The organism is Mesorhizobium sp. LNHC232B00, assembly GCF_000502435.1.
GTDB lineage: Bacteria > Pseudomonadota > Alphaproteobacteria > Rhizobiales > Rhizobiaceae > Mesorhizobium > Mesorhizobium opportunistum.
This window is the reverse complement of record NZ_AYWP01000026.1, coordinates 1-56,859: the sequence shown is the minus strand read 5'-3', so window position 1 is coordinate 56,859 and position 56,859 is coordinate 1. Positions and strand designations below refer to the sequence as shown.

Here is a 56,859-nt window from a genome sequence, read left to right as displayed (position 1 = left end):
TGGACCGCCGACGAATAGGTTTCGCCGATCAGCAGAGCCCAGGTCGCCATCTTGCGCTCGTGCAGGCTTCTTGAACCGGGTATTCTGTAGGGATCGAACATTGGTCCGTCCTCCATGTGAAGATGTGATAAAAAAGGCGAAGCAAGTTCGACCACCGGCATTCGGCCGGAGGTGCGCATTGCCTCGGTCAGGGCATGACTGAACGAGTCGGTCTGGACACGACTGAAGGAGTCGGTCCGGNGGTCCGGACACGATGCCTGGCATCGGTCTGGACACGACAAGTGTCGGTTCGGACATGCTCAGCTTGGGCGTTCAGCCCTTTTGACTTTTTGAAAAACATCGCAGGATTCCTTCGAGTGCCGAAAAATCGTTTCGGCGGGAATCGGTGCGATCAAGTCTTAGAGAGTCAGGAGAATCGTCGTACCGAAACCGCCGTGGGGCGTACTGGCCCACAGGAGAGGCGCTGGATGTGCATGGTCATCATGAGTTACCCCTCCATCGGTTCGGGTTGACAAGGCTGGCCGTATACCCGACTTCGCAGAAAATGGCCACCCGCAGGTCCAGGAATTTCCAAAACCGCGAGGTCGCTGTGGCGGATCTGCCACTTATTAGAAAGACGCGGAAATGAACAATCGTCTCCGCATCGCGCTCTACCAGCCTGACATCGCCGGCAATACCGGGACAATCCTGCGCTTCGCCGCTTGCCTCGGCCTTGGCGTCGACATCATCGAACCGGCCGGCTTCCCGCTCTCCGACAAAGCGCTCAGGCGCGCCGGCATGGACTACCTCGAAATGACTGCCCTGACCCGGCATGTCGACTGGGACGCCTTCGAGGACTGGCGCAAGGTGCACGCGAAACGGCTGGTGCTTCTGTCGACCAAGGCGACGGCCCCTTACACCGAATTCGCCTTCGCCCAAGGCGACATCCTCCTGTTCGGCCGCGAATCCGCAGGCGTGCCGGATCCGGTCCATCAGGCCGCGGACGCGCGGCTGACCATCCCCATGCAAGGTGGCGCGCGCAGCATCAACGTCGCGCTCTCCGTCGCCATGGTGGCTGGCGAAGCCGTCCGGCAACTCGGATAGCGGTTCGCCGGCAACGCCGTTTCCAGTCATTTTCACCCAGGCGCACATCGCCTTCTCCTGTCATTTGCTCCATCGGCATTTCTTCGCTACAAGCTCAACTTAACTTGAGGTCAAGCGGAAAATAGAAAATGGCTCCAGCAACGGAACTGACGGTCGGCCAGATGGCCATGCGCAGCGGCGTGGCGGTATCGGCACTGCACTTCTATGAGGCGCGCGGGCTGATCCGCAGCCACCGCACATCAGGCAACCAGCGCCGCTACGGCCGCGACGTGCTGCGGCGGGTGGCGATCATCAAGGTCGCGCAGGAGGTCGGCATCTCACTGGCCGAGATCGGCGAAGCACTTGAATCATTACCTGAAGGCCGCACGCCGACGCGCGAGGATTGGAATCTGCTTTCAACGGCTTGGCGCGATAGCCTCGACCAGAAGATCAGCCAGCTAAAGAAGCTGCGCGACGGCCTGACCGACTGCATCGGCTGCGGCTGCATGTCGATCGACAAATGTCCGCTCAGGAACAAGGGCGACAAGCTGGCAAGGGAAGGCACGGGGGCAAGGCGGCTGGTTCTTCCTTCTCCCCGTTCACGGGGAGAAGGTGCNAAGCTGGCAAGGGAAGGCACGGGGGCAAGGCGGCTGGTTCTTCCTTCTCCCCGTTCACGGGGAGAAGGTGCCTGAAAGGCGGATGAGGGGCAGCGCGAACACTGAAGGGTTCGCGCTGCCCCTCACCTGCCTGCCGGCATCCTCTTCCCGTAAACGGGGCGAGGAAATCCTAATCCGCCGCCGGCAACCGCCTGATGGTGAATTCGATCAAATCACCCGGGCGTTCGAACCAGCTTTCGATTTCGGTCCAGTAGGCCTGCTTGGGGAAACGCTCGAACCATTCCTTGGCTTTGAGGCGCGCATCGGAGCGCGGCAGCACGAAGGTCTCGCGCAGGAAGCCGTCGCGCGGCATGCGCTCGCGTTCGGCCCGGCTTTGGTCGAGCCTTTTCTTCAGGCCATCCAGCGGCGGTCTTGCCGGAGTGCGCACGAAACAACTCCTTGCACCTAGCGCATGACCCCGAAATCGGGTTCGGAAAGGATCATGCGCAAAACCAAAGTGACTTGACCCTGTCCCTTAAGAGATTAGGGATCGCGCCCGGAAAAGACGAGTCTTTTGTCGACTCGACCGACCCGCAACCGGAGACAGCACTTGGAACGACCTGAAATGCCCCCTGGCCTGCCCGCCGACATCGAAGAGAAGAAGATGAAGGCACGGCTGTGGTTCGAGGCGTTGCGCGAACGCATCTGCGGCGCCTTCGAACAGATCGAGCAGGATCTCCAGGGGCCGCTGGCCTCATGGTCGCCGGGCCGTTTCGAGAAGACGCCCTGGGAGCGTGACCAGGGCAAGGGCGGCGGCGGCACCATGTCGATGATGCATGGCCGCGTCTTCGAGAAGGTCGGCGTCCACACCTCGACCGTTTATGGCGAGTTCTCGCCCGAATTCAGGAAGCAGATGCCCGGCGCCGAGGAAGATCCGCGCTTCTGGGCGTCCGGCATTTCGCTGATCGCGCATCCTTGGAACCCCAACGTCCCGGCCGTGCACATGAACACGCGCATGGTCGTCACTTCCAGCCATTGGTTCGGCGGCGGTGCCGATCTGACCCCGGTGCTGGACCGCCGCCGCACTCAGGACGACCCCGATAGCATCGCTTTCCACCGCGCCATGCAGTTCGCTTGCGAAAAGAACGCTGATGTCGCCGACTACCCGAAATTCAAGACCTGGTGCGACGAGTACTTCTATCTGCCGCACCGCAATGAGCCTCGCGGCATCGGCGGTATCTTCTTCGACTGGCTGCATTCGGCGCAGGACAAAGGCGGCTGGAATGCCGATTTCAACTTCGTCCAGGATGTCGGGCGATCTTTCCTGGTCGTCTACGGCCATCTCGTGCGCGCCAACTTCAACGAGAACTGGACCGACGGCGACCGCGACGAACAGCTCATCCGCCGTGGCCGCTATGTCGAATTCAACCTGCTTCACGATCGCGGGACCATCTTCGGCCTGAAAACCGGCGGCAATGTCGCTTCGATCCTGTCCAGCCTGCCGCCAGAGGTCCGCTGGCCGTAAAAATATGGTGAGCGCGATGTGAACCGCATTGATGTCCCATTCGTTCGAAATGGGCATGGAATGTGGCACCGAATGCTTCGAAAAATTTCTTTTTCGTCTAATAGGCACTTGAAAAGATTGGTCTAATTCTTGTGCCGGGTCGGGAAGCGCCGGTGGTTTGCTGAGCGTAATTCCGAGGAAATGGGAAACGGTTTTTCCGTTCGGAATTGCGTCGAAACAAGCGAGCCGCGACTCGACGCAACCGGACGGCCCAAGACCATGCGGGATACCCGTCAAAAGGATGCCCGCTCTTTCCAGGAGTACTTCCCAATGCGCAAGATCATTGTTTCGGCCGCCGCGGCGGCCTTGCTCGCTTCCGGTTCGGCAGCATTCGCCGCCGTCAAGCACACCACCGGCACGGTCAAGACCTTCGACGCGACAGCCATGAGCCTGGTTCTTGACAATGGATCATCTTTTACGCTTCCCAGCACCTTCAAGGATCCTGGCCTGAAGGTCGGTGAAAAAGTCAGAATCTCATGGGACACGAGCGGCAAGAACAAGATTGCCGAGTCAGTCAAGATCGTGAAGTGACGACCAACCCGCCCGGGCTGGACGAGACGATGTCCGGCCCTGCCCTGGGCTAAGCGTAAGAGGGCGGAGCGGAGCCGCTCCGCCTTTTTGTGGTTGACCGCAACCAATACCACCCCATCTGTGTTATGCTTTCCGCCCGCTCAGGCTCCGAAAGTCCAGGCCCGGAATTCGAAGCGTGGGCCAAGAAAGCACCGGGGCCTCGCCCAGGCTCCACGGAGGAAAAAGGGAGAAATCCGATGAAGGAATTTCACTGCGGGTCGCTCGTTCCCGGCTGTGACTGGCACACCCGAGCCGACGAGGAAGCCGAGGTGATGCGCCGGGCCGTCGAGCATATGCGCGAGACGCACGGCGAGACGACCATCCGCGAAACTATGATCGAGGCGATCCGTTCACGCATCGAGAAGACCCGCGACGCCGCGTAAGCTGTGCGCCGACCTTGACGCCCGCCATTCGCTTTGGCGTTGTGGCGCTTTGGCACTGCACCTGCTCCGTATTGCGACGACGAGATGTTGCAGGAAATCGCTTCGACGCGGTGCACGTCACCTTGTGAGTAAAAAAATATATTCCCTCCAGCTAAAATAAACCCCGCGGTAACCCAACCGGTGCCACTGTCGGCCGGACAATCCGGGTACTGTGGGCTGCCAGAGAAGCCCGTCGCCACCAGGCACTGATCCGGATCGGTGGGGTGGTGAGGTGGTTCGCGCATGCGCGAAAAGTCCGGCAGTCGACTGAGCTCCTGCACAATGGCGCTCGTTTCGTGCGCGCTCATTGGCGCATCGCCGGTTGTTGCCCAGGAATTGACGACATCGTTGGTCGACGTCCATCAGGGCTCGCCGCTCAGCGATCGCGCGCGAGGCTTGGGCAATGGCGGTTACGAATTGCAGAGCGGAAACCGGGTATCGTTCAACCAATGGTACCGCGCAAGCTGGGTCGATATGCACGTGGACCTCATCACCCAGATCACCCAGGACACCGGCATCCTTTGGGGATTTGGGACCGGGGAACAGGGCGAGAAATACAGGATCGAGCCCAGCCTCAAGCTTGGTTTCCTCACCCAGATGCATCCGAGCCCGAACAGCACCCTTTCCCTGTCGCTTACCACCGTGATCGGCGGCAAACTCACCGAAAAATCCTGCCAGGCCGACTATGGCGACCTCGGTACCTACAGCGTCAATTGCCGGCTTGCGGCCAGCCAGATGGCTCCTGAGGAAACGTTGAAATATCTGGTTAACGCTAAACCGGAGAGCCAGCATCTGTGGCTGAACTACCGTGTTACTTTCTGATCGCCGAAGGCCATGGATTGAAAAACCGCGGTTCGCGATCGCCCGTACCAGTTTCTTGTTGATCGGAGTAGGAACATGCCAGCTAGACATATGAAATTCGGTATCGCCATGGCCTTCGCCATGCTGTCGGCGCCGATCGCGTCGGCCCAGCAGGCCCCCGATGCCGACGAGATGGCCGCGCTGTGCCATGGCGGCCTGTCCATATGCGTAAGCGCAAAGATCCCGGCCGCGCGCACGCAAGCAGCAACAACACCAGGGTGGATGAGCCCCGACGTCGGTGCCGCGTGGGCCGCGGGTTACAAGGGCAAGGGCGTCACGATTACGATCGTTGACGATTTTTCCAGTACATCGCGGTTCTCCGGCAACTTTGGCATTGGGGTGCAGACCCAGCGGCACGGCGAATGGACACGCGAAGAAGCCTCCATGATTGCCCCCTTGGCAACCATAAGGTCGAAAGACTTCACAACCAGCTCGGCGGTGACGCTGGCGCCTGGCCTGAACGTGCTCAATCTGAGTTATGGCATGTACGCTACAGCGGGCTACAGCCCGAACCAGATCGGATGGAGCGCCGAGGAGGCTTCGATCATCTCTTATGCCACCAGAGGGTCAGCCGTTGTCTCCAAGGCAGCCGGCAACGACTCCGTTGCCGTGGGCGGTGTCACCAATGGCCAGCAGGACTATCTCGACCTCGCCCTGGTCGGCAAAGCGTCAGCGATCTTCGTCGGTGCGCTGTCAACGAACGGCACGACATCAACCCCGGCCCAGCTCGCCTGGTACTCCAACTACGCCGGATCCAATCCGCTTGTGCAAAGCCATTTCCTTGTAGTCGGTGTCGACGGGAGCAAGACGGGCCTTTATGGCACGTCCTTCGCCGCGCCGATCATTTCAGGCTATGCGGCGATCATCGGTAGTAAATTCACCAAGGCGACGCCGACCCAGATCACCAACGATCTGCTCAACACGGCTCGTACCGACACGCTGGTCAACTATAGTGCCTCCACCTATGGCAAGGGCGAAGCAAGCCTTTCGCGTGCCTTGGCTCCCGTGGCCATCAGGTAGATGGGCAGCACTTCGTGTACGATATTCGAGCCAGGCTCTAGGGTTCAAGGGCCTTCGCGGCGCGTTCGAGCAGTGCGCCGCGATCAGGCGCAAATCCCGCTTCGACCCATTCCGCCTCGAGGTTCTTGAGGATCTCGCCGAGCTTCGGCCCAGGCTTGGCGCCAAGTGCGGTCAGATCGGCGCCTTTCAGCGGAAACGACGGCTTTTCCCATTTGAGCGCAAAGGCGAGCAGGCGCGAGAAACCGCCGGCTTCGAGCAGTGCGTCATTGTCGTCGACGGCACGCACCCGCGCCGAGGCGAGCGACAGCCGCAGGCGATCGACAAAGCCTTGCCGATCGCCACGATAGAGCCGCTTGGCCAGTTCGCCCTCGGTCGTCTTCGGCTCGACGGCAGCCGTCAGCCCCCAGTGGCGCAGGCGGTCAGCTTCCGCGGTCGACAGTTTCAGCCGCTCGGCCAGTATTTTCATGCGCGCCGCATCCGGCGGCACGATCGCCTCCAGCCGCAGCATCGCGTCGGCCGGCCAGCCCAGATCCTTCTCGGCCTTGGTCAGCCCATGGATGGCGTCGATGCCCCATCTCTCGCTTTCCGGCAGCGCCGCGGTCAGGACGCCGGCCTGCCGCATCCACAGCAGCGCCCGAGATGGGTCCGGCGCCGACAGAAGCTTCTTCACTTCGGACCAGACGCGCTCGGCCGACAGCTGTGCGAGCCCGTCCTTCAGCCGCGCGCAGGCCTTCAGCCCCTCGGCGTCCGGCCGCCCTTCGCCATACCAGGCGAAAAAGCGGAAAAAGCGCAGGATGCGCAGGTAATCCTCGCGGATACGTGCTTCCGGATCGCCGATGAAGCGCAGCCGCCGTGCCTCGATGTCGGCGATGCCGCCGACCAGGTCGACAACCCTGCCGTCGGCCTCGGCATAGAGCGCGTTGATGGTGAAATCGCGCCGCTCGGCGTCGAGCTTCCAGTCGCGGCCGAACGAGACCTTGGCGCGGCGGCCATCGGTCTCGATATCGGCGCGCAAGGTGGTGATTTCATAGGGCTTGCCGCCTGCGACCACAGTAATGGTACCGTGCTCGATACCGGTTGGCACCGCCTTGAAGCCTTTCTCCTCGGCGCGGCGGATGGTTTCCTCAGGCAAACAGGTGGTGGCGATGTCCACGTCGGCGACCGTCTGACCCATCAGGGTGTTGCGCACCGCGCCACCGGCGATACGCGCCTCCTCACCGCCTTCGGTGAGCGCGGCAAGCAAGCGCTGCAGATGCTTGTCGGTGAGCCAGTCGGCCCTGCCCGCGATCGAAACACTCACGCATAGAGCCTTTCATAGAGCGTACGGATGATGCCGGCGGTGACGCCCCAGATGCGCCGGTCGCCGTAAGGCATGTCATAGAAGAACCATTCGAGATCGTTCCACATACCGCTGTCGCGCTTATGGTTGGCGGGCTCCATCAGGAAGCGCAACGGCACCTCGAAGGCAGCGTCGACTTCATCGGCGTTCAAGGCGAGATGGAAACCGGGCCGCACGATGCCAAGCACCGGCGCGATGCGGTAGCCGCTGCCGGCGACATAGTCGGGCATGCGTCCGAGGATCTCGATGCGATCCTGGCCAAGGCCGATCTCCTCGAAGGTCTCGCGCAGTGCGGCGGCTTCCGGGCTCGCATCGGTGGCATCGATGGTGCCGCCGGGAAAAGCCACCTGCCCCGAATGGTTGCGCAGCTTTTCGGCCCGTTTGGTCAGGAGAACCGTCGCCTCGCCTTCGTGATCGACGACCGGGATCAGCACCGCCGCGTTGCGCAACGCCTTGCCCTGGTTGAGGCGCGGATGGCCCGGATTGAAGCGGTGATCGCCATAGTCGTCGCTGGCATGGGCCTGCGGCTGCGCGGCGAAGCGCGCGCGAAAATCCGCCGATGAAAACGGCATCGGCGTCACCTGGTCCATCACGCGCTCAGCCGCTTCAGTTGATCCGCCGGCATGATCGCAAACACCGCTCCCCTGGAGCGCACGGCGAACATCGTCCTGCCGTCGATCTCGATCTCCTCGGCATGCTCGACCAGTTCGTACATGACCGGCCGCGCCACCAGCGCCTCCAGCCTGCCGCGCACCAGCACATAGGGCTTCAATCCGCCGGTCTCGTTCTCGTCGACGAAACGCAGCGGCCGCTCCGGTCCGGCCTCGACGACATCTCCGACATTGGTGCGGAAAGTGATGACTTGCTGGTCGCCACTGCCCGAAACGTCCATTTCGACGGCGATGAAGGGCGCATCGGCGACCCGGATGCCGACCTTTTCCACTGGCGTCACCAGATAGGTCCTGCCATCGGCATCCTTGCGCAGCACGGAAGAGAAAAGCTGCACCAGTGGCATGCGACCGATCGGCGTGCCCAGATAGAACCAGGTGCCGTCGGCCTTGATCTCCATGTCGAGATCGCCGCAAAAGTCGGGATTCCAGCGCTCGACCGGCGCCGCGCCCTTGCCGGCACGTGCCGCACGCGAGATCAGCGCCTCCAGGCCGCGCGCCTCGGTGGCATCGGCAAGGCCCTGTTCGCGATGTTCGAAGTGTTCCGACATGGTCACGAAATAGTCACTGTTGTTCCGCTTGTCAGCCTAAGTCTGTGATTTAAGTTCCAACGTAGGCGCCACGCGAGGCCGAATCGCGGCAACTTATGCTATGCTGCAAACGTTATTTCCAACCATCTATCTCCAATTTTAAGGGATTGAGCTGAATGAGCGTAATGGTCAAGGAAAGCCCAATCAGCGAAAAGGACATGATCGCCGAGGCCGAGAAGGCGCTTGCCGACATCTCCAGAATTCGCGACGGGGTCGGCCGGGTCATCTTCGGCCAGGAGAATGTCGTCGAGCGCACGCTGGTGGCCCTGTTGGCCGGCGGCCATGCGCTACTGGTCGGCGTGCCCGGCCTCGCCAAGACCAAGCTGGTGGAGACACTGGGTGTCGTGCTCGGCCTCGATTCGCGCCGCATTCAGTTCACGCCCGACCTGATGCCCTCCGACATCCTCGGCTCCGAAGTGATGGAGCAGGACGAATTCGGCAAGCGCTCCTTCCGCTTCATTTCCGGACCGATTTTCGCCCAGCTTTTGATGGCCGACGAGATCAACCGCGCCTCGCCGCGCACCCAGTCGGCGCTGCTGCAGGCAATGCAGGAGTACCACGTCACCATTGCCGGCGCCCGTCACGACCTGCCGGCGCCCTTCCATGTGCTGGCGACGCAGAATCCGCTGGAGCAGGAAGGCACCTATCCGCTGCCGGAAGCCCAGCTCGACCGCTTCCTGATGCAGGTCGACATCCTCTATCCCGAAATCGAGGCCGAGCGCCGCATTCTTCTGGAAACCACCGGCGTCGAGGACGCCAAGGCGCAGAACGTGCTGCAGCCGGCGCGGCTGAAGGAGATCCAGACGCTGATCCGCCGCATGCCGGTGCCCGAAAGCGTCGTCGAGGCGATCCTGACCCTGGTGCGCTCGGCGCGCCCGGGCCAGGGCAATGCCGAGACCGACAAGCTTGTCGCCTGGGGTCCAGGCCCGCGCGCCAGCCAGGCGCTGATGCTGTGCACGCGGGCGCGGGCGCTCTACGATGGGCGGTTGGCGCCCTCGGTCGACGATGTGCGGGCGCTGGCCGAGCCGGTGCTGCAGCATCGCATGGCGCTGACTTTCGCCGCCCGCGCCGAAGGCACCAGCGTGCGCGATGTCGTGGCGAAGCTTGTGAAAGGGATTTGATGGCGCGCATCGGCGAGGTCCAGGCTCCGGCGGCGACGCGCGACGCGCTCGCCCGTGGCCGGTTGCGGGCTTCGCTTGTGCCCGACCTGCTGGTCGAGGCGCGCCGCATCGTCAACACCGTGATCGCCGGCTGGCACGGCCGTCGCAAACGCGGTATCGGCGAGAATTTCTGGCAGTTCCGGCCCTATGTCGAAGGCGATTCCTCACGCATCGACTGGCGCCGCTCGGCACGCGACGACCATACCTATGTGCGCGACCGCGAATGGGAAGCCGCTCATACGGTGTGGCTGTGGGCCGACCCTTCGCCATCCATGCTTTACAAGTCGACCGGCGCCAGCGTTTCCAAGCAATCGCGCGCCTTGGTGCTCACGCTTGCCATGGCCGAACTTTTGTCGCGCAGCGGCGAGCGCATCGCCTGGCCGGGGCTGACCGATCCGTTCACCGCACGCAACGGCGCCGAACGCATCGCCGCCCAGCTCATGCATGCCGGCGAGCTGCCGGCAAAACCCGACCTCACGGATATCAGGCGCTTTTGCGACATCGTCATCGCCAGCGATTTCCTCGATCCGGTGGAGGAAACGATGGCCTGGCTCGACGTGCTTGCCCGCCACGGCGTGCGGGCGCATCTGATCGAGGTCGCCGACCCGGCCGAGGAGACCTTCCCCTATGCCGGCCGCACCGAGTTCACCGATCCCGAGACCGGCGAGAAACTGACAGCCGGGCGCGCCGAAATGCTCGCCGATGAATACCGCCTGCTCTACACTGCCCGCCGCCAGGAACTGGCCGGCTGGTGCAAGCGGCTCGGTTGGAGCTTCACCGTCAATCACACCGATCGGCTGGCGTCCGACGCGCTGGTGCGCCTACACATGGCGATGACCGCCGAGGGCGGTCATGCCGTCAGCGGTCATGCCGGTAGCGGTCGTGCCGGAAAGGCGGTCGCATGAGCTGGCTGCCGCTCTCCTTCGGCGCTCCCATGGTGCTGTGGGGCCTGCTGGCGCTGCCGGTGATCTGGTGGCTGCTCAGGCTGACGCCGCCCAAGCCGCAGACCGAAGTGTTCCCGCCGCTGAAGATCCTGGCCCGTGTGCTGAAACGCGAGGAGACCCCGCAGCAGAGCCCATGGTGGCTGACGCTGCTCAGGCTCTTGATGGCGGCCCTCATCGTGGCCGCCTTGGCCGAACCGGTTTTCAACCCGCGCGAAAAACTGGCGGCCGAGGGAGCAGCACTTGCACTGGTCATCGACAATGACTGGGCCAGCGCCGCCGACTGGAACAAACGTGTCGCCACCGCCGAGCGGCTGATTAGCGATGCCGGTTCGAACGGCGTGCCGGTCATCATCGCCTTCACCGCCGAAAAGCCCAATGCCGAGATCGGCCCTTTCGATGCCGCTTCGGCGCTCAACCGGCTGCGCGCGGCCAAGCCGCGGCCGATCCCGACCGACCGGCCCGCCGTCTATGCCCGTGTCGCCGGCGTGCTGGAGACCGTGCCCGGTGCCAGCGTCGCCGTGCTTGCCGATGGCCTGGCGGCCAAGGGCGATGAAGCCGCCTTCAACACGCTGTTGTCGAAAAATGCCGCCCGCGTCGTTTGGGCAACAGCCGACCGGCTTTCGCTGACCGGCCTCACCGCCGCCGACAACCAGGTCGACGGCTTCGCACTGACCGCCATTCGTGCGCCGGGCGACCCTGCACCGGGCCAGGTCACCGCCGGTGCTTTCGACGACAAGGGCCGCCGCATCGCCGATGCGACGCTGACCTTCGCGCCGGGCGAGGCGACTGCCACCGGCACCATGACGGTGCCGTTCGAGCTGCGCAACGACTTCGCCTCGATCGCGCTCGACGGCGAGCGCCACGCCGGCGCCGTGCGCGTGCTCGATGAAAACTCCAAGCGTCGCCGTGTCGGGCTGTTGTCGCAGGCCGAGGCCGACCAGGCGCAGCCGCTGCTGTCGCCGCTCTACTACATCAGGCGCGCGCTGCAGCCCTTCGCCGATCTGGTCGAACCCTCAAGCGCCGATCTTGCCGACGCCATCCCGCAGATCCTCGACCAGAAGCCGGCGATGATCATCATGGCCGATATCGGCACCATTCCCGAGCAGGTCCGGCCAAGGCTGGTCGATTGGGTCGAAAAAGGCGGCACGCTGGTGCGTTTCGCCGGCTCGCGGCTGGCCGCCGCCGGCAATGACGACGACCTGCTGCCCGTGCGCCTGCGCACCGGCGAGCGTTCGCTCGGCGGCGCCTTGTCATGGACGTCGCCGCAGCCGGTCACCGAATTCCCCAAGGCCGGACCGTTCGCCGATCTGGCGCCACCCACCGAAGTCACCGTGAGCCGGCAGGTGTTGGCGGAGCCGACGCCCGATATCGTCGAGCGTACCTGGGCCGCGCTTGCCGACGGCACGCCGCTGGTCACCGGGCTGAAGAAGGGCAAGGGCACGCTGGTCCTGTTCCATATCACGCCGGAGGCGACATGGTCGAACCTGCCGATCTCCGGCAGCTTCGTCGAGATGCTGCGCCGCATCGTCCAGCTGTCGCGCAACCAGGGCGCTGCGATCGCCAACGCCGAAGCCGCCGCCACCTCGCTCGCGCCCTATCGCATGATAGCGGCCGACGGCTCGCTGGTGCCGCCGACGCCCGATGCACGGCCGCTGGTGCCGGGCGCCGGCATACTGCCGGTGACCTTGGAGAACCCGCCCGGCCTCTACGGTTCCGAGACTGGCGTCTTCGCTCACAACCTGCTCGATGCCGCAAGCACGCTGGCCCCGCTGGCGCGACCGCAAATCACCGTGCCGGTCACCACGATCCAGTATGCCTTCGACGAATCGCGCAACCTGAAGGGCGGGCTGGTTGCCGCCGCTTTGATACTGATGCTGCTCGACACGCTGGCGGTGTTGTGGATGGGCGGCCTGTTTTCGCGCCGGCCGCGCCGCGCCGGCGCGGTGGCGACCACCGCCGCGATACTGATCGCGCTCGGTGCTTTGTTCGGTCATGCCGACCTTGCCCGTGCCGACGATGCCAAGCCCGGCGACGAGGTGGCCATCGAGGCGATTTCCAAGACCCGGATCGCCTATGTGCTGACCGGCGTGCCGGGTGTCGATTCGATCAGCCGCGCCGGGCTCGAGGGCCTGACCCGCTTCCTGATCGAAAAGACCGCGCTCGAACCTGGCGAGCCGGCCGGCGTCGACATTTCGAAGGACGAGCTGTCGTTCTATCCCCTGATATACTGGCCGATCGATCCATCGGCGCCGATGCCGAGCCAGGCGGCTATCGCCCGCATCGACGCCTATATGCAGCAGGGCGGCACGGTGCTGTTCGACACGCGCGACCAGTTCGCCAACGGCATCGGCGCCGATTCCACCAGCCCGGCGACCGAACGGCTGCGCGACATCCTCGGCAGCCTCAACGTGCCGCCGCTGGAGCCGGTGCCGTCGGACCATGTGCTGACCAAATCCTTCTTCATCCTGCCCGAATTCCCGGGCCGCTTCGCCGGCAGCCCGCTCTGGGTCGAGACATCGCTCGATGCCAGCAACGCCGACAACCGGCCGGTGCGCACCGGCGACGGCGTCTCGCCGATCATGATCACCGCCAATGATTTCGCCGGCGCGTGGGCGGTCGACGAGAATGGCGACCCGCTGCTGCCGACTGTGCCGGCCGACCCGATGCAGCGGATCTACGCGCTGCGTGCCGGCGTCAACATCATGATGTACATGCTGACCGGAAACTACAAATCCGACCAGGTGCATGTCCCGATACTGCTCGAACGGCTGGGGCAGTAAGATGATGCTCCTCGTTGCACGACTCGAGTGGACCGACCCTCCCCACAATGCGGAGGGCAAGGCATGAACTGGTCGATCTCCTTCGAGCCGCTGATCTCGTCCTGGCCCTTGCTGGCCCTGGTGCTGGTGCCACTGGCGCTGCTTGCGCTCGTCGGCCTGTGGTTTCGCCAGCGCGGCGGTGTCCTGCGCTTCGTCGCCCTGCTGGCGCTCGCCGCCGCCCTCTTCAACCCGGTGTTCCTCAACGAGGAGCGCGAACCGCTGAAGAGCGTCGTCGCCCTGATCGTCGACCGCAGCCAGAGCCAGGATATCGGCGACCGCACCAGGCAGACCGACGAGGCGCTGGCCGGCCTGCAGCAGCGGCTTGGCCGCTTCAAGCAGTTCGACGTTCGCGTCGTCGAGGCCGGCAAGTCCGAGGCCGCCGAAGAGCGCACCGAGACGCGCCTGTTCGGCGCGCTGGAAGGCGCCTTCCGCGACGTGCCGCCATCGCGCATCGGCGGCGCCATCATGGTCACCGACGGCGAGGTGCATGACGCGCCCCCCGGCGCGCCCGATTTCAACGCCCCGCTGCATGCCCTGATCACCGGCAACGATCACGAAAAGGACCGCCGTATCCGCTTCGAGAACGCGCCGCGTTTCGGCCTCGTCGGCAAGCCGCTCGATATGACCTATCGCGTCATCTCGACGGAGAACGAGACCGGTCCGGTCGATGTGCGCGTCTCGGTCAATGGCGAGCAGGTCGCGGTCGAGCATGCCGCCGTCGGCCAGGCGATGCCGCTGCAGGTGACCATCCCTGGCGCCGGGCGCAACATCATCGAACTCGCCATCGACCGCGAGCCGGGCGAACTGACCGACACCAACAACCGCGCCATCGCGCTGGTCGACGGCATCCGCGAGAACCTGCGCGTGCTGCTGGTTTCGGGCGAGCCGCACGCGGGCGAGCGTACCTGGCGCAACCTGTTGAAATCGGACGCTTCCGTCGATCTCGTCCATTTCACCATCCTGCGGCCGCCGGAAAAGCAGGACGGCACGCCGATCAACGAATTGTCGCTGATCGCCTTCCCGACCCGTGAGCTGTTCGTCGAGAAGATCAAGGATTTCGATCTCATCATCTTCGACCGCTACCAGCACCGCGACGTGCTGCCGATCCTCTATTACGACTACATCTCCGAATACGTCGAAAAGGGCGGCGCGCTGCTGATCGCCGCCGGCCCCGAATATGCCGGCGAAAGTTCGATCGCGCGTACGCCGCTGATGTCGGCCCTGCCGGCCATGCCGACCGGCGAAGTGGTCGACAAGGCATTCTATCCGCGCCTCACCGAACTCGGCCAGCGCCATCCGGTGACCCGCGGCCTCGATGGTTCGGCCACCGAGCCGCCGCACTGGAGCCGCTGGTTCCGGACCATCGGCGTGCAGAACCCGCAGGGCGAAGTGGTGATGAAGGGCGCCGACAACCGGCCGCTGCTGCTGCTCGACCGCAAGGGCGAAGGCCGTGTCGGCATGCTTCTGTCGGACCAGGGCTGGCTGTGGGCGCGCGGCTTCGAGGGCGGTGGTCCGCATGTCCAGCTCTACCGGCGCATCGCCCACTGGCTGATGAAGGAGCCCGAGCTGGAGGAAGAGCGGCTGACCGCCGATGGACGCGGCATGGTGCTGGAGATCCGCCGCCAGACGATGGCCGACGACCCCGGCGCCGCGCAGATCATCACGCCCTCCGGCAAGACCTTGACCGTCAAGCTCGAGAAATCCGAACCCGGCGTCTTCCTCGGCAGCGTCGAGACCAACGAGATCGGTCTCTTCCAGGTCGCCAATGGCGACCTCACCGCGCTCGCCCATGTCGGACCGGTCAACGCACCGGAATTCTCGGATGTCATCTCCACCGAAAACCGGTTGAAGGCGCCGGCGGAAGCGACCGGCGGCAGCGTGCGCCGGCTGGCGTCATCCTCCGCCCTTGGCGGTGATGTGACGCTGCCCTCAATCGTGCCGGTGCGCTCGGCCGGCGAAGCCTCCGGCAGCGACTGGATCGGCCTGCGCACCACCGATGACAGCGTGCTCAAGGCCGTCTCGCGCGTGCCGCTGTTCGGCGGCTTCCTTGGCCTCGGCCTGCTGCTCCTGGCGATGGGCTCGATGTGGTATCGCGAGGGACGGTAAGCTTCCTTCTCCCCGTCACTATACGGGGAGAAGGTGCCGGCAGGCGGATGAGGGGCAGCGCCAGCCTTCGCGATCTTCACTACTTGCGTAAATGACCATTGTCGGCGCCGCCCCTCATTGTCCTGCCGGACATTTCTCCCCGTATAGTGACGGGGAGAAAAACGCTGTCGTGCCCTACTCCTCCGGCTCAGTCGTGAACAGCAGCGGGTAACCCTTGGCCTTGCCGGCGTCGGTGGCCCGCGTCGCCTTGGTTTCGGCGACATCCCTGGTGAAGACGGCGACCACGCAGACGCCGCGCTGGTGGGCGGTGATCATGATCCGGTGCGCCTGGTCTTCGCTGAGCTTGAACTCGCCCTTCAGCACCGTCACCACGAATTCGCGCGGCGTGAAATCGTCATTGATGAGGATGACCTTGTAAAGCTTCGGCCGCTCGGTTTGCGGCTTGACCTTGGTGCGCGGCTTTGTGGTGATTTCAGACATTGGAACCGACAGTTTCGCGATCGGGCTTCGGTCTGCATTTTGCCACGGGCGCCAGCGATCGTCCATTTTGATCGGCGCGCAACCCGATAGAGCAATTCCAGGAAAATGTGAAACGGTTTTCCGTCCGGAAGTGCATCAAAACAAAGGGTTAGAGCAGTTTACCGTTTCCATGAAACGGTGAACTGCTGCTAACCGGCATGACGCGACCGTTCACAATCATGTGGGCAGTTGCCGGCCGCGGTTCAACGGTCCTGGCGGCCGAAGATGTGGCGGCCTGAAGCTGGCCGCAAGCTGTCGGCATCCGCCCGGCGTTCCATCCAGGCAGCGATCGGCCACGCGACAACGCAGATCAACGTCACGCCGGTGAGCATGATCAGCAGCCAGGTCTGTGCCGGCGTTATGTAGTCCCAGTTGCTGGAGATTGCCGGTGCAAACAGCGAAGGCTCGGTGCGTCCGCTCGCCGGATCCGGCACCGGGCTGGCGGAAAACAGGATCAGCACCCTGGCGACACCAGTGGCGATCAGGCCACCGAGCACCATCGAACGCAAAATGGACGAAAGCCGCTTCTTCATGCGGAATGTCCTACACCGCCGGCGTTGCAGACAGGTTAAGTTCGATCGAGGAGGCTGGCTGTGGGCCACTGGTGTTCAGCCGCTCGATCAGGCGCTTGGCAGAAGGCCGCCCCAGCCGGTTGCGGCTGGAACGGCCTTGATAGGAAGCTGTCTTCGACCTGATCAGGCCTTCGGAGCAACCGCCGGCTTGGCCTTCTTGACGACCTTCTTGGCGGCGACCTTCTTGTGCTTGACCTTCTTCACGACCTTCTTCGGAGTAGCCATGGCATCGGCAGCCGGAGCGGTGGTGGTGGTCGTAGCGGCAGCAGCCGGAGCGGCGGTCGTGGTCGTTGCGGCGTTGCCGAGAGCCGGCATCGCGAAAGCGAGAGCGACGGCGAGACCGGTGGCGGAGAGGATGGACTTCTTCATGGCTTCATTTCCTTTCTGTGCGGGTCGATTTGAGTGTCACTGAACTGGGTCGTTCGGTGTCACTCCAAGCAGCTTCAAAGCATTGGCGAGCATCCGGATGCCCTGCGCCTGTTTCTTGGCGGCGCAGTACCGGTTGCCCTTTCTCTGAAGTGCCTTTGCCGCGGTGACCTGCGTGGCCGTGGCGTGGGTTTCGAGGGCTTCATCGAATTGGTGGCTGAGATTGGCACACCGCTCGCTCCGGCTGAGCGTCACCTTTGCGTCCGATTGTCCGACAGAAGCGGAGGCGAGGCTGACGCCCAGCAACACACCCAGCAAACTGATCGGCAATCTTGGCATCGGTTTTTCCGTGAACCCGGAGACTTGCGTCGCGGCCAATGACCTGACCGCCACGACACCGTTATGCCGCCCTACTTTTTCAGGAGTTTTTCCCGATTGTAGAATTTTGTTTCTGGATTGTGTCTGGCCGGCCCGGCTGGTGCATATCGCCCAAAAGCGGTTCCGGTTTTGGGCTTTGACGCGGCCATTGCATTCGGTGTGGAGAAGGCGGAATTCGTTCTTCCTTGAAATGCAAGGCACTGGCCAACATATGGCCCGAATTCTATCGTGTGGCTCACCGGCCAAGAATGACTTGGCCGGCAACCGGGACAGGCACCTGTGAAATCCGATGCGCACATACTGATCGTCGACGACGACAAGGGCATCCGTGACCTGCTTCAGGAATTCTTCCAGAAGCGGGGCCTGCACACCTCGGTCGCGGCCGACGGAATCGAGATGGAAACGATCCTGCGCCGCGCGCAGGTGGACCTCATCGTGCTTGACGTGATGCTGCCCGGCAAGAGCGGGCTGGAACTGTGCCGCGACCTGCGCGCCCAGTATTCGACGCCGATCATCATGCTGACCGCCGTCACCGAGACCACAGACCGCGTGGTCGGGCTGGAGATGGGCGCCGACGACTATGTGCCCAAACCCTTCGACCCGCGCGAACTCCTGGCCCGCATCCGCGCCGTGCTGCGGCGCAACGGTGCCGCCGCCGAACCCAAGCGCCCCACATCCAAGCAGATCTACCGCTTCGCCGGCTGGACGATGGACTGTTCGCGGCGCCGGCTGACCGCGCCCGACGATGTCAGGGTCGAACTGACGATGGCCGAGTTCAACCTGCTGCAGACCTTCGTCAAGAGCGCCCAGCGCGTGCTGACCCGCGACCAGCTCATCGAGCTTTCCGGCGGCGACAGCGACTATTCCTTCGACCGCAGCATCGACATCCTGGTCAGCCGGCTGCGGCGCAAGATGGAAGACGACCCCAAGACGCCGAAACTGATCCTCACGGTGCGCAGCGGCGGCTACCAGTTCCTGCCCGAGACGATCTCCGAATGAGACGTTTCCTGCCGCAGACCTTGCCTGTCTGGGTGCTGCTGATCGTCATCGCCGGCCTGCTGATCAGCCAGGTCGCGACCCTCTACATCGTGTCGCGCGACCGTGCCGCGGCCAACGACGTGGTCGACCTCTACCGCCTCAACGACCGCGCCTTCTCGCTGGTGCAGCTGATGCATGACGCCACGCCGGAGGAGCGCAAGGCGACCGCGACCGGCCTGTTCAATTCGACTTATGCGCTGACCGTCTCGGACACGCCCGCGGTCACCTCCTCGATTGCCGGCGACGACGAACTGGCCGAGCTCGAGGACATCCTCGTCGGCCGGCTGTCGAAATTCGGCATCACCGACGCGCGCGTTCGGCGCGACCCGGCGACGCGCGAGGCCGACGACGCCGGCGGCACCCAGCCGGGGCCTGATATCGGCCAGGTTGAGCGCGACCTGCTGGTGCTGGCCGCCAATTTCGCCCAGAGCGACAAGCTGACGGCATCGCTGCGCTTCGCCGACGGCCAATGGCTGAACTTCACCGAGCCGATCACACCCATCGGCCCGATCCTGAGCGTCGACAGCCTGCCGCTCTATTCGCTGATCGCCGGACTGGTGGTCATCATGTCGATCTGGTCGCTGCGCCGGCTGACGGCGCCCTACCGGATGATGGAAACCGCCGTGAACAGGATCGGCAAGGACCTGAAGAGCCCACCCATCGCCGAATCGGGCAGCCGCGAGGTCCAGGCCGCCGCCAGGGCGATCAACGCCATGCAGGCCAGGCTGCGCGAATATGTCGAGGACCGCGAACATCTGGCCGCCGCACTCGCGCATGACCTGCGCACGCCGATGACGCGGATGCGGCTGCGCCTGGAGCTGTTGCGCAAATCGGCGGTGCGCGAGGCGCTGGCGCACGATCTCGCCGACGTCGAGAGCATCGCCAGTTCAGTGATCGACTTCGCCACCTTCGAGGTGACCGAGGAGAAGAGCGAACGCATCGACTTCTGGTCGCTCGTGGAATCGATCGCCGATGCCTACCCGGACGTCTCCTTCGACAATGACGATACTCGCTCACGCGGCTTGATCTGCATGGCGCGGCCGGTTGCGCTGAAGCGCTGCGTCACCAATCTGGTGCAGAACGCCGTAACCTACGGCAAGAAGGCGCATCTGAGCCTGCACCGCTCCGACCGCACGATCACGCTTGCCATCCGTGACGAAGGACCGGGCATACCGCAGGCCCAGATTGATGCCGTGTTCGGTTCTTTCGTGCGCCTCGAACAATCCCGCAACCGCCAGACCGGCGGCCTCGGTCTCGGCCTCACCATCGCCCGCAACATCGCCCGCGCCGCCGGCGGCGAGGTCCGCCTGTCCAACCATCCTGCCGGCGGCCTGCTGACGGAGCTGCGCCTGCCGCTGGCGGCCTGACGCGGGTCGTCCAAATGCCGACCTCGCAAGAGGCGCAGGGACCAGGGATGGTCCCGCTTGCCGATTCTCAACGGATGACGGCGATTTTCCATGCCAGCAGGGCGATTATTGCCATCACGCTGGACAACGTTGCCCAACCGTGCCGCCCGAATGCATGCAGGACAAGAACCGCCAACGCGGCACTGACTGCCGCGAACGCCCCTTCGACATAAAAGAGCTGGTTTGCACTCAGCGGCGCACCGGTTGCCCCGCCGATCCTGAAGAATTCCAGGATCGATCGCATCGCGATCACAAGCAGCAAGCCGAGCGCCGTTTGAGCGACCCGCGGTTTAGAAAACCAATTCCGAATCCGCTTCAAAGCGCCCTGTCCCTGCAAGACCGCGCTCAACTAACGCCGCAGCACCGCGCTCAGCACATCCCTGATGCCGATGGCGCCGACGAAGCGGGACTGGTCGTCGAACAGCGCTACGGGTGCTGTCTGCGAGCGGTGCATGGCAAGCATCACCGTTTTCAGCGATGTGCCGGGATTGGCCCAGAACACTTGCGCTGCTTCCTCCGACTGGGCTTCGACATCGGCGCAGGACATCCACACCGCCGGCTTGCCGTCGCGTTCGGCCGCCGCCACCAGCCCGTGGTCGTCGATCTTGAAGCGCGTCGTCTTGCGCCGGTCGAGCCACACCCAGCCATTGTCGCCATGCTCCAGGTCGCGGCGGTCGCGCATCACGTTCCAGGCGGTCAGCACCGACAGCGGGTTCACATTGGCGATGAAGTCGCGGACATAGTCGTTGGCGGGGCGCAGCACGATGTCTTCGGGCGCGCCGGTCTGGACGATGCGGCCGCCTTCCATGATGGTGATATGGCTGCCGATCTTCAGCGCCTCCTCCAGATCGTGGCTGACGAAGATGATGGTCTTCTTCAGCTCGGCCTGCAGCTGCAGCAACTCGTCCTGCAGCTTGGTGCGGATCAGCGGGTCGAGCGCCGAGAACGGCTCGTCCATCAACAGGATCGGCGCTTCGGTGGCGAAGGCGCGCGCCAGGCCGACGCGTTGCTGCATGCCGCCCGACAGCTCGTGGGCGTATTTGTTCGACCACTGGTCGAGATTGACAAGCTTGAGCTGCCTGTGCACGCGCTCCTTGCGTTCGGCGTCCGGCACGCCGGCGAGTTCGAGGCCGAGCCCGACATTTTCCTCCACCGTGCGCCACGGCAACAGGCCGAACTGCTGGAACACCATCGCCACCTGCTTCTGGCGCAGGCGCCGCAATGTGGCCTGGTCGCACGTGACGACATCGACGATTTTGTCGCCGTCCTTGACCAGAACCTGGCCGCGCGACACCACGTTGAGCCGGTTGACGGCCCTGAGCAGCGTCGACTTGCCGGAGCCCGACAGGCCCATCAGCACCGAAATCTCGCCTTCGTGCACGGTGAGGCTGGCGTCGGCGCAGCCCAGCACATTGCCGGTCTTCTCGAGGATTTCGGCGCGTGTCGCGCCCTTGTCGATCATCGCCAGCGAGCCGGCCTGATCGGCGCCGAAGACGATGTCGACGTTCTTGAAATCGACGGCGACGGTCATTTCTTGCCTCCAACGCCAATACGGGTCATCCGGTCGAGCACGATTGCAAGCACGACGATGGCTAGACCGGCCTCAAGCCCGAGATCGATGCGGCGCGAGCCGAGTGCGCGGTTGATTTCCGTGCCGAGGCCGCCGGCGCCGATCAGTGCGGCGAACACCACCATCGACAGCGACAGCATGATCGACTGGGTCAGCCCTGCCATGATGGTGGGCAATGCCGAGGGCAGTTCCACCTTCCACAAAAGCTGGCTCTTGGTGGCGCCGAACGCCTCGCCGGCTTCGATGATCGACTTCGGCACCGAGACGACGCCGAGATGGGTGAGCCTGACCGCGGTCGGGATGACGAAGATGATGGTGACGATGAGGCCGGGCGCATTGCCGAGGCCGAACAGCGTCAGCACCGGGATAAGGTACACGAAGGTCGGCAGCGTCTGCATCAGGTCGAGCACCGGCAGCATGATGCGGTAGACCTTGGGCTTGTGCGCCGCCCAGATGCCGAGCGGCACGCCGATGGCCATCGCCATGGCGGCGGCCGCCACGACCAGCACCAATGTCTGCACCGTCTGCTTCCAAAGGTTCTGGTTGATGATGAAGATCAGGCCGAGGAATACGCCGATGGCGAGTGGTCGAGACCGCTGCAGCAGCCAGGCGACGACAGCGATGACCAGCGCCAGCAGCACCGGCGGCACCATCAGCAGGATGCCGACCAGCCCGTCGAGCAGNGGCGACGACAGCGATGACCAGCGCCAGCAGCACCGGCGGCACCATCAGCAGGATGCCGACCAGCCCGTCGAGCAGGAAATTCAGCCCATTCGAAAAGGCCCTGAACACGGTGTCGAAATTGTCTGTGAGGAAACCGAAGAACGCCTTTCCCCAGGCGCCGATCGGAATCTTGTGATCGACCATGAATTTCGAAATCGGATCCATATCGCCCCTCTCAGACGCGAAGCCGCCCTGCCCTCGGCCTCAGCTCTCGCAACGTCATCTTGTCACAGCATATGAAAAAGGGCAGCCTTTTCCAGTGGCTGCCCCCTTCTTTCGATTACGCCGAAAAAAAGCCGGCTCAGCCTCCGAGCGCGGTCTTGATCGCGGCCGCGGCGTCGCCGCCGTCGAAGGTGGTCACGCCGGCGATCCACGGCTTGACGGCATCCGGATTCTTCTTCAGCCAGTCGGTCGCAACCGTGTTGGCGTCGCCGCCTTTCAGGATGGCGTCCATCATCTGGCCTTCCATATCCAGGTTGAACTTCAGATTGGCGATGAACTTGCCGGCATTCGGGCATTCGGTGGTGTAGCCCTTGCGCGCGACGGTGTAGACGGTGGCGGCGCCGAAACCGCTGTCGCCCATGCCGTCGAGATAGGTGATCTTCATGGCGCCCATCACCGGATGCGGCGTCCAGCCGAGGAAGGCGATCCACTCGTTGTTCTTCATCGACTGCTCGGCCTGCGTCAGCATGCCGGCCTCCGACGACTCGACCAGTTCGAAGCCCTCGAGATTGTCCTTCGGGTTCTTGATCATGTCGAGGATGATGCGGTTGCCGTCATTGCCGGCCTCGATGCCATAAATCTTGCCGTTGAACTTGTCCTTGAACTTGCCGATGTCGGTCAGCGACTTCACGCCGGCGTCCGCCACATAGGTCGGCACGACGATGCCGTAGCCGGCGCCGGTCAGGTTGGTGCTGATCGTCTCGACCGAACCGTCGGCGGTGTAGTCCTTGATGTCGTTGGTCATCGACGGCATCCAATTGCCGAGGAAGACATCGAGATCCTTGTTCTTCAGCGACGCCATGGTCACCGGCACCGACAGCTGGATCGTTTGCGGCTCGTAGCCGAGCGCGGTGAGCAGCACCGAGGCGACGCCGGTCGTCGCCTGGATGTCGGTCCAGCCGACATCGGAGAGACGCACGGCCTTGCAGCTTTCCGGATCGCCGGCAAAGGCAGCACTCGTGGACAGGAAAGCCGCCAGGCCGAGGCCGGCGACGAAGGAATTCATACGCGACATAGACAGTCTCCCATTGTGATTCTTTGGCGAAGCGTAGTTACGGTTTCTCTGCCCGCCTTGTTTCGCCAGCCAAACACCATTCTGTTGTGGTTTCAAGCGGTAAGGCAATCACGATCAACGGCGCGGACTGGCCCATCAGCGACACGGTTGACGCTTTTGTTACGCGAGGCGGCTTTTTCAGGGGAATGCGGCGACAGCCCCTCCCCGCGCCGAGCCAAGTCGGCTTAAGGTCTGTTTAGATTCAGGTCAGGCCGCGCCGAAAATGGTGGGTTCCGAGAACCGAAGCGGAGCGTACTTTTCGTACGTGAGCATCGGAAGCGCAGGGAGCCGCCATTTGCAGGCCGGCCTCACCTGAATATCAACAGACCTTACAGGGCAATATGGCCAAGCTTTACTTCCACTACGCGACGATGAATGCCGGCAAGACGACGATGCTGCTGCAGGCGTCGTATAACTATCGCGAGCGCGGCATGACGACGATGCTGTTCGTCGCCGGCCACTACCGCAAGGGCGACAGCGGCCTGATCTCGTCGCGCATCGGGCTGGAGACCGAGGCCGAGATGTTCCGCGACGGCGACGATCTGTTCGCCCGCGTCGCCGAGCATCATCATCGCAGCGCCGTGCATTGCGTCTTCGTCGACGAGGCGCAGTTCCTGGAGGAGGAGCAGGTCTGGCAGCTCGCCCGCATCGCCGACCGGTTGAACATCCCCGTCATGTGCTATGGCCTGCGCACCGATTTCCAGGGCAAGCTGTTTTCCGGCTCGCGCGCGCTGCTGGCCATCGCCGACGATCTGCGCGAAGTCCGCACCATCTGCCGCTGCGGCCGCAAGGCAACGATGGTCGTGCGTCTCGGCCCCGACGGCAAGGTCGCCCGGCAAGGCGAACAGGTGGCGATCGGCAAGGACGTCTACGTCTCGCTCTGCCGCCGCCACTGGGAGGAAGAGATGGGCCGCGCCGTGCCCGACGATTTCATCGGCTTCGCGAGGAACTGACCGGGATGGCAACCTCGCCCCGGCCTTGTGCAACCGGATCGGGCATCCATCCCCGCCACGATGCAGCGTTTGTTAAGGCGTCGGCCCTATAAGCCGTCAGCCGGAACCAACTGGAGGTCAGCCATGCTTCGAGCCGTTTCGTCAGCCAGCATCCTTCTGTTGGCCACCTCCATTGCCGCTCACGCCGGCGGTGATCCGGTGCAGGGCAAGCACGTCTTCAACCGCTGCATCGCCTGCCATGAAGCAGCCACCGACCGCGACAAGGTCGGCCCGCATCTGATGGGTGTCGTCGGCCGCACTGCGGGCAGCGCCGAAAGCTTCCTTGACCACTATTCGGAAGCCATGAAAAACGCCGGCGCCGCTGGTCTCGTCTGGGACGAGGCAAACCTTGCCGGATACCTTAAGGCTCCCAGGCTGAAGGTGCCCGGCAACAAGATGGCTTTCGGTGGCCTCAGCAGCGACGACGACATCGCCAACGTCATCGCCTATCTGAAGGCCGATCCCAAGCCCTGAGCAGCATGATGGCGCCGGCTGACGCATGGAGCGGCTGCTGCAACTGGTCAGTTGTTGTCCGGCTTCAGGACCATCCTAATCGATGGAGACTGACTGCTTTGCCGGCGTGGAAGTTCAAAATCAGCTGAACTATGCTCGGCTCACCAGCTAATCACGCCATGACCACCGTTCCATTGCCTTTCAAGGGTCCGGCCTGATATTTTGTTTTCGCACCGTCCCTGTCTTCACGTCTTTCAATCCCCTGATACCCCACATATATTCGCCGCTGTTCGCAACCAGCGACCTGATGCCGAAGCGGGAGGCCCCTATGGCGACATTGCAGAATTTCGATGCCGAAATTGCCAAGACCAAGCAGGTCGTCCAGGACATGCGCACCAAGATCGAGCAGTCCGGCACCGTGCTCGACACGCTTGCCACCGCCGACAAGAAGATCGGCGACGCCAATTTCGACATCGAGAACGCCCGCATCGAGGATGTGCTGAAGCAGCAGAAGGTGATGGAAGGCAACATCGCCGACCTGATCATCGGCCTGGAGGACGCCACCAACGTCTTCGGCGCCGAGTTCGAAAGCATGAAGAACTACACCGGCTGGGAAAACTTCATCGGCATCTTCTCCAGCCAGAGCAAGCAACGCATGCGCACCGACCGTGTCCGCAACATGTCGCTGGCCGGCAATCTGCAGGAACTGCTGGCCAAGTCCGACACCATCGTCGGCATCCTGAAGGCGCAGAAGGAGGTCCTCGACCAGCGCTACAAGACTTCGGAGACAAGCCTGTCGCAGGTGATCGAGCGCCGCAAGACCACCATGTCCAACCTCGAAACCGTGCAGAAGCGCATCGAGGAACTCAACCCGATGCTGCTCGACATCGAGAACAAGATCGCCGCCTCGACCAGCCAGAAGGACCGCACGCAGCTCGAAGGCGAGCGCTCCAAGCTCGCCACCGAATACAACGAGAAGCAGGCCAAGGAGCAGGAACTGCTGGCCGAGAGCCAGACGCTGGAGCGCTACACCTCGATGTTCCAGACCTTCGTGGATTCGCTCAACAACCAGATCGCGGCGCAGTCGACGCTGATCAACAAGCTGACCATCGATACCGAGCAGCGCATCGTGCTCTACAAGGCGCTGGAAGATTCGCTGAAGACCGCCGCCCAGCAGGACGTCGCCCACAAGATCAACACGCTGGGCAGCCAGGTCGACAACACCGCCGAGGAAACCATGGCCGGCATCGGTGCCGCCTCGCAAAAGCACATCGGCGACTTGCTCGAAATGCACGAGAAGAACATGGTCGCCAGCGCCGACATCCAGCGCCGCAAGAAGCTGGCCGACGACGCCTTCGCCCGCCGCTTCGACGAGGTGCTGAAGAAGCACAATTCGGCCGACTACGTACAGTCTTAATTGCTGCACTCGCCAGTGTCGCGTTCCGACTTGAGGCCAGTAGCATGACCCCCGAAAACGACGCGGCGGCGCGGTATTTCTCGGCAATCACAGCCGCGCTCAGCGGCTTGGAAGTGTTCATGCGCGACGACCGCTCGCCGCTCTACCGGCACGGCATCGTCGCCAAGATCGTCGCCGAATACATCGCCCGGCTCGACAAATCCTTCTCCTGCTGGCGCAACCGGCTGGGCTTCGTGGACACGTTCCGGATTTCGCGCGCCGAAAGCGGCTTTCCAGTGTTCCAGAACCTGCTCGAACTGGAAAATGACCGCCGCCAGGCGGACAGCCGGCTCGCCAACATCCCGCTGGCCGGCGAATTGCGCGAGGAGATGGCCGATTTCATCCTGCGCCACAAGGAATTCCCCGAGGCGCTGCAGAAGTCGATGGCCGAGCGGCTGTATCTCGAGGACGTCAACAGCGAGCAGACCTTCGGGCCCTTCACCCTGGCGCAGACCGCCAAGGTCTCGGTCAACCCGAAGACGGCGCGGCCCTACTATCTCGTCCATTGGGCGACATTCGACGGCAGCGCCAACCTGCCCCTGGTTTACATGGTGACGGTGGAAGATTCCTCGGAAACCATGATCAGCCAACTCGTCGACAGGAACGGCAAGCTCAACGAGAAGGTCGACATTCCGCTGCCGGTCGACGGTCTGCTCAATCCGGAGCTCGCCCACCGTTTCGACGATTTCACCGAGAAGAATTCCGCCTACACCCTGTCGCCGGCGACGATCGCCGTCAACCTCGACAAGGATTTCGAGCCGCTGCACCCCAAGCAATTGCGCCGCGTCGTGCTCGGCCCCTTCTATTCGGCTGGTATCACCGACAACAATTCGACGGTGACCGAGGTGCTGGCCAAGGTGCGCAAGCCGGAGAATGCCTGGCTTTTGACCTGGACCATCCAGGAAGTCTATTCCAAGGCCGAGAAACCCGGCCGCAGGGGGCTGTTTTCAAGCGAGAAGACGACCCAGGAATTCTTCATCAACACCGACGATCTGGAAGCCGCGCGCCAGGGCGTGTCGAGCTACGAGAACCACGCGCTGATTCCGCACGAAGCCTACCAGGCGCTCTACGCCGCCGGCGAGGCGCAGAAGATCTTTTCCGGCTACAAGGTCCACATCCTGTCCAACGGACAGGTCATCTCGGACGTCTGAGCGTCACACCACGGAGCAACCTTCATGGATACCGGCCTGACCACCATCCCGGAAGCGGCTGTCGAGAAGCACCGCGCCACCGCGCAGAGCTTCATCACCCGCATCGTCGTGCTGGAGGATCCCTCGCGAGAATCCGGCACGGCGCTGGCCGGCACCAACCGCCGCTTCGTCTCCACCGTATCGGTGGGTTCTGTGCGCCGCACGCGCGAGGTCGAGCTGTCGAAGACAGTCGGCGCCGTCCATCCCGACGACCAGTTGCTCACCATCCCGCAGCACACGCTTCTGTTTCGCGCCCGGCGCGGCACGGCCATTGCCCTGGCCATATCCGATGTTTTCGCCGAAGGCTCCGACCTCGAAAGCCTGCAGGCGAAGAACACCCGCGCCCCGCTGGAGGGCGACGAGGCATCGGCCTTCAAGAAGCTGCTGTCGGCCTCCGCCTATATCTCCGCCTTCAGCCTGGCATCCTATCTGTTCCAGCTGATCGACAGCGACGGCGAGGCGCCCAACGACATCCCCGAGCCGGATTTCCTGTTCGATACGCCGCAGGACGCGGTGAAGTCGATCCTGGCCGGCCTCGACAAGGCGATATCAGGCGCGTCCGACGACGCCGACCTGATGACGCGCGCGCGCGCTTTCGCCCGTGTCGCCATCGATGGGCTCCTGGCGCGAAAAGGCCGCTTCGACGGCATCGGCCCGTTCGAGAACGCCCATATCCGCATCGACGCCGACGATTTCACCCTCGACGGCTTCGACGTTGCACCCGGCAAGCGTTCGAAGCCGCTGGTGATGACCTTCAAGACGCCCGAAGAGGTCGTCGGCAACCACATCGCCAAATACCAGTCGGTCAAGCTCGCCAAGATGCTGATGGCCTATGATTTCGAGCGCGAGTTGAACCCGTTCGTCGAACTCGGCGGTTTCCTGTTCACCTTCATCGGCGACGGCGCGCCCGGCACCGGCAAGACGACGCTGATCCAGATGATCGCCGGTCTCGTCAACGGCTACTGCCAGGTCGCGGGCTATCCCTTCGCCTACGAGAATTTCGGCGTCGACCAGATCTCGTCCTATCAGGGCAAATCGGGCCAGAACTGCCGTCAGTTCATCAACAATGTGCTGAACCCGCGCGTCATCGGCTTCGGCACCATCGACGACATCGACCAAGTGGCCGCCAAACGCTCCGACGACCGCGCCTCCGCCGGCCAGCAGGAGATCACCGGCGTCTTGATGGACGCCTTCGCCGGTGCCGCCACCGTGGTGCGCGGCAACTGCTCGTTCGGCATGTTCTCCAACTATCCCGAAAATGTCGACGATGCGCTGCGCCAGCGCGCCGGCGCCCGCTGGCTGGTCGACGGCCCGCAGAGCCGCGACGATTACATCGACATCTTCGTGCTGCTCGCCGGCAAGAACCACGAGATCCCGCTCGGTGACCACGAACTCTACGCCGCGCAGGAAATCCAGCGCGCCGTGACCGAGGCCTATGAGGAGCACGAGAAGCCGCAGGAAGACGGCCTGATGAAGGTCTACGAGCGCTACATGAAGGAAAATGGCGCACCCAAGACCATGGCGGACATCGGCACCTACCTGCACCTGATCAAGGATGCCGAGCCGCGCTTCACCGGCCGCGCCATNCATCAAGAACGTCACCGACGCCATCAAGATGCGCGCCATGGACATCGAGCTTCCCGACGACTGGTTCGAGAAGCCGGAAGCCTTCATGCACAAGGCCTACGACGACAAGAAAGCCATGATCGAGGAACTGCGCGGGCCGTTCTCGATGGACATGGTCATGCAGGAGATCAACCGCTACGCCGACTCGGAATTCCGCTATTCCGACAAGTCCGACGACGCTGCCGTGGAGAAGCTGCTGCGCGACGCAAGACTGCGCGAGAGGGCAGCGCGCGAGATGGAGGAGATGAAGAAGAAGGGCAATTGGTGATCTTTTCCTTCTCCCCGTNCGCGAGAGGGCAGCGCGCGAGATGGAGGAGATGAAGAAGAAGGGCAATTGGTGATCTTTTCCTTCTCCCCGTTTACGGGGAGAAGGTGCCCGAAGGGCGGATGAGGGGCAGCGCCATGCGTGGAAGAAATGAGCCAAAAGTTGTGAGAGCCCGCGAACTGCGGAAGGTTGAAAACGATGCCGAGGAACGTCTGTGGCACGAATTGCGTGGGCGGCGACTGAATGGCCACAAATTTGTTCGTCAACTGCCAATTGGCCCATATTTCGCGGACTTCGCCTGCCGCGAGGCCAACCTGGTTGTGGAAGTCGATGGCAGTCAGCATGCCAGTCGATCCGGTGATCGATACAGGGACGAGACCATGAACAGGAACGGCTGGTCAGTGTTGAGGGTATGGCACGCGGATGTCCTGACGGGCCGCAAGAGCGTCCTGGATACGATTGTTGCAGCATTGGATGGGCGGCTGGATCGCAAGATGATCGGTGTCGATGCGAAATTTCTGCCGGCTGCGGCGTTGGAGCAAGAATAATGACCGTGTGCGCCGCCCCTCATCCGCCCTTCGGGCACCTTCTCCCCGTGAACGGGGAGAAGGAAAAATGACCGCCAAAAAACCCGACCTTCTGCGCGACAACGAACTCATCTATGGCCGGCTGCTCACTGTCGACGAGCCGCATCTCATCCAGCGCTACAACAAGGCGCTGGCCGCGTTCGGCCTCAAGCCGACAAAGCTTTCGAGCTTTCAGATCGACCGCACCGGTTTCTCGCCCGAGATCGCCGATGAATGCGGCGACCCTGACTATCTCGATCCCAACGAGGTCAACCGCCGCTTCATCATCCTGACGCCGTCGCAGATCGACCTGCCGGTGGTGCACACCGCCTTCTCCAACACCTCGCAGCTGATGTTCGAGTTCATGTCCAAGAACCAGCGCGCCATCGATGCGCTGACCATCAAGGACGTCATCTACGGCGAGATCGAGGACACTGTTCCCAAGGTCAACGACATCGAGGACCTGCTGTCGATCAGCCAGATCGAGTTCAAGGTGCTTTCGGCCGAGGACGTGCTGGGCAAGGCGGCCGAACTCGGCAAGCTCGTCGACAGGCTGAAGCAGGAGCCGGATGCCTGGCGCGACAACGCCATGCTGAACCGCATGGTGGAGCTGGCGAAGATCTGCGGCGACATCCGCGAGAACGCTCTGGTGCCCGACCAGGTGATCTTCCGCCACAATGCCTACTGGACCAGCCATTTCGGCGGGCTCTACGTGTTCGTCGACCCCGACATGACGACGGTGATCAGCGACCCGGCCGCCCCCGGCTTCCGACGCTCGCGGCCCTGGCAGGTCAGCTATCTCTCGATCAACGACGCCGACAAGGTGTTCAAGTTCCTGGCCAGCACCGGCCGCATCGAACTGCCGCGCGCCTCATGGATCGAGTCGTCCGGCTATCTCGAGCACCGGGCCGAGATGGTGGTGCGTGCACTGATCCGCGACGCCGAACCCGACCGCAACCTGACCGACGTCGACAAGGTCTGGCTGCAGACCTGGATCCAGAGCCATGCCGACCTGATCGCCAAGGACGGCAATTTTCCCTTCCTCAATGCCGCCAAGCGCGAAATCACCCAGCTTGGCCAACTCAAGATCGACGACGTGTTTCCCCAGCAGCGCTTCCTGGTGACCCGTGCCAAGCCGGACCACCCCGACGCATGGCTGACCAACCGGCTGATCTCGGATTTCGTACCGTCGGACTTCGTCTCGCGCTACATCTTCAACAAACAGGGCTTCTACAGGGACTATGACGGCTTCAGCGACGCCTGGCGATCGCATGTTGTGGACGTTCTGAAAACCACATATTTGAAGGACAAGGTGGCGTTTCGCACGCGCCTCTACGGTCTGACCGACTAGAATGAAATGACCCGTCATTTCGTTCTAACTTGTTGTTTGGTGCATGTTATTTAAAAAAGTCCGCAATTTTCTGACATCATGCTTTGAGGGGGTGACATAAGCCATGCTTGATCCGATCGTGAATTTCTTCACCCGCATTTTCCAGTGGATCGGCCGCGGCATCGGCCTCGTCATCGGCGTGATCTTGTGGCCTTTCCTGTGGGCCGGGCGCTGGTATACGCAGCGCGGCTGGATCCTCAAGGCGGTGGTCGGCCTGGCTTTGCTGGTGCTGGTCGGCCTCTACGCCAATTTCTTCTACGCCACCCAATGGTGGAGCAATTTCAACCCGACCTATCCCGACTCTTACACTTTCGAGAAGCGCAATGTCTCCGCCGGCGAGCAGGTCGCCGCCGGCAGCGGCACCGACACGGCCAAGACTTGCGGCAATTCCGGCATTGCCCAGGTGGCGGCGGATCTGATCGACTTCAACGTCAATCAGAACGCCTGGGTCTCGTCGATGATCCTTTACAAGTTCGGCCTGTTCGGCATCGACTGGGACGACACGCCCTGGATGGACAACAAGGCTTCGTTCCAGCGCGGCATCAACCAGGCGGTGCGGCGCACCGCGACCGAGCTTGCCGACAATCTTGGCCGTGTGCGCACCACCTCGCAGATCGATACCAATCTCCAGGATGCCCGCGGTCAGCTGCAGTATGACGAGTCCATCTGGTACATCAGCCGCAACGGCATGACCGCGACCACGCCCAGCATGTACCGCCGTGCGATGGCCAATCTGCGCTCCTTCAACGCTCGCCTCGCCACCTGCCAGGCGACCTTCGATGCCCGCGCCGACAATCTGAAGCAGTATATCGACCGCATTGCTTCGGACATCGGTTCAACCTCGGCCATCCTCAAGGAGCGTGCCGAAAACCACAACAATGGCTGGTTCGACACCCGCGCCGACGACCGCTACTGGTTCGCCTATGGCCAGCTCTATGCCTATTACGGGCTGATGAAAGGCGCTCAGGCCGATTTCGAGGATGTCCTCAAGGAAAAGCACCTGCAGAGCCTGTGGGACACGATGGATGCCCAGTTCGTCTCGGCTCTGAGGATCCAGCCCTTCATCATCGCCAATGGCCGCGAGGATGGCTGGCTGTTGCCGACACACCTGACGACGATGGGCTTCTACATCCTGCGCGTGCGCTCCAACATGGTCGAGATCAGCAATGTTCTGACCCAGTAGCGCTGAGCCGCAATGCATGTCGCCCAACAGTGGTCCCGGTTTTGGGGAGAACGACATGCATAAAGCAAAGGGCAAGCCGATGGCGGATTTGCGCCGTCGCCTCTGTCGCATTCGGTGCATTGTGCGGCTGTTTTGAGACGGCGGAAGCCTCCCTGCTCTGGCTTCTATACGGCGCGGCAAGCGGAGCCAGGAAGAACCGAGGACAGGTCGGCCGGCCGCAGAGGAATTTTCTCTAGAGGAAACATAGTTGCATGAAAGTTGACGCCACGGCAGCGAGAGGGTTAGAACATGCCCGCGCGCCCGGTTCCAACCTGTTTGCGATAGACATCAACCCCGTCCCCTCCATCGTCCAATCCAGAGGAAAGCCGTCATGGCCGAAGTGAAGTCCGACATCGAGATCGCGCGCGGCGCCAGGAAAAAGCAGATCCAGGAGATCGGCCAGAAGATTGGCATCCCGACCGAACACCTGCTGCCCTACGGCCACGACAAGGCAAAGATATCAGCCGAATTCATCAAGTCGGTGAAAGGCAACAAGGACGGCAAGCTGATCCTGGTCACAGCCATCAACCCGACCCCGGCTGGCGAAGGCAAGACCACCACCACGGTCGGCCTCGGCGACGGCCTGAACCGCATCGGCAAGAAGGCGATCGTCTGCATCCGCGAGGCCTCGCTCGGCCCGAATTTCGGCGTCAAGGGTGGTGCCGCCGGCGGCGGTTACGCACAAGTCGTGCCGATGGAGGACATGAACCTTCACTTCACCGGCGACTTCCACGCCATCACCACCGCGCACAACCTTTTGTCGGCGCTGATCGACAACCACATCTACTGGGGCAATGAACTCGGCATCGACACCCGCCGCGTGGTGTGGCGCCGCGTCATGGATATGAACGACCGGGCGCTGCGCGAGATCATCTGCTCGCTCGGCGGCGTCGCCAACGGTTTCCCGCGCGAGGCCGGCTTCGACATCACCGTCGCCTCGGAAGTCATGGCGATCCTGTGCCTGTCGACCGACCTGAAGGACCTGGAAAAGCGCCTTGGCGACATCATCGTCGCCTATCGCCGCGACAAGTCGCCGGTCTATGCGCGCGATCTCAAGGCCGATGGCGCCATGGCCGTGCTCTTGAAGGATGCCATGCAGCCCAATCTGGTGCAGACGCTGGAGAACAATCCGGCCTTCGTGCATGGCGGCCCGTTCGCCAACATCGCGCATGGCTGCAACTCGGTCGTCGCCACCACCACGGCGCTGAAGCTCGCCGATTACGTCGTCACCGAAGCCGGCTTCGGCGCTGATCTCGGCGCCGAAAAATTCTTCGACATCAAGTGCCGCAAGGCGGGCCTCAAGCCGGCGGCCGCCGTCATCGTCGCCACCGTGCGCGCCATGAAGATGAATGGCGGCGTCAAGAAGGAAGATCTCGGCAAGGAAAACGTCGAGGCGGTGAAGAAGGGCTGCGCCAACCTTGGCCGCCACATCGAGAACATCCGCCAGTTCGGCGTGCCGGCGGTGGTTGCCATCAACCACTTCTATTCCGACACCGACGCCGAGATCCAGGCGATGAAGGACTATGTCGCCTCGATGGGCGAAGAAGCGATCCTGTGCAAGCACTGGGCCCACGGCTCGGCCGGCATCGAGGATCTCGCCAACAAGGTGGTGGCGCTGGCCGAATCCGGCGCCTCGCAGTTCGCGCCGCTCTATCCCGATGCCATGCCGCTGTTCGAGAAGATCAACACCATCGTCCAGCGCATCTATCGCGGCTCGGAAGCGATCGCCGACAAGTCGGTACGCGACCAGCTCAAGGCCTGGGAAGACGCCGGCTATGGCAACCTGCCGGTCTGCATGGCCAAGACCCAGTACTCGTTCTCGACCGACCCGAACCTGCGCGGCGCCCCGACCGGACACACCGTGCCGGTGCGCGAGGTCAGGCTTTCGGCCGGTGCCGGCTTCGTCGTCATCATCTGCGGCGAGGTCATGACCATGCCCGGTCTGCCCAAGGCGCCCTCTTCGGAGAAGATCTTCCTCAACGAGGCCGGCCAGATCGAAGGGCTGTTCTAGACATTATGAACACCAGACAAGAAAGGGCGCCGCAGCGATGCGGCGCCCGTTCTGTTTGCGGATCTTGCTACGCCGCGCTGCGCGCCAGCGCCCGCTGGTTGGAGGCGTAGATCGTATCGCGCTCCGGTAAGGCGCCGGTCTTCAGGCACTCCACCCACTCGGCAGTCTTGAGCACCGCCGCGAAGCGCGACTGCAGGATAACAGTCACCACGCGGTGAATCTCCTCCGCCGAGGCATAGCCGGCGCTGTTGGCATAAGGTAGCGAGCCGGTGGCGTCGGACAGGAATTCGACCGCAAAGCCCATATGCACGGCGTGGATGATGGTCGACAGATCGCAATTGTGCGTCATGTAGCCGACCACCGTGAGCGTATCGATGGCGTTGGCGCGCAGCCAATCCTCGAGGTCGGTGCCGGTGAAGGCGGAAGGCAGGTTCTTTTCGATATAGTGGTCGCGGCCGCGCATGGCGATCTCCGGATGCAGTTCGGCGCCATGGCTGCCCTTGGCGAAAACTGGCGATGTCTCGGGTGCCATCTGCTTGATGACCACTACCTTGACGCCGGCAGCAGTGGCCGCATCCATGGCCCGCGCCACGTTGACGACGCTGTCGCGGAACGGCGGATGCTGGATGGCGAGATTGCCGCCATCATAGTCGTTCTGGACGTCGATGACGATGAGAGCGCGGCGCGGTGCGGTTTTGACTGGGTCAGACATGGTGTTTTCCTTTCCGGCTTGAATGCGATGGGGCCGAAAATAGGGATATCGCCAAGCGACCAAAAGTGTCCCGATTGACATCATTCGAAAGAATTGGGACAATCCGCGATCACCTGCTGGAAGCCCCCCATGACCGACCCGATCATTGCCGTCCTAGCCTTCGACGGCATCAGCCCATTCCATCTCTCCGTGCCATGCCTGGTGTTCGGCGAGGACAGGACGGCGCTTGGGCTGCCGCGCTTCGAGTTCCGCATCTGCGCGGTCAAGGCCGGCCCGGTCCACACCGAAGCCGGACTGACGGTTGCCGCACCGCATGGGCTCGAAGGGCTCGACGGCGCCGATATCGTCATCATTCCAAGCTGGCATCATCTCGGCGAGCCGCCAGCGCCAGTGTTGATGGAGGCGATGCGCAGAGCGCACGAGCATGGCGCATTGATTGTCGGACTGTGTCTCGGAACCTTTGCCATTGCCGCGGCTGGACTGCTTTCAGGTCGCCGCGCCGCGACGCACTGGGCCTACTCCGAGCGGCTGCAGGAACTCCATCCAGACATCGCGGTCGATGCCACGGTGCTCTATGTCGACAATGGCGACGTCGTGACCTCGGCCGGTGTCGCGGCCGGCCTCGACTGCTGTCTCCACATCGTGCGCGCCCGCTTCGGCGCGGAAGCGGCACTGCGGCTCGCCCGCCAGATCGTCCTTTCCCCGCACCGGCAGGGCGGGCAGGCGCAATTCATCGAGCGCCCTGTGGCAAAAAGCGCTGACGCCGACCGCTTCACCCAGGCGCTTGACGCGGTTTGCGCCACGCTCGGCGAGGCACACAGCCTCGACGGCGTCGCCGAAGCCGCCGGCCTGACCCGGCGCACCTTCACCCGCCGTTTCCAGAAGTCGATCGGCACCAGTTTTGGCGATTGGCTGACCAGCCAGCGGATCGAGTTGGCGCAGCGGCTGCTGGAGGCGACGGAGAAATCGATGGACATCGTCGCCTTCGAAGCCGGCTTCGGCAGCGCCACCTCGTTGCGCCAGCATTTTGCCGCGAGACTGAGGACATCGCCGGCGCAATACCGGCGCGAGTTTTCCAGGCGAGGCGAGCAGGACGAGCGCGCGGCGTTGTCGCGTTGATCGCCTGCGGCGGCAGCCCCCCTCACCCCCGCTTGACCGCCCGCGCCGGATTGCCGACCACCGTGGTGTCGGCTGGCACGTCACGCGTCACCACCGCGCCGGCGCCGACAATGGCGCCCTCGCCAATGCTGACGCCGCCAAGGATCACCGCGCTGCCGCCGATCCAGGCATTTGCGCCGATCTCGACCGGCCTGGCGATCTCCAGTCCCGCCTGCCGTCCCGCCGCTTGCCTGTGGTGCTCGGCGCAGTAGATCTGGACATTGGGGCCGAGCAGCGTTCCCTTGCCGATGCGCACCGGCGCCGTGTCCAGGATGGTGCAGCCGGCGTTGAGAAAAACATTGTCGCCGAGAAAGATGTTGAAGCCGTAGGCGCAGTGGAACGGCGCCTCGATGCGGGAGCCAGTGCCAGCGGCGCCGAGCAGCGCCTTCAGGCTCGGCCCGAGATTGCCGCGCTGGCGGGGCGGCAGCGTATTATGCTCGAACACGGCGTCGCGCGCCGTGGCGCGCAGCGCCTCCAATTCGTCATCGAGGCAGGTGTACCATTGGCCGGCGGCCATCCTTGTGCGCTCGCTATCAGCCATGAAGGGTCTCCAGTCGACGTCATTGCAAAGCACAATCGCGGCCGGCAGAAAAGCGCCGACGCAAGTAGTGGCCAAATATCAGACCTATGGTAGCCTGCCTTCTGAGGGCTGTCCTGGCCCGGGGATCGAGGGGATCTACCATGCTTTACGTTCTCGCACTGTTGATCGGCGTCATTGCCGGCCTGCGCGCCATGACCGCGCCGGCCGCCGTCGCCTGGGGCGCGTGGCTCGGCTGGCTGCCGGTTGCCGGCACCTGGGCGAGCTTCATGAGCCACTGGGCCGCCGTCGGCATCTTCACCATCCTGGCCATCGTCGAGTTGGTCACCGACCAGCTGCCGTCGACGCCCAGCCGCAAGGTGCCGCAGCAGTTCGGCGCCCGCATCGTCATGGGCGCCTTCACTGGCGCGGTGATCGGCGCAACTGGCGGCGCCACCATCGGCGGCCTGATCGCCGGGGCCATCGGCGCGGTTATCGGCACGCTGGGCGGCGCCGAGGCGCGCGGCCGGCTCGCGGCGGCTTTCGGCAAGGATCCGCCCGCCGCCTTCATCGAGGACGCGGTGGCGATTATCGGCGGCCTGCTAATCGTGGCGGCGGTGGCATGACGGCCAAGACTTTCGACGCCATCATCATCGGCGCCGGCCAGGCGGGGCCGCCATTGGCGGGCCGGCTGNGGGCCGGCTGACGGATGCCGGCATGAGCGTGGCGCTGATCGAGCGCAAGCTGGTCGGCGGCACCTGCGTCAACACCGGCTGCATGCCGACCAAGACCATGGTCGCCAGCGCCTATGCCGCGCATCTCGCCAGGCGCGCCGCCGATTATGGGGTGACGCTCTCGGGACCCGTCGGGGTCGACTATGACAAGATCAAGGCGCGCAAGGACAAGGTCACGAACGACGCCCGCGGCAATTTGGAAACCTGGATTGCCGGCATGAAGGGCTGCACCCTCTATCGCGGCCACGCACGCTTCGAGACCGCCAACACAGTGCGCGTCGGCGACGAGCTGCTGACCGCCGAAAAGATCTTCCTCAACACCGGCGGCCGCGCTTCGGTGCCCGACCTGCCCGGCGTCCATGATATCGACTACCTGACCAATTCCACGATGATGTATCTCGACGTGCTGCCACGCCACCTGATCGTTGTCGGCGGCAGCTACATCTCGCTCGAATTCGCGCAGATGTTCCGCCGCTTCGGCTCGGAAGTCACCGTCATCGAAAAAAGCCCGCGCCTGACCGGCCGCGAGGACGAGGACGTCTCCGCAGCCATCCTGTCGATTCTCGAAAATGAAGACATCGCGGTTCATCTCGGCGCCGACGACATCGGCTTTGCCAGGCAGGGCGACGACATTGCCGTGACCTTCTCCGCCGGCAAACCACCGGCTGTCGGCTCCCACGTGCTGCTGGCGCTCGGCCGCAACCCCAATACCGATGACCTCGGTCTCGACAAGGCCGGCGTGGAAGTCGACAAACGCGGCTTCGTCGCCGTCGACGACCAGTTGCGCACCAGCGTGCCGGGCATCTGGGCGATGGGCGACTGCAACGGCAAGGGCGCCTTCACCCACACCTCCTACAACGATTATGAGATCGTCGCCGCCAACCTGCTCGACAACGATCCGCGCAAGGTCAGCGACCGCATCGAGGCCTACGCGCTCTACATCGACCCGCCGCTCGGCCGCTGCGGCATGACGGAGGCCGCGGTCAGGAAATCCGGGCGCCGGGCGCTGGTCGGCCAACGGCCGATGACGCGCGTCGGACGCGCCGTCGAAAAGGGCGAAACGCAAGGCTTCATGAAGATCCTTGTTGATGCCGACACCAGGGAAATCCTCGGCTGTTCGGTGCTCGGTCCTGGCGGCGACGAGGCGGTGCATTGCGTGCTCGACCTGATGTACGCCAAGGCGCCCGTCGACACGCTGGCGCGCGCCATGCACATCCATCCGACCGTCTCGGAACTGCTTCCCACCATCGCGCAGGAGCTGAAGCCGCTGGCCTGAAACCCTATGCGGCTTCCGGTCCGATGCCTCGGCAGCCCGTTGCGGATCTGCTCCATCCTTTCTGCATTGCTGCATTGCAGCGATGTATGTTGCGCCCGGCATGGATCCTCGCGCAGTCTAAAATTGAACCGATTCAGTCTGGACGCCCCATGCCTTTGCCGATCCTTGCGCTTGCCATTGCGTCCTTCTGCATCGGCACCACNAATTCGTCATCATGGGCCTGCTGCCGGAGGTCGCCGCCGACCTCGGCGTGACGATCCCCGCCGCCGGCCTGCTGGTCACCGGCTATGCTCTGGGCGTCGTTTTCGGCGCGCCGATCGTCGCCATGGCCACGGCGCATCTGCCACGCAAGCCGGTGCTGGTCGGGCTGGCCGCCCTGTTCGTCGTCGGCAATCTGTTCTGCGCCATCGCCCCCAATTACTGGCTGTTGATGGCCGCGCGCGTCTTCACCGCCTTCGGCCACGGCGCCTTCTTCGGGATCGGCTCGGTCGTCGCGGCGAGCCTGGTGCCACGCAACAAGCGCGCCAGCGCCATCGCGCTGATGTTCGCCGGCCTGACGCTGTCCAACATTCTGGGCGTTCCGGCCGGCACGGCGCTTGGCGAAGCTTTCGGCTGGCGCTCCACCTTCCTTGCCGTGGTCGGCATCGGCCTGATCTCGGTCGCCGCCATCGCCTGGCTGGTGCCGTCCGATGTCGCCGAGCCGAGCGGCGGCGGCCTGCGCGGCGAACTGCGCGTGCTTGGCAAGTTGCAGGTCTGGCTGGCTATGCTGATCGCCTCGCTGGCCTCGGCCAGCCTGTTCGCCGTCTTCACCTACATCAAACCCTATCTCACCGACGTGTCCGGCCTGTCGACCTCGGCGGTCACCTGGGTGCTCTTGCTGTTCGGCGCCGGCATGACCATCGGCAACGTCATCGGCGGCCGGCTGGCCGACTGGAAGCTGATGCCGACAGTCATCGGCACGCTGCTTTTGATGGCGGTCCTGTTCGTCGGCTTCATGCAGTTCGGCGCGATCCCGAGCGTCGCCATCGGTGTCGTCTTCCTGTGGGGCCTGCTGGTCTTCGTCGTCGTACCGCCGCTGCAGATCCGCGTCGTCGAGGCGGCTTCCGAGGGACCGAACCTCGCCGCCACGCTCAACCAGGGCGCCTTCAATGTCGGCAACGCCGGCGGCGCCTGGATCGGCGGCGTGGCCCTTTCGGCTGGCGTTTCCTATGCCCACCTGCCCCTGGTCGGCGCGGTGCTCGCTTTGCTTGCGGTCACCGTCGCGGTGCTGTCACAGGCCCTGGACCGGCGAATCCCCGTCGCACAACCCGCTGAGTAGCGCGACAAATTGGACCAATCGACAATGGCCTCGCAGAGGGGCATGTCTCTCCGCCTGCCGAAGGAGAGAGTCATGCAGAAATCGATCGAACGCATCGCCGGCGACAGCGATGGCGTTTCCTACGAATTCCCGGTGTTCCGCTTCACCGGCGCCGACAAGGCGGCGCCCTCGGCCTATTTGCAGGCGGCACTCCATGCCGGCGAGTTGCCGGGCGTCGTCGCCATCGATGCCTTGATGCCGATGCTCGCCAAGGCCGAAGCCGAAGGCCGCATCAAGGGCAACATCACAATCGTGCCGTGGGCCAACCCGATCGGCCGCGCCCAGTATCATTTCGGCGAGCATCAGGGCCGCTTCCATCTGGGCACCCGCACCAACTTCAACAGAGGCTTTCCGTTGCTTGCGGCACCCGATGCCAAGCTTTTGCCCGACACCACGTTCGGTGGCGCCGACCAACGGTTGAAGTCACGCCTGGTGCAGCTGTCGCTCGGCAACGACATCGTGCTCGACCTGCATTGCGACGACGAAGGCCTGGCCTATCTCTACATCCACACCAGCCTGTGGCCAGCCATGGCCGATTGCGCCGCCGCCATGGGCATCGACGCGGTGGTACTGTGGAGCGAGGACACCGACGGTACTTTCGAGGGCGCCTCGATCATGCCCTACCAGAACGCTCCCGCCGAGGTGGCGAAGCTCGACCGCCGCATTGCCACCACGGTCGAATATCGCGGCATCCTCGACGTCGATGGTGCGTTCGCCACCGCCGATGCCGAAGGCCTCTACCGGCTGCTGGTGGCACGCGGCGTGATCGCCGACGGCGCCCTGCCGGCGCCCGGTCCGTTCAAGGGTGTCGTCGCCCCGTTGGAGAACATCGACATGATGCCGGCGCCCCGGGCTGGCGCTGTCCTCTATGACGTGAAGCCCGGCGATCGCGTCGCGTGGGGCGCGCGGCTGGCCACCATCGTCCATGCGCCGGGCGAAGCCGATGGCCGCACGGAAGTGTTCGCGCCGCAGGACGGCCTCATCCTGACCCGCCGCTCGCGCCGCATCATCCGCGCCGGCGAGGATTTGCTGAAACTGGTCGGCGACAGGAAGAGCGCCGACGCAAGGTCAGGCACGCTGGAGGATTAGCCAGAAATGGCCTGCCGAGCCTTGGCCTCCAGCCACTCAGCCATCAGCCGGTAAGGCACGGGACCATGGCTGATGCGGGCGACGCCGAGTTCGGCCAGCCGCTGCCGTGGCGGCACATGCGCCAGCGCGATGATGTTGACCGGCAGCGTCGTGGCCTTGCACAGCGCCTCGATCAGCCCTTCGTCACCAAGGCCCGGCGCAAAGAAGCCGCTTGCCCCGGCTTGTTCATAGGCATGCGCGCGCTCGATCGCCTGGTCGAGCAGGGCCCTGTCATGCGCATCGGGCTTCGCCTTGAGGAAGACGTCGGTGCGGGCGTTGAGGAAGGCCGGGATGCCGGAGGCCTTGACGGCCGCTGCAGCCGCCTCGACCCGCTTCACCTGCACGTCAATGTCGTGCAGCCCGCTGCCGCCGACAATCTGGTCCTCGAAATTGAAGCCGATGGCGCCGGCCTGCAAGGCACGCGTCACCGTTTGGGCGACGACCTCCGGCTCGACGCCATAGCCGCCCTCGAGGTCCATGGTCACCGGCAGGTCGACCGCCGCCACGATGCGCTTGATGTTGTCGAGCGCCAGTTCCAGCGGAATCTTCTCACCATCGGCGTAGCCAAAGGCGGCAGCGACCGGCCAGCTTCCGGTGGCGATGGCCTTGGCGCCGGCTTTCTCGACGATCTTGGCCGACCCCGGATCCCAGGCATTGTAGAGAACGACCGGATTGCCTTTGACGTGAAGGGAATGGAACGTTCGCGCGCGCTCGATCTGCTGGGTCATTGATGTTTATCCCGTCTTCTCGATGTTGGACACGCAGTTTAAGCAGGGCTACCGGCTGTGGCGATGTGCCATGGGCCTGAGAAGCGGCGGCCACCGAACAGACTTTTCAAATCAGTTGCGTATCCGGTTTTTCGCCGCTATGGATTTCGCCATGAACATGCGTTCGACCAAGACCATTTGGTGGTGGGCCTGCTGACAGCGGCCTGTTCGAACGCGCGTGCGTGAAAGAGAGGGTGGCCGCAACGGAATGTCCGGGCGGCCATTTGTTTTTCCAAAGCCAGTCCCGGGTCCGTTGCCCCAACAAGCTGATGGAGACGGCAATGACGATGAAGGTTCTGGAAAACGGCGCTGAAAGCTTCGTGACCGCGGGTGGCATCACCATCACCCGCGAGCGTCACGACAGGCCCTATGCGGGAGCCATCGACAGCTATGTCGATGGCTTGAATTCGCGCCGGGGCGCGGTGTTCTCCTCGAATTACGAATATCCCGGCCGCTACACGCGCTGGGACACCGCCATCATCGATCCGCCGCTGGTGATCTCGGCGCGCGGCCGCGCCATGCGCATCGAGGCGCTGAACGGCCGCGGCGAGGCGCTGTTGCCGGTCATCGGCAAGACGCTCGGCGACCTTTCCGAGGTGACGATCGCCGAAACTTCGAAGAAACTCATCCGCCTCGACGTCGCCAAGCCCGGCCGGGTCTTCACCGAGGAAGAGCGCAGCCGCGTTCCCTCGGTGTTCACCGTGCTGCGCGCCATCACCGCTTTGTTCAAGACCGCCGAAGACGCCAATCTCGGCCTCTACGGCGCCTTCGGCTACGACCTCGCCTTCCAGTTCGATCCGGTCGACTATAAGCTCGAGCGCAAGCCCAGCCAGCGCGACCTCGTGCTGTTCCTGCCCGACGAAATCCTGGTCGTCGACCATTATTCGGCCAAGGCCTGGACCGATCGCTACGACTATTCGGGCGAGGGTTTTTCCACCGAGGGCCTGCCGCGCGACGAAATCGCCGAGCCGTTCAAGACCGCCGACCGGATCCCGCCGCGCGGCGACCACGAGCCCGGCGAATACGCCAATCTGGTGCGCCGCGCGATGGACTCGTTCAAGCGCGGCGATCTGTTCGAAGTCGTGCCCGGCCAGATGTTCTACGAGCGCTGCGAGACGCAGCCATCGGAGATTTCGCGCAAGCTGAAGTCGATCAACCCCTCGCCCTATTCCTTCTTCATCAATCTGGGCGAAGGCGAATACCTGATCGGCGCCTCGCCCGAAATGTTCGTGCGCGTCAACGGCCGCCGCGTCGAAACCTGCCCGATCTCCGGCACCATCAAGCGCGGTGACGACGCCATTTCAGACAGCGAGCAGATCCTGAAACTGCTCAACTCGAAGAAGGACGAATCCGAGCTCACAATGTGCTCGGACGTCGACCGCAACGACAAGTCGCGGGTCTGCGAGCCGGGCTCGGTGCGCGTCATCGGCCGCCGCCAGATCGAGATGTATTCGCGCCTGATCCACACTGTCGATCACATCGAGGGCCGCCTGCGCGAAGGCATGGATGCCTTCGACGCGTTTCTTTCGCACGCCTGGGCGGTCACCGTCACCGGCGCGCCGAAACTGTGGGCCATGCGCTTCATCGAGCAGTACGAGAAGAGCCCGCGCGCCTGGTATGGCGGTGCGATCGGCATGGTCAATTTCAACGGCGACATGAACACCGGCCTGACGCTGCGAACCATCCGCATCAAGGACGGTATCGCCGAGGTGCGCGCCGGCGCCACGCTGCTTTTCGATAGCATTCCCGAGGAAGAAGAAGCCGAAACCGAACTGAAGGCATCCGCCATGCTCTCCGCCATCCGCGACGCAAAGGCAGGCAACTCCGCCAGCACCGAGCGCACCACCGCGCGCGTCGGCGACGGCGTCAACATCCTGCTCGTCGACCACGAGGACTCCTTCGTCCATACGCTCGCCAACTATTTCCGGCAGACCGGCGCCAATGTCTCGACCGTGCGCACACCGGTGCCGGAGGAAGTCTTCGACCGGCTGAAGCCCGACCTTGTCGTGCTGTCGCCCGGCCCCGGCACGCCGAAGGATTTCGACTGCGCTGCCACCATCGCACGAGCTCGTGCCCGCGAGTTGCCGATCTTCGGCGTCTGCCTTGGCTTGCAGGCGCTGGCGGAGGCCTATGGCGGGGAACTCAGGCAGTTGCATATCCCCATGCACGGCAAGCCGTCGCGCATCCGCGTCTCCAAGCCGGGCATCATCTTTTCCGGCCTGCCCAAGGAAGTCACCGTCGGTCGCTACCACTCGATCTTCGCCGATCCGGTGCGGCTGCCCGATGACTTCATCGTCACGGCAGAGACCGAGGATGGCATCATCATGGCCTTCGAGCACCGCAAGGAGCCCATCGCCGCCGTCCAGTTCCACCCGGAATCGATCATGACGCTCGGCCACAATGCCGGCATGCGCATCATCGAGAACATTGTCGCCCATTTGCCGCGCAAGGCCAAGGAAAAGGCAGCCTGAACTCAATGGCCGAAGCCGAGAACACGGTGGCGATCGCGGCCAAGGCCGCGGCGAAGCGCAAGGTCGCCAACCTTGCCTTCTGGTCGATCATCATTGCCGCGATCGTGCTCGGCCTCAAAATCGCGGCCTGGTACGTTACCGGTTCGGTGGCGCTTTATTCGGATGCGCTGGAATCGATCGTCAACGTCATCGCCTCGGCCGCCGCCTTCTGGGCGATCCAGATCAGCTACAGGCCTGCCGACCAGGATCACCCGTTCGGCCATCATAAGGCGGAATACTTTTCCGCGGTGCTCGAAGGCGTGCTGATCGTGCTCGCCGCCCTTCTGATCTTGAACGAAGTCTGGCGCTCCTGGCAGGCGCCGGCGCCACTTGAGCAGCCCTGGAAAGGTCTTGCCGTCAACGGCGTCGCCACCGTCATCAACGCCTTCTGGGCCTGGACGCTGATCCGCGCCGGCCGGGCCGAGAAGTCGCCGGCGCTGGTCGCCGACGGCAACCACATCATGACCGACGTGGTCACCTCGGTTGGCGTCTTCGGCGGCCTGGTCGGGGCCATCCTGACCGGCTGGCAGATCCTCGATCCGGCTCTCGCCGTCCTCGTCGCGCTCAACATCCTGTGGCAGGGCTGGCACGTCATCGGCTCGTCGATGAACGGACTGATGGACCGCGCCGTCGACACGCAGGAAAACATGCGCATCCGCGACGTCATCTCGGCCAACTGCAAGGGCGCGCTGGAGGTGCATGATCTGAAGACCCGCATCGCCGGCCGCGCCACCTTCATCGAGTTCCACCTGGTCGTCGACGCCGACATGTCGGTCGGCGCCAGCCACGTCATCTGCGACCGCATCGAGGACGCGCTGAAGGCCGAAATCCCCTCGGTGCGCGTCACCATCCACGTCGAGCCCGACGACGAGGCCAAGCTGCCGAAAGGCACGACGGCTGTGCCGTTTGCATAGCCTGCAGTTTGCGAGGCCTGTCGAGATTCAGGTCAGGCCGAGCCGAGAATGGTGGCTTCCGAGAACCGGAGCGGAGCGTACTTAAGTACGTGAGCACCGGAAGCGCAGGAAGCTGCCGTTCGCAGGCCGGCATCACCCGAATATCGGCAGGCCTCACGGCGCGCAGGCTGATTGCGGCATTGGCTGCAGCCGGTAGACCTTGTCATCGGATTGCGTCTTGCCGTCGGCCGCCTTCGAGCAGAGATCGACGATCGCCAGGCTGCTGTTGGGATTGGCCAGCATCATCATGCCGTTGGTACCGCGCTTGAGGAAAATCTCCTTCTGCGCGATGTCGCAGGAGAAATCGCTCATTTTCGAGCTCGCGGCACAACGCCACTGGTCCGCCTCGCCCTGGCAGGAATAGGTCTGCGTGACCTTGCCCAACTTCTGCCGCGTCGTGACCGAGACGGCAATATCGGCGCCGTCGGGCCAATTGGCGACGTCACCGCCGGAAGCGTAGGAGGCCAGTTCCACCGGGCCGCGGAAAACCCGGATCGATTGCGTCAGCTGGCCGGGATGCGAGGCCAGATGCGACGCATCGTAGTCGCGGCCGTAGCAAAAGGCCTGGTCGGGCTTCAGCCGCTCGCGCAACGGCGCCCCGAGCGCCGGATCGATCGGATCGATGCGCGCGAACTCCGCCTTGCAGGTCGCGGCCGGCATTGGGTCGAGGCGGAAATTGTCGTCCTCCTTGCCGAGCGCCTGCCTGTCGTATTCGGCCGCGCCGAGTTCTTCTTCCGAATCCGCATCGAGATAGATATCGGACGACAGATCGGACAGGAGCAACCGGCCCTTGTCGTCGACCTTCAGCGACGCCAGCGTGCGGTCGCAATCCATGCCGCAACGGATCTGGCCCGATGCGTCGTCCTCGGACGCGTGATTGCACCAGCCGCCTGCCCATTGCGGCGACTTGGCGCCGCGCACGGTGGTGGTAAGGAACCCATTGTAGGACGTGTCCGAATTCGCCGACGGTTCCTCGTTCGGCCTGCTGACCGGATCATGGCCATAGTAGAAGAAGATCCGCGCCACCTTCTGCTTCGGATACGCCTTCATATGCGCCGCGTCATAGACCCGGCCGAAACAGGCGTCCGCCCCGTTCGGACTGAGTTCGGCGAGTTTGAGCGCATCGTCGGCAGCGGCCGTGCCTGCCAGCAAACCGAGCAGCGCGGCGCCAAATCCGGCGCCGGCGATTGTCTTCCATTGCCCTACCCTGGACGTCATGTGACCCCTCCTCGCATCGACAGGACGTTACGTCAATTTATGCTAGTATTGCGGCTGGAGCCACGCAAATCGCGGAGAAATCCGAGGAGGGATGCCATGCGCCGGCGCGACATGTTCCGCGCGGTTCTTGCCGGAACCGGAACGCTTCTTGGCCTGCGGGCTGTGCAGGTCGCGGCCACCGAGCCCGCCNAGCCCGCCAGGCTGAAGGTCGCCTATCACCTGAGCGATGTGGACAAGGTCAACTTCGTGCTCGGCAACATCAAGAATCACTATGAGGGCACTGGCGGCAATGTCGACATCGTGCTCGTCGTGCATGGCCCGGCCCTTGCCGGCTTCAAGTCGAAGGGCATATCGGCGGCGGTCTCCGGCCGCTTCGCCGGCCTGGTACAGCAGGGGCTGGAGCCGCATGCCTGCGCCAACACCATGCACGGCATGGACATTTCGCTGGCCGACCTGCTCGCCGGCTTCCATGCCGCCGACAAGGGTGGTGTCGTCAAGCTCGCCGAACTGCAAAGCCAGGGCTATGCCTATCTCAGGCCATAGTGCACAGTCTTGACTGGACGGTCGCGAACGGCTGGTCTCATGAAAATCTCCGGAGGAAACTGTAGTGCCAGGCACGACCGCGCTTACCATCCCCGATCTCGCCGGCAAGGCGGTGCTGGTCACCGGTGCCTCGACCGGCATCGGCGCCGCACTGGCGCTGGCCTATGCCGCGCAGAAGTCCAAGGTGGCACTGCACTACAATTCAAGCCGCGACGCCGCCGAGAAGCTCGGCGAGACCATTGCCGACAATGGCGGCGAGGTGTTCCTCGTCCAGGGTGACTTCTCCGTCGCCGCCGATGTCGTACGCGTCGTCGAGGACAGCGCGCAACATTTCGGCCGCCTCGACGGGCTGGTCAACAATGCCGGTGGCATGCTCGGCCGCGTGCCCTACGCCGAGCAGACCGAGGCCCATTACGACGCGGTGATGGACCTCAACGCCCGCTCGGTGCTGACCGCCTCGCGCAAGGCGATGCCGTGGCTGAAGAAGCAGGGTGGCTTCATCGTCAACACCTCGTCGATCGCCGCGCGCAACGGGGCGGGCGGCGGCGCCGGCCTCTACGGCTCCGCCAAGGCCTTCGTCTCCAACGTGACGCGCGGCATGGCCAAGGAACTGATCGGCTTCGGCATCCGCGTCAACGCGGTGGCGCCCGGCACCATTCTCACGCCGTTCCACGAGCGCTATTCGACCGACGAACAGCTGAAAGGCATGGTCGCCACCATTCCGCAAGGGCGCGCCGGCACCGCCGAAGACTGCGTCGGCGCCTATCTGTTCCTTTCATCGGACCTGTTGAGCGGTTACATCACCGGTCAGGTGATCGAGGTGAATGGCGGCCAGTTGATGCCGTGACCAGCTATCTGCATACTGGCGGCCCGCATACTCTTGTCGGAGACTTTGAAGGGGAGACAACGGAATGTACGGACTGATCGGCAAGATGCGGGCGGCGCGCGGCCAGCGCGATGCGGTCATGGATGTCCTGCGCGCCAGCACCGGCGCCCTGCCCGGCTGCCTGAGCTATATCATCGCCCGCGACCCCGCTGATGCCGACGCGATCTGGGTCACCGAAGTGTGGACCGACGCCGAAAGCCACAAGGCCTCGCTGCAGCTTCCCGAAGTCCAGGCGGCCATCGCCAAGGCCCGACCCTTCATCGCCGGCTTCGAGTTCCAGGTCGAGACCCATCCGGTTGGCGGCTTCGGGTTGCCTGACGGCAAGACTGACTGACTAGGACAGACAGTGCCATGCCAACGGGGGCAACCTACAATGCAGATCGTGAACATGCACAATGCAAAGGCCAATCTTTCACGTCTCGTTGACCAGGCCGCCAAAGGTGAGCCATTCATCATAGCCAAGGCGGGCAAACCATTGGTCAAGGTCGTGTCGATCAACCAGCCGGCGTCGGCTCAGGCGCGACGGATCGGTTTTATGGCTGGCCAGTTTTCCGTCCCCGACGACTTCGATCGCATAGGCGACGGAGAGATCGAGCAACAGTTCGGCACCCACGCGTAAGCTCCTTTTTCGGCGCAACGGCTTCGCATCGCCCGGCTTCACGTCTAAGACCGAAAAATGGATTCCTCGACCGAGCCACCTCTGGATCATCCTGCCATCGAGCGCATGGCGCGGATAAGCAGGCCTTGGCAATGGCTGGTCCTGCTCACCATTTCGGCCCTGTTTGCCGGCACGCTCGAACTCGCCGCTTTGCCGGCGGCGCTGCTGATCGGGCCGATGCTGGCGGCCATCGCCGCCGGCACCAATGGCGCCACGGTGCGCGTACCGCGCCTTCTGTTCGGCTCTGCCCAGGCGATCGTCGGCTGCCTCGTCGCCGCTTCGATCTCGGCCGACATCTTTCCCGTCTTCTACCGAGAATGGCCCCTGTTCTTGGGTGTCGTGGTGGCGACCGTCGCGGCCTCCAGCCTGCTCGGCTGGCTGATCAGCCGCTGGCGTATCCTGCCCGGCACCACCGCCGTCTGGGGCTCCTCGCCGGGCGCCGCCACCGCCATGGTGCTGATGGCTGGCGCCTTCGGCGCCGACCAGCGCCTCGTCGCCTTCATGCAGTATCTGCGAGTCATCTTCGTTTCGGTGACGGCGGCTCTGGTCGCCAAGATGTGGGTAGACACATCGGGCATCGAGATCCCGCCCATCGTCTGGTTTCCGCCGATCGATGCCCAAGCCTTCGCCGCCACCATCGGCATCGCGATCGTCGGCGGGCTGGCGGGCAAATTGTGCCGGCTGCCCTCGCCCTTCTTCCTCGGTACCTTCATCTTCGGCACCGTCATCCATCTCGGCCTTGGCGTGGAGATGCAATTGCCGCCCTGGCTGCTGGCCGTCAGCTACGCCATGGTCGGCTGGTCGATCGGATTGAACTTCACCCGGCCGATCCTGCGCCATGCAACGCGCGCCCTGCCGCAGATCATCGCCTCGATCGTGGCGCTGATCGCCTTTTGCGGCGGGCTCGCCTTCCTGATCAGCCATCTCCTTGGCATCGATCCGCTGACCGCCTATCTGGCGACCAGCCCCGGCGGCATGGACAGCGTCGCCATCATCGCCGCCGCCGCGCGGAACGTCGACATCTCCTTCGTCATGGCGCTGCAATCGGCACGGTTCCTCGTCGTGCTTCTGGTCGGCCCAAGCGTCGCGCGGCTGGTGGCCCGGTCGATCAGAGATTAGGCGGGACCACTCCCCAGACCTCATAATTTGGCTGGCCGGATCCAAGCCGGCGTTGCCGCTGTGCGATAGGTCAACGCCAAGAACCTGTTCGACACTCGTAAGACCATCTGCTCGGCCGGCTATTGCTACCGCGACGAAGGCCGCTCGCTGTTCGCCAGCCTGCGCTACCGTTTCTGGGATCAGCGCCCGGCGCGAGGAGCAGCCGCTACTCCTCGCCGCCCCCATTTTCGCCCGGCGCGCCGCGGCGCCAATAGGCGGTGACTAGGTGTCTGTCACGCGACAGGCCCCACTCCTTGCGCACGATCTTGCGGATTTCGCGGAAGTCGGCGAATTCGCATCCGGCCCAGACATGGAGCCCGTCGGCAAGCGCGGAATGGCTGCGTTCCCGCAAAGCGGCTGGCAACAGGCCGGCGGTGCCGGCCTCGCGGCCGTGCCGGTAGAGCCAAGTGATGTCGATGTTCTCGCCCTGCGGCAACGCGATCCGGTCATCCGGACCGTCGACCTCGATGAGCGCCTCGGCGCGGGTCGACGGTGGCAGATGCTCCAGGATCCTGCCAATGGCAGGCAGCGCCGTGTCGTCGCCGGCCAGAAGCAGGATCTGCGCCTCCGGCGCCTCGCCGCCGCCGGGCCCGATCATGCCGATCACGTCTCCAGCCCGTGCATTCTGCGCGAAGGCGGCGGCGGGCGTATCCTGGCCGGGATGCAGCACAAAGTCGACATCGAGCCAGCCGCTTGCGGCGTCTATCGCCCGGATCGTGTAGACCCGCACGGTCAGCGCGTCCTCCCCGGAGGGCCAGACAAGCAGGCCGTCAGCGCCAAGGGTGGGCCAGACCGGCCGCCGGCCACGCGGCGGCAAGAGCAGCCGCATGTGCAGACCGCCATGGGTAAAACGGCCGAGATCCTTGCTGGCGAAACGCAGGCGCTTCATGTGCGGCGAAATCCGCGTCGACGACATCACGGTGATCTCGCGGAAGAAGACCGGCGTGCCGGCATCGCTGCCATCGCCTTCCCAACACAATCCGCTGGTGATGCCGAGATGCTGGGAAACATGGCCGGCGACCGTCATCTTCATGTAGGAGAGGCAGGTCTCGTCCATAGCCGCGACGCGGACCAGCATTGCGTTGCCGTCGAGCGTGGCACTCAACGACCCGTAATAGAGGCGAAGTTCCCATCGATCGGCGGCACCGGTCTCGATCTCGAATTCGCCGTGCTCGGTGCGAAGACGCTCGATCGCCGACCTCATCGCCTCATCGCTGATCCGGGTCTGCGCACTCAACTGGTCCATCGTTCAAGTCCTTCGATAGCGGTTCAAACGAAGCCGCAGAAAGATCTTGGCCTCGTCGCTATCGCCGGGCATGCCACAGCGTCGCCGTCGTTTCCATAAGAAACTTGACTTAAATAATCATATTTATGGATGAGCCGTCGGAGATTTGATTTATGCCGGCCGGCCTATCGCGGTGCTGCAAGGCGTTCGGGAAGGAAATCGACGAAAACGCGCACCTTCGGCGACAAATGGCGATTGGAGGGCCACAGCATCCGGAACTGGCCACGGCCGTCGACATGATCGTCCAGAACGACGTGCAGCTTGTCCTCGCGCAACGCCTCGCGGACCAGGAAATCGGGCATGCAGGCGATACCCAGGCCGGTGAGCGTGGCGCCTTTCAAGGCTTCCATATTGTTGCAGGTCAGCATCGAGCGGATCTGCGGTTGGGCGCTTCCGGTAATGAACGGCCAGTCCAGCAGCCTGCCGCTGTTGAGGAAGCGGAAGTTTATGCCGAAATGCCTGGTGAGATCCGCCGGCTCACTCGGAGTGCCATGGCGGTCGAGGTAGGAGGGCGCCGCGCACAAGAGCATACGAAACGGCGCAACGGGTCTCGACACCAACCGTGAATCGGGCAGCTCGCCACTTCTGATCGCAACATCGATGCCCTCCTCGATGACGTCGACGACGCGATCGTTGAAATCGATATCGAGCTCGATCTCGGGATAGCGGGCCATGAACTCCGACAGCACCGGCAGCAGCAGATGGTAGGTGACGATCGGGGTCGAGACACGCAGCCGCCCGCGTGGCGTCTCGCGTGTCCGCGACAGCATCGCCTCGGCATCGTCGATGTCGTCCAGGATGCGCCGCACCCGTTCGTCGAACAGCCTGCCCTCCTCTGTCAGGCCGACACGTCGCGTGCTGCGCTGCAGGAGGCGCACGCCGAGCTCCTGTTCGAGCCGCGCGACGCTCTTGCCGACGGCGGAAGCCGAGATGCCGAGCGCGCGGCCGGCGGCGATGAAACTACCGAGTTCGGCGGTGCGGGNCTTGCCGACGGCGGAAGCCGAGATGCCGAGCGCGCGGCCGGCGGCGATGAAACTACCGAGTTCGGCGGTGCGGGCGAAGGCCAAGAGGCCATTGAGGCGATCCATTGCATTTTCCATTCGAGCGTTTCAGTCCGGTATGTCAGGAAATACAATACCATTTTTCTGGAAAGACGGCGGGCCTATCTTGTCGTTGCGACCGGCGCGCGACCCACGCGGCAAGCTGGCGGATGCTTTTTCGGATAGGAAAATCCATGATCCTGAAGACCACAACCGGCTCGGCCGAGAGATGGCTGGTGCTCTTGTCGGTATGCCTTGCCGCGATGACGATGCCCTTGACCTTCACCGGCCCGGCGGTCGCGCTCTCGCGTATAGCGGCCGATCTCGGCGGCAGCCCGATCGCGCTCAACTGGGTGACGAACGCCTTCATGCTGACTTTCGGCGCCAGCCTGATGGCGGCCGGAGCGCTGGCCGACAATCACGGCCGCAAGCGGATTTTCCTCGCTGGCCTCTGCCTCTATGTCGTGGCGTCACTTGGCGCGATGCTGGCGCCCGACATCATCTGGTTCGACATGTTCAGGGCCGCGCAAGGGATCGGCAGTTCCCTGGCCTTCGCCGGCGGGGCCTCGGCACTTGCCCAGGAATTCGAGGGACCGCTGCGGCTGCGCGCCTTCTCCTTCCTCGGCACCAGCTTCGGCATCGGTCTCGCCTTTGGTCCAATCGCCTCCGGCCTGCTCATCTCCGCATTCGGTTGGCGATCGATCTTTGTTCTGGTCGCGGCACTCGCGATCGCCTCGGCGGTCCTCGGCCTGCGCACCATCAGGGACTCGCGCGATCCGGATGCGACCGGGCTCGACTGGGCGGGAGCCGGCACCTTCACCATCGCGCTGGCCTCGCTGACCTATGGCGTGTTGCAGGCGCCGCAAAGCGGCTGGGCCAATCCCCTCGTCATCGCACTGCTTACAGTGGCGCTTGTCTTCTTTGCCGTCTTCGTCATGGTTGAGCAGCGCGTGCGGCGACCGATGCTCGATCTTACCCTGTTTCGCTTTCCTCGCTTCGTCGGCGTCCAGTTCCTGGCGGCGGCACCTGCCTATGGCTTTGTCGTTCTGCTCGTGCTTCTGCCGATCCGCTTCATCGGCATCGAAGGGATGGGCGAGATCAAGGCCGGGCAATTGATGATCTGCCTCTCGGGACCGTTGCTGATCCTGCCTTTGCTTGCCGGCCAGCTGGCGCGCTGGATCGCGCCGGCCACGATCTGCGGCGTCGGCCTGCTCGTCACCGCCGCCGGCCTCGTCTGGCTGAGCCTGACACCACCGGTCGACATCGCGCTGGTGGCGCCGCTTGTGCTGATCGGCGTCGGAATTGCCTTGCCGTGGGGACTGATGGACGGGCTTGCCGTCAGCGTCGTGCCGAGGGAGCGCGCCGGCATGGCGGTCGGCATCTTCAACACCACCCGCGTCGCCTGCGAGGGCGTGGCGGTGGCAATCGTCATGGCGACACTGTCCGGCTTCACCGCGGCACAGCTGGCCGCTCAGGGAGCGTCCACGGATACGGCCGCCGCGGCGCAGCTGCTGGTGACCGGCAATGTCGGTGCAAGTGCGCAACATCTGCCGACGGACAGCGCCGCCATCCTGGTCGGGGCTTACGAAGCGGCGTTCGACAGGCTGCTGATCGTGCTGGCGGCAATCACCATCGTCACCGCCCTTGTCGTGTTCCTCGGCGTGCGTCGCGGATCGACGGTGGAACATGAGGCCGTGCCTGTCCCGGCATGCCAGGAAGGATAGGCTGCGGATATCAGGCGATGACCAGGCTTGCGATGTGATCGCCGTCCAGCGTGAAGGTCATGTCACCCTCGCCGTTGAAGCCGTCGCCCGTGACGGCGGTGCGGACGCGATAAGTGCCTTGCGCCGCTGCGATGCGGACAATCCGGAGATTGGACTTCACGCCGATATTGTCCGACTGTTCCAGCGCACGATCTGTTCGCGTCCGTGAAAGTCCCGCCCCCAGTCGCTCAGGAACGCATCGTCGGCAAAGGTGTCGAGAAAGGCTTCCGTATCACCTGCATTGGTGGCCTCGACGAAGCGGCGGATGGGTTCGGGTATCGTCATCATCTCTGCCCAAGGTGCGTCAATGTAGCTTAGTCGAGCCTGTGCATCAGATCCTCATCCAGCCAGCGGCCGAAGAAATAGACCAGCTGCTTGTGCCACCATGGCCAGTCATGGCTGACATCGCCGCCCCAATAATCGACCCATGCGGGAATCGATTTGTCGCGCAGGATCTGTTCCAGCTGGCGCGTCTCGACCAGCATGCGCTCTTCCCAGGCGCCCTGCCCGCAGCAGAAGATCAGCCTGAGCGACTTCAGCCGCGCCAGCAGTTTCGGATCGACGATGCCGGGCAGATAGTCGAGCGGCGAGTTGTAGAAGATATCGCCTTCCAGCGTCTTGCCGAAGAAGTCGCGGGCCGAATAAACGCCCGACAGGGCGATGACGCCGCTCGCCAGTTCCGGAAAGCGGAAGACGAAATTGGACGAGTGGTAGCCGCCCATCGAACAACCCGAAAACAGCGGCTTCAGCTTGCGCCCGCCATTGGCTGCCGAGGCGGTCTCCAGGAATTCCGGCAGCGCCTCCTCGCGCACATAGCGGAAATAGGCCTCGTGCCGGGCGATGCGGTGCGCGGCGTCGACATGCTTGGCGAAGAAGGATTCCGAATCGATACCGTCGACCGCGAACAACTGAATGCGGCCGGTGTCGATGAACTCGGCCAGCGCGCCCACCCCGCCCGAATCCTCGAACTGGTAGAACCGCCCCTGCGAGGTCGGGAACACCACGACCGGCCGGCCCGCATGGCCGTAGCGCTTGTACTCCATGTCGCGGCCGAGATTGCGGGCGAAGGCCTTGTGATAGGTGATGTCCATCCCTCACGCCTTTTCCGCGTGGATATAGGCGACCGCTTCGCGCAGCGCCGCCTGATCCTTCGACCGCATCTGATAGGCGTAATTTCCCATGGCGCGGCTGAAAACCTCTTCGATGGCCTGATGGTGGACGATCTTGTCGCCATGCGCGGCTAGCACGTCCTCATGGCTGTGCAAATAGCGGAGGCGGCGCTTGCGGCTGGCATAGGCAGTGAAATACTTGCCCTCATAAGGGCCGCCGGCGGCGTCCTTGACCACCATGTCGGCCCATGCCGCATAGACGTCGATATCGAACGTATAGTTGATCGCGTCGGTCATCCAGGCGCCGGGCGGCCGCATGTTGACCTCCAGCGCGATGATCCGGTCGTCCCTGGTCTCGAACAGCTCGATGTGAAAGAAGCGCTCGCGCACGTCGAACGCCTTCAGGATCTTGCGGCCCGCCTCCTCGACAACGGGCCGGATCCGGGGGAAACAGATGTAGCTCATGTGGCGGTCCTTGTTGACCACCTCCATGACGCTCTGGTCGTAGCGGTGACTGGCGGCCAGCACCACCTCGCCGTCGCGGTTGACCAGCCCGTCATAGGTCACCACCAGCCCCTCGATGAACTGCTCCATGACGAAGGTCACGCCCTCGGGCTTGTCCCTGAAGAATTGGTCGAGCTCTCCCGTGTTGGAGATCTTGAAGGTGTTCGAGGCGCCGGATCCCGAATCCGGCTTCACCACCACGGGATAGCCGACCCGGCGGATGAAGGTCATGGCGCCGGCGCGGTCGGAGCATTTGCGCTGCGCGATCGTCTCGACGCCGCTCTTGCGGAAGAAGGCGCGCATGCGGCTCTTGCGTTTCAGGTTCTTCACGAAATCGAGCTTGGTGCCGTAGATGTTGAAGTCGGTGCGGATGTTGGCTTCGAGTTCCAGCCAATGCTCGTTGAGCGACTCGAAACGGTCGATGCGGCCCCATTTGTGGATGAAATGCCCCATCGCCCGGAACACCGGATCATAGTCCTCCATGTCGGCGACCCGGTAATATTCAGAGAGCGACGCCTTCAGCTTGCCGTCCAACTCTTCATAGGGTGCGTCGCCGATGCCGAGCACCGTGGCGCCGGCCTTTTTCAGCCGATCGCAGAAATCGGCGCCGTTGGCTGGAAAATGCGGCGAGAAGAACACGAAATTCATGGCCAGTCCCCTCCCGGCGAAAGGGGCACCGCAGCCCCGCCAGCGCTCAAGTCTGGCGTATTTGCAGCGCGCGGGGAAGAGCATCCGCATTAGTATGGCATTCAACCGGGTCCCACCCCGCTGTCGGTAGCTAATCAAGATGTCCGGTTTTGGTAGCACATTACTTGTCCGCTTCAGTTTTGCGTCGAAGCGGTT

54 protein-coding genes and 4 pseudogenes (1 of these 58 only partly in view) are annotated in these 56,859 nt (G+C 63.7%); 35 read left to right on the top strand and 23 right to left on the bottom strand.

Annotated elements, in window-relative coordinates; all coding sequences use genetic code 11:
* Window positions 1–101, bottom strand: partial view of a hypothetical protein gene (locus X743_RS144645; RefSeq protein ID WP_013893462.1) — the 5' portion only. It extends 295 nt beyond the left edge of the window; the window shows 101 of its 396 coding nt (coding positions 1–101); the start codon lies at window positions 99–101; its stop codon lies off the left edge, out of view.
* Between the two features lie 523 nt (window positions 102–624).
* Between X743_RS144645 and X743_RS144650 the strand changes: the two genes are divergently transcribed.
* Both X743_RS144650 and soxR read left to right on the top strand, forming a co-directional pair.
* Window positions 625–1,083, top strand: a complete 459-nt coding sequence (locus X743_RS144650) for a tRNA (cytidine(34)-2'-O)-methyltransferase (RefSeq protein ID WP_023768024.1) — start codon at window positions 625–627, stop codon at window positions 1,081–1,083.
* Between the two features lie 128 nt (window positions 1,084–1,211).
* A complete protein-coding gene (gene soxR, locus X743_RS144655) occupies window positions 1,212–1,754 on the top strand; it encodes a redox-sensitive transcriptional activator SoxR (RefSeq protein WP_023768023.1) in 543 nt (180 codons plus the stop codon).
* A gap of 94 nt (window positions 1,755–1,848) precedes the next feature.
* On the opposite strand, the gene X743_RS144660 is transcribed toward soxR, so the two are convergent.
* Window positions 1,849–2,106 (bottom strand): hypothetical protein, encoded by a 258-nt coding sequence (locus X743_RS144660; protein WP_013893458.1) that lies wholly within the window; start codon window positions 2,104–2,106, stop codon window positions 1,849–1,851.
* 162 nt (window positions 2,107–2,268) lie between these two features.
* Between X743_RS144660 and hemF the strand changes: the two genes are divergently transcribed.
* The 5 genes from hemF (at window position 2,269) to X743_RS1000000171205 (ending at window position 6,095) form a co-directional block, all read left to right on the top strand.
* A complete protein-coding gene (gene hemF / locus X743_RS144665; protein ID WP_031258319.1) occupies window positions 2,269–3,183 on the top strand; it encodes an oxygen-dependent coproporphyrinogen oxidase in 915 nt (304 codons plus the stop codon).
* Window positions 3,184–3,492: 309 nt separating this feature from the next.
* The gene (locus X743_RS144670; protein WP_023768021.1) at window positions 3,493–3,753 is read left to right on the top strand and encodes a DUF1344 domain-containing protein; all 261 of its coding nucleotides are present in this window, start codon (window positions 3,493–3,495) and stop codon (window positions 3,751–3,753) included.
* 236 nt (window positions 3,754–3,989) lie between these two features.
* Window positions 3,990–4,175 (top strand): DUF1059 domain-containing protein, encoded by a 186-nt coding sequence (locus X743_RS144675; protein ID WP_023768020.1) that lies wholly within the window; start codon window positions 3,990–3,992, stop codon window positions 4,173–4,175.
* A gap of 282 nt (window positions 4,176–4,457) precedes the next feature.
* Window positions 4,458–5,036: a hypothetical protein gene (locus tag X743_RS144680; protein ID WP_031250348.1), complete on the top strand. Its 579-nt coding sequence runs from the start codon at window positions 4,458–4,460 to the stop codon at window positions 5,034–5,036.
* A 108-nt stretch (window positions 5,037–5,144) separates the two neighbouring features.
* Entirely contained in the window at window positions 5,145–6,095 is a 951-nt protein-coding gene (locus X743_RS1000000171205) for a S8 family serine peptidase (RefSeq protein WP_245264304.1), read from the top strand.
* 37 nt (window positions 6,096–6,132) lie between these two features.
* Here the strand turns inward: X743_RS1000000171205 and X743_RS144685 are convergent, their stop codons facing one another.
* From X743_RS144685 to X743_RS144695, 3 genes are read right to left on the bottom strand one after another with little or no spacing between them, the layout of a single operon-like run.
* A complete protein-coding gene (locus tag X743_RS144685) occupies window positions 6,133–7,395 on the bottom strand; it encodes a CCA tRNA nucleotidyltransferase (protein ID WP_023768017.1) in 1,263 nt (420 codons plus the stop codon).
* The gene (locus X743_RS144690; protein WP_023768016.1) at window positions 7,392–8,024 is read right to left on the bottom strand and encodes a CoA pyrophosphatase; all 633 of its coding nucleotides are present in this window, start codon (window positions 8,022–8,024) and stop codon (window positions 7,392–7,394) included. Before X743_RS144690 ends, X743_RS144685 begins: the two co-directional genes overlap by 4 nt.
* Window positions 8,024–8,653, bottom strand: coding sequence for a DUF1285 domain-containing protein (locus X743_RS144695; RefSeq protein ID WP_023768015.1), 630 nt, complete (start codon window positions 8,651–8,653; stop codon window positions 8,024–8,026). Before X743_RS144695 ends, X743_RS144690 begins: the two co-directional genes overlap by 1 nt.
* A gap of 155 nt (window positions 8,654–8,808) precedes the next feature.
* Between X743_RS144695 and X743_RS144700 the strand changes: the two genes are divergently transcribed.
* The 4 genes from X743_RS144700 (at window position 8,809) to X743_RS144715 (ending at window position 15,721) form a co-directional block, all read left to right on the top strand.
* Window positions 8,809–9,813, top strand: a complete 1,005-nt coding sequence (locus tag X743_RS144700; protein ID WP_031250346.1) for a MoxR family ATPase — start codon at window positions 8,809–8,811, stop codon at window positions 9,811–9,813.
* Complete coding sequence (locus X743_RS144705) at window positions 9,813–10,757, top strand: DUF58 domain-containing protein (RefSeq protein ID WP_023768013.1); 945 nt, start codon at window positions 9,813–9,815, stop codon at window positions 10,755–10,757. The genes X743_RS144700 and X743_RS144705 overlap by 1 nt, the downstream gene beginning before the upstream one ends.
* Complete coding sequence (locus X743_RS144710; RefSeq protein ID WP_023768012.1) at window positions 10,754–13,576, top strand: DUF4159 domain-containing protein; 2,823 nt, start codon at window positions 10,754–10,756, stop codon at window positions 13,574–13,576. The genes X743_RS144705 and X743_RS144710 overlap by 4 nt, the downstream gene beginning before the upstream one ends.
* 63 nt (window positions 13,577–13,639) lie before the next feature.
* On the top strand, window positions 13,640–15,721 hold the full coding sequence (locus X743_RS144715; protein ID WP_023768011.1) for a membrane protein: 2,082 nt from the start codon (window positions 13,640–13,642) through the stop codon (window positions 15,719–15,721).
* Window positions 15,722–15,895: 174 nt separating this feature from the next.
* On the opposite strand, the gene clpS is transcribed toward X743_RS144715, so the two are convergent.
* The 4 genes from clpS to X743_RS144735 all read right to left on the bottom strand — a co-directional run bounded on the left by clpS (window position 15,896) and on the right by X743_RS144735 (window position 17,517).
* Window positions 15,896–16,201: an ATP-dependent Clp protease adapter ClpS gene (gene clpS, locus X743_RS144720; RefSeq protein ID WP_031258317.1), complete on the bottom strand. Its 306-nt coding sequence runs from the start codon at window positions 16,199–16,201 to the stop codon at window positions 15,896–15,898.
* 242 nt (window positions 16,202–16,443) lie between these two features.
* The gene (locus X743_RS144725; RefSeq protein ID WP_023768009.1) at window positions 16,444–16,773 is read right to left on the bottom strand and encodes a hypothetical protein; all 330 of its coding nucleotides are present in this window, start codon (window positions 16,771–16,773) and stop codon (window positions 16,444–16,446) included.
* Between the two features lie 162 nt (window positions 16,774–16,935).
* Window positions 16,936–17,181 (bottom strand): hypothetical protein, encoded by a 246-nt coding sequence (locus X743_RS144730; RefSeq protein ID WP_023768008.1) that lies wholly within the window; start codon window positions 17,179–17,181, stop codon window positions 16,936–16,938.
* Window positions 17,182–17,217: 36 nt separating this feature from the next.
* Window positions 17,218–17,517, bottom strand: coding sequence for a hypothetical protein (locus tag X743_RS144735; RefSeq protein ID WP_023768007.1), 300 nt, complete (start codon window positions 17,515–17,517; stop codon window positions 17,218–17,220).
* A 318-nt stretch (window positions 17,518–17,835) separates the two neighbouring features.
* On the opposite strand from X743_RS144735, the gene X743_RS144740 reads away from it, so the two are divergent.
* Together X743_RS144740 and X743_RS144745 are read left to right on the top strand one after the other, a co-directional pair.
* Window positions 17,836–18,555, top strand: a complete 720-nt coding sequence (locus tag X743_RS144740) for a response regulator transcription factor (protein WP_023768006.1) — start codon at window positions 17,836–17,838, stop codon at window positions 18,553–18,555.
* Complete coding sequence (locus X743_RS144745; protein WP_023768005.1) at window positions 18,552–19,961, top strand: ATP-binding protein; 1,410 nt, start codon at window positions 18,552–18,554, stop codon at window positions 19,959–19,961. Before X743_RS144740 ends, X743_RS144745 begins: the two co-directional genes overlap by 4 nt.
* 67 nt (window positions 19,962–20,028) lie before the next feature.
* Here the strand turns inward: X743_RS144745 and X743_RS144750 are convergent, their stop codons facing one another.
* From X743_RS144750 to X743_RS144765, 4 genes and pseudogenes are all read right to left on the bottom strand, one after another.
* On the bottom strand, window positions 20,029–20,262 hold the full coding sequence (locus X743_RS144750) for a hypothetical protein (RefSeq protein WP_156934511.1): 234 nt from the start codon (window positions 20,260–20,262) through the stop codon (window positions 20,029–20,031).
* An 87-nt stretch (window positions 20,263–20,349) separates the two neighbouring features.
* Window positions 20,350–21,531, bottom strand: coding sequence for a choline ABC transporter ATP-binding protein (choV, locus tag X743_RS144755; protein WP_013893438.1), 1,182 nt, complete (start codon window positions 21,529–21,531; stop codon window positions 20,350–20,352).
* A pseudogene (locus tag X743_RS144760) lies at window positions 21,528–22,458 on the bottom strand (ABC transporter permease subunit). Before X743_RS144760 ends, choV begins: the two are co-directional and overlap by 4 nt.
* 136 nt (window positions 22,459–22,594) lie before the next feature.
* Window positions 22,595–23,530, bottom strand: coding sequence for a choline ABC transporter substrate-binding protein (locus X743_RS144765; RefSeq protein WP_023779566.1), 936 nt, complete (start codon window positions 23,528–23,530; stop codon window positions 22,595–22,597).
* Between the two features lie 380 nt (window positions 23,531–23,910).
* On the opposite strand from X743_RS144765, the gene X743_RS144770 reads away from it, so the two are divergent.
* From X743_RS144770 to X743_RS144805, 9 genes and pseudogenes are all read left to right on the top strand, one after another.
* Window positions 23,911–24,522, top strand: a complete 612-nt coding sequence (locus tag X743_RS144770; RefSeq protein ID WP_023768000.1) for a thymidine kinase — start codon at window positions 23,911–23,913, stop codon at window positions 24,520–24,522.
* Between the two features lie 123 nt (window positions 24,523–24,645).
* A complete protein-coding gene (locus X743_RS144775) occupies window positions 24,646–25,035 on the top strand; it encodes a cytochrome c family protein (RefSeq protein ID WP_031258316.1) in 390 nt (129 codons plus the stop codon).
* A 307-nt stretch (window positions 25,036–25,342) separates the two neighbouring features.
* Window positions 25,343–26,431, top strand: coding sequence for a hypothetical protein (locus X743_RS144780; protein ID WP_023767998.1), 1,089 nt, complete (start codon window positions 25,343–25,345; stop codon window positions 26,429–26,431).
* Between the two features lie 44 nt (window positions 26,432–26,475).
* Window positions 26,476–27,621 carry a hypothetical protein gene (locus tag X743_RS144785; RefSeq protein ID WP_023767997.1) on the top strand — a complete coding sequence of 382 codons (1,146 nt, stop codon included), beginning with the start codon at window positions 26,476–26,478 and terminating at the stop codon, window positions 27,619–27,621.
* Window positions 27,622–27,645: 24 nt separating this feature from the next.
* A pseudogene (locus X743_RS07155) lies at window positions 27,646–29,554 on the top strand (ATP-binding protein).
* 134 nt (window positions 29,555–29,688) lie between these two features.
* A complete protein-coding gene (locus X743_RS144790) occupies window positions 29,689–30,099 on the top strand; it encodes a DUF559 domain-containing protein (RefSeq protein WP_031250344.1) in 411 nt (136 codons plus the stop codon).
* Window positions 30,100–30,166: 67 nt separating this feature from the next.
* Window positions 30,167–31,468 (top strand): DUF6638 family protein, encoded by a 1,302-nt coding sequence (locus X743_RS144795; protein ID WP_023767994.1) that lies wholly within the window; start codon window positions 30,167–30,169, stop codon window positions 31,466–31,468.
* Window positions 31,469–31,571: 103 nt separating this feature from the next.
* Window positions 31,572–32,690, top strand: coding sequence for a DUF2333 family protein (locus tag X743_RS144800; protein ID WP_023767993.1), 1,119 nt, complete (start codon window positions 31,572–31,574; stop codon window positions 32,688–32,690).
* Window positions 32,691–33,060: 370 nt separating this feature from the next.
* Entirely contained in the window at window positions 33,061–34,740 is a 1,680-nt protein-coding gene (locus X743_RS144805) for a formate--tetrahydrofolate ligase (protein WP_023767992.1), read from the top strand.
* A 67-nt stretch (window positions 34,741–34,807) separates the two neighbouring features.
* Here the strand turns inward: X743_RS144805 and X743_RS144810 are convergent, their stop codons facing one another.
* Window positions 34,808–35,452 (bottom strand): cysteine hydrolase family protein, encoded by a 645-nt coding sequence (locus X743_RS144810; RefSeq protein ID WP_031258315.1) that lies wholly within the window; start codon window positions 35,450–35,452, stop codon window positions 34,808–34,810.
* 129 nt (window positions 35,453–35,581) lie between these two features.
* Between X743_RS144810 and X743_RS144815 the strand changes: the two genes are divergently transcribed.
* Window positions 35,582–36,571, top strand: a complete 990-nt coding sequence (locus X743_RS144815) for a helix-turn-helix domain-containing protein (protein ID WP_023767990.1) — start codon at window positions 35,582–35,584, stop codon at window positions 36,569–36,571.
* A gap of 22 nt (window positions 36,572–36,593) precedes the next feature.
* On the opposite strand, the gene X743_RS144820 is transcribed toward X743_RS144815, so the two are convergent.
* Window positions 36,594–37,151 carry a sugar O-acetyltransferase gene (locus X743_RS144820; RefSeq protein ID WP_031258314.1) on the bottom strand — a complete coding sequence of 186 codons (558 nt, stop codon included), beginning with the start codon at window positions 37,149–37,151 and terminating at the stop codon, window positions 36,594–36,596.
* A gap of 140 nt (window positions 37,152–37,291) precedes the next feature.
* On the opposite strand from X743_RS144820, the gene X743_RS144825 reads away from it, so the two are divergent.
* From X743_RS144825 to X743_RS144830, 4 genes and pseudogenes are all read left to right on the top strand, one after another.
* On the top strand, window positions 37,292–37,753 hold the full coding sequence (locus tag X743_RS144825; RefSeq protein ID WP_023767988.1) for a membrane protein: 462 nt from the start codon (window positions 37,292–37,294) through the stop codon (window positions 37,751–37,753).
* A pseudogene (locus X743_RS07200) lies at window positions 37,750–39,137 on the top strand (FAD-containing oxidoreductase). Before X743_RS144825 ends, X743_RS07200 begins: the two are co-directional and overlap by 4 nt.
* Before the next feature lie 149 nt (window positions 39,138–39,286).
* A pseudogene (locus X743_RS07205) lies at window positions 39,287–40,455 on the top strand (MFS transporter).
* A 72-nt stretch (window positions 40,456–40,527) separates the two neighbouring features.
* On the top strand, window positions 40,528–41,583 hold the full coding sequence (locus X743_RS144830; protein WP_031258313.1) for a succinylglutamate desuccinylase/aspartoacylase family protein: 1,056 nt from the start codon (window positions 40,528–40,530) through the stop codon (window positions 41,581–41,583).
* Here X743_RS144830 and X743_RS144835 read toward each other — a convergent pair.
* Window positions 41,580–42,350, bottom strand: coding sequence for an isocitrate lyase/phosphoenolpyruvate mutase family protein (locus X743_RS144835; RefSeq protein WP_023767984.1), 771 nt, complete (start codon window positions 42,348–42,350; stop codon window positions 41,580–41,582). The genes X743_RS144830 and X743_RS144835 overlap by 4 nt on opposite strands.
* A gap of 320 nt (window positions 42,351–42,670) precedes the next feature.
* Between X743_RS144835 and X743_RS144840 the strand changes: the two genes are divergently transcribed.
* Entirely contained in the window at window positions 42,671–44,860 is a 2,190-nt protein-coding gene (locus X743_RS144840; RefSeq protein ID WP_031258312.1) for an anthranilate synthase, read from the top strand.
* A 5-nt stretch (window positions 44,861–44,865) separates the two neighbouring features.
* The gene (locus X743_RS144845) at window positions 44,866–45,813 is read left to right on the top strand and encodes a cation diffusion facilitator family transporter (protein WP_023767981.1); all 948 of its coding nucleotides are present in this window, start codon (window positions 44,866–44,868) and stop codon (window positions 45,811–45,813) included.
* A 153-nt stretch (window positions 45,814–45,966) separates the two neighbouring features.
* Here the strand turns inward: X743_RS144845 and X743_RS144850 are convergent, their stop codons facing one another.
* A complete protein-coding gene (locus X743_RS144850; RefSeq protein WP_023767980.1) occupies window positions 45,967–47,070 on the bottom strand; it encodes a hypothetical protein in 1,104 nt (367 codons plus the stop codon).
* A gap of 96 nt (window positions 47,071–47,166) precedes the next feature.
* Between X743_RS144850 and X743_RS144855 the strand changes: the two genes are divergently transcribed.
* The 5 genes from X743_RS144855 to X743_RS144875 all read left to right on the top strand — a co-directional run bounded on the left by X743_RS144855 (window position 47,167) and on the right by X743_RS144875 (window position 50,276).
* Entirely contained in the window at window positions 47,167–47,613 is a 447-nt protein-coding gene (locus X743_RS144855) for a DsrE family protein (protein ID WP_023767979.1), read from the top strand.
* Between the two features lie 64 nt (window positions 47,614–47,677).
* A complete protein-coding gene (locus tag X743_RS144860; RefSeq protein WP_023767978.1) occupies window positions 47,678–48,460 on the top strand; it encodes an SDR family oxidoreductase in 783 nt (260 codons plus the stop codon).
* Between the two features lie 64 nt (window positions 48,461–48,524).
* Complete coding sequence (locus X743_RS144865; RefSeq protein ID WP_023767977.1) at window positions 48,525–48,833, top strand: putative quinol monooxygenase; 309 nt, start codon at window positions 48,525–48,527, stop codon at window positions 48,831–48,833.
* Window positions 48,834–48,872: 39 nt separating this feature from the next.
* Entirely contained in the window at window positions 48,873–49,118 is a 246-nt protein-coding gene (locus X743_RS144870) for a type II toxin-antitoxin system prevent-host-death family antitoxin (protein ID WP_023767976.1), read from the top strand.
* 57 nt (window positions 49,119–49,175) lie between these two features.
* Window positions 49,176–50,276: an AbrB family transcriptional regulator gene (locus X743_RS144875; RefSeq protein ID WP_023767975.1), complete on the top strand. Its 1,101-nt coding sequence runs from the start codon at window positions 49,176–49,178 to the stop codon at window positions 50,274–50,276.
* Window positions 50,277–50,481: 205 nt separating this feature from the next.
* Here X743_RS144875 and X743_RS144880 read toward each other — a convergent pair whose 3' ends face one another.
* On the bottom strand, window positions 50,482–51,561 hold the full coding sequence (locus tag X743_RS144880; protein ID WP_023767974.1) for a siderophore-interacting protein: 1,080 nt from the start codon (window positions 51,559–51,561) through the stop codon (window positions 50,482–50,484).
* 164 nt (window positions 51,562–51,725) lie between these two features.
* Window positions 51,726–52,688 carry a LysR family transcriptional regulator gene (locus tag X743_RS144885; protein ID WP_245264303.1) on the bottom strand — a complete coding sequence of 321 codons (963 nt, stop codon included), beginning with the start codon at window positions 52,686–52,688 and terminating at the stop codon, window positions 51,726–51,728.
* Window positions 52,689–52,834: 146 nt separating this feature from the next.
* Here X743_RS144885 and X743_RS144890 point away from each other — a divergent pair, with 146 nt between their 5' ends.
* Window positions 52,835–54,364, top strand: a complete 1,530-nt coding sequence (locus X743_RS144890) for an MFS transporter (protein ID WP_023767972.1) — start codon at window positions 52,835–52,837, stop codon at window positions 54,362–54,364.
* A 10-nt stretch (window positions 54,365–54,374) separates the two neighbouring features.
* On the opposite strand, the gene X743_RS1000000173625 is transcribed toward X743_RS144890, so the two are convergent.
* Genes X743_RS1000000173625 through X743_RS144900 form a run of 4 tightly spaced genes read right to left on the bottom strand, consistent with a single transcriptional unit; the run spans window position 54,375 to window position 56,664 of the window.
* Window positions 54,375–54,524, bottom strand: coding sequence for a hypothetical protein (locus tag X743_RS1000000173625; RefSeq protein ID WP_023767971.1), 150 nt, complete (start codon window positions 54,522–54,524; stop codon window positions 54,375–54,377).
* A complete protein-coding gene (locus X743_RS1000000173620; RefSeq protein ID WP_245264302.1) occupies window positions 54,521–54,688 on the bottom strand; it encodes a nuclear transport factor 2 family protein in 168 nt (55 codons plus the stop codon). The genes X743_RS1000000173625 and X743_RS1000000173620 overlap by 4 nt, the downstream gene beginning before the upstream one ends.
* 29 nt (window positions 54,689–54,717) lie before the next feature.
* Complete coding sequence (locus X743_RS144895; RefSeq protein ID WP_023767969.1) at window positions 54,718–55,494, bottom strand: esterase family protein; 777 nt, start codon at window positions 55,492–55,494, stop codon at window positions 54,718–54,720.
* A 3-nt stretch (window positions 55,495–55,497) separates the two neighbouring features.
* The gene (locus X743_RS144900) at window positions 55,498–56,664 is read right to left on the bottom strand and encodes an ATP-grasp domain-containing protein (RefSeq protein WP_023767968.1); all 1,167 of its coding nucleotides are present in this window, start codon (window positions 56,662–56,664) and stop codon (window positions 55,498–55,500) included.
* Window positions 56,665–56,859 lie beyond the last annotated feature (195 nt).

Bases quoted from the DNA above. Each gene is read 5' to 3' on its own strand.
- X743_RS144650 (WP_023768024.1), top strand. From the start codon at position 625: ATGAACAATCGTCTCCGCATCGCGCTCTACCAGCCTGACATCGCCGGC.
- X743_RS144670 (WP_023768021.1), top strand. From the start codon at position 3,493: ATGCGCAAGATCATTGTTTCGGCCGCCGCGGCGGCCTTGCTCGCTTCC.
- X743_RS144675 (WP_023768020.1), top strand. From the start codon at position 3,990: ATGAAGGAATTTCACTGCGGGTCGCTCGTTCCCGGCTGTGACTGGCAC.
- X743_RS144680 (WP_031250348.1), top strand. From the start codon at position 4,458: ATGCGCGAAAAGTCCGGCAGTCGACTGAGCTCCTGCACAATGGCGCTC.
- X743_RS1000000171205 (WP_245264304.1), top strand. From the start codon at position 5,145: ATGGCCTTCGCCATGCTGTCGGCGCCGATCGCGTCGGCCCAGCAGGCC.
- X743_RS144690 (WP_023768016.1), bottom strand. From the start codon at position 8,024: ATGGACCAGGTGACGCCGATGCCGTTTTCATCGGCGGATTTTCGCGCG.
- X743_RS144695 (WP_023768015.1), bottom strand. From the start codon at position 8,653: ATGTCGGAACACTTCGAACATCGCGAACAGGGCCTTGCCGATGCCACC.
- X743_RS144700 (WP_031250346.1), top strand. From the start codon at position 8,809: ATGAGCGTAATGGTCAAGGAAAGCCCAATCAGCGAAAAGGACATGATC.
- X743_RS144705 (WP_023768013.1), top strand. From the start codon at position 9,813: ATGGCGCGCATCGGCGAGGTCCAGGCTCCGGCGGCGACGCGCGACGCG.
- X743_RS144710 (WP_023768012.1), top strand. From the start codon at position 10,754: ATGAGCTGGCTGCCGCTCTCCTTCGGCGCTCCCATGGTGCTGTGGGGC.
- X743_RS144715 (WP_023768011.1), top strand. From the start codon at position 13,640: ATGAACTGGTCGATCTCCTTCGAGCCGCTGATCTCGTCCTGGCCCTTG.
- clpS (WP_031258317.1), bottom strand. From the start codon at position 16,201: ATGTCTGAAATCACCACAAAGCCGCGCACCAAGGTCAAGCCGCAAACC.
- X743_RS144725 (WP_023768009.1), bottom strand. From the start codon at position 16,773: ATGAAGAAGCGGCTTTCGTCCATTTTGCGTTCGATGGTGCTCGGTGGC.
- X743_RS144730 (WP_023768008.1), bottom strand. From the start codon at position 17,181: ATGAAGAAGTCCATCCTCTCCGCCACCGGTCTCGCCGTCGCTCTCGCT.
- X743_RS144735 (WP_023768007.1), bottom strand. From the start codon at position 17,517: ATGCCAAGATTGCCGATCAGTTTGCTGGGTGTGTTGCTGGGCGTCAGC.
- X743_RS144745 (WP_023768005.1), top strand. From the start codon at position 18,552: ATGAGACGTTTCCTGCCGCAGACCTTGCCTGTCTGGGTGCTGCTGATC.
- choV (WP_013893438.1), bottom strand. From the start codon at position 21,531: ATGACCGTCGCCGTCGATTTCAAGAACGTCGACATCGTCTTCGGCGCC.
- X743_RS144765 (WP_023779566.1), bottom strand. From the start codon at position 23,530: ATGTCGCGTATGAATTCCTTCGTCGCCGGCCTCGGCCTGGCGGCTTTC.
- X743_RS144770 (WP_023768000.1), top strand. From the start codon at position 23,911: ATGGCCAAGCTTTACTTCCACTACGCGACGATGAATGCCGGCAAGACG.
- X743_RS144775 (WP_031258316.1), top strand. From the start codon at position 24,646: ATGCTTCGAGCCGTTTCGTCAGCCAGCATCCTTCTGTTGGCCACCTCC.
- X743_RS144780 (WP_023767998.1), top strand. From the start codon at position 25,343: ATGGCGACATTGCAGAATTTCGATGCCGAAATTGCCAAGACCAAGCAG.
- X743_RS144785 (WP_023767997.1), top strand. From the start codon at position 26,476: ATGACCCCCGAAAACGACGCGGCGGCGCGGTATTTCTCGGCAATCACA.
- X743_RS144790 (WP_031250344.1), top strand. From the start codon at position 29,689: ATGCGTGGAAGAAATGAGCCAAAAGTTGTGAGAGCCCGCGAACTGCGG.
- X743_RS144795 (WP_023767994.1), top strand. From the start codon at position 30,167: ATGACCGCCAAAAAACCCGACCTTCTGCGCGACAACGAACTCATCTAT.
- X743_RS144800 (WP_023767993.1), top strand. From the start codon at position 31,572: ATGCTTGATCCGATCGTGAATTTCTTCACCCGCATTTTCCAGTGGATC.
- X743_RS144805 (WP_023767992.1), top strand. From the start codon at position 33,061: ATGGCCGAAGTGAAGTCCGACATCGAGATCGCGCGCGGCGCCAGGAAA.
- X743_RS144810 (WP_031258315.1), bottom strand. From the start codon at position 35,452: ATGTCTGACCCAGTCAAAACCGCACCGCGCCGCGCTCTCATCGTCATC.
- X743_RS144815 (WP_023767990.1), top strand. From the start codon at position 35,582: ATGACCGACCCGATCATTGCCGTCCTAGCCTTCGACGGCATCAGCCCA.
- X743_RS144820 (WP_031258314.1), bottom strand. From the start codon at position 37,151: ATGGCTGATAGCGAGCGCACAAGGATGGCCGCCGGCCAATGGTACACC.
- X743_RS144825 (WP_023767988.1), top strand. From the start codon at position 37,292: ATGCTTTACGTTCTCGCACTGTTGATCGGCGTCATTGCCGGCCTGCGC.
- X743_RS144830 (WP_031258313.1), top strand. From the start codon at position 40,528: ATGCAGAAATCGATCGAACGCATCGCCGGCGACAGCGATGGCGTTTCC.
- X743_RS144835 (WP_023767984.1), bottom strand. From the start codon at position 42,350: ATGACCCAGCAGATCGAGCGCGCGCGAACGTTCCATTCCCTTCACGTC.
- X743_RS144840 (WP_031258312.1), top strand. From the start codon at position 42,671: ATGACGATGAAGGTTCTGGAAAACGGCGCTGAAAGCTTCGTGACCGCG.
- X743_RS144845 (WP_023767981.1), top strand. From the start codon at position 44,866: ATGGCCGAAGCCGAGAACACGGTGGCGATCGCGGCCAAGGCCGCGGCG.
- X743_RS144850 (WP_023767980.1), bottom strand. From the start codon at position 47,070: ATGACGTCCAGGGTAGGGCAATGGAAGACAATCGCCGGCGCCGGATTT.
- X743_RS144865 (WP_023767977.1), top strand. From the start codon at position 48,525: ATGTACGGACTGATCGGCAAGATGCGGGCGGCGCGCGGCCAGCGCGAT.
- X743_RS144870 (WP_023767976.1), top strand. From the start codon at position 48,873: ATGCAGATCGTGAACATGCACAATGCAAAGGCCAATCTTTCACGTCTC.
- X743_RS144875 (WP_023767975.1), top strand. From the start codon at position 49,176: ATGGATTCCTCGACCGAGCCACCTCTGGATCATCCTGCCATCGAGCGC.
- X743_RS144880 (WP_023767974.1), bottom strand. From the start codon at position 51,561: ATGGACCAGTTGAGTGCGCAGACCCGGATCAGCGATGAGGCGATGAGG.
- X743_RS144890 (WP_023767972.1), top strand. From the start codon at position 52,835: ATGATCCTGAAGACCACAACCGGCTCGGCCGAGAGATGGCTGGTGCTC.
- X743_RS1000000173620 (WP_245264302.1), bottom strand. From the start codon at position 54,688: ATGACGATACCCGAACCCATCCGCCGCTTCGTCGAGGCCACCAATGCA.
- X743_RS144895 (WP_023767969.1), bottom strand. From the start codon at position 55,494: ATGGACATCACCTATCACAAGGCCTTCGCCCGCAATCTCGGCCGCGAC.
- X743_RS144900 (WP_023767968.1), bottom strand. From the start codon at position 56,664: ATGAATTTCGTGTTCTTCTCGCCGCATTTTCCAGCCAACGGCGCCGAT.